Origin of the sequence: Pseudomonas sp. FIP_A4, assembly GCF_036701605.1 — a bacterium.
GTDB classification, from domain to species: Bacteria; Pseudomonadota; Gammaproteobacteria; order Pseudomonadales; family Pseudomonadaceae; genus Stutzerimonas; species Stutzerimonas phenolilytica.
This window is the reverse complement of the sequence record NZ_JAYDXP010000103.1, coordinates 1-56,938: the sequence shown is the minus strand read 5'-3', so window position 1 is coordinate 56,938 and position 56,938 is coordinate 1. Positions and strand designations below refer to the sequence as shown.

Genomic DNA, 56,938 nt, shown 5'->3' with positions numbered 1-56,938 from the left:
CCCATGCGTTCGTTGCACCTCGTATTCGCCATCGCCTGCTGCGCCGCCGGCCCCGCGCTGGCACTGGACACCACCATCGCCGGCGTCGCGAAGACCACCTTCGTCGCCAGCCAGCTGACCAGTGCACCGTTCGACAACAAGCTGGTCGCCGCCGCCCGCGACGATGCTGCCAGCTTCGTCGGCAGTGGCGGCCAGATCCGCAGCGCGCGCCTGCAGGCGGCGCTGCACTGGCTGCGCGAGCAGCACCCCGGCCTGCCCGCCAGCGATCTGCAGCTGGCCGAGGCCATCCTCGTTCAATGATCCGGCGCCCGATGCCGTCATCGCGCATCGCCCGCCCCAGCCATGAGACTCGCACCATGCACAGACTGTCGATTGCCCTCCCCCTCGCCCTGGCGCTATGCGCCGGCGCCGCCCAGGCCCAGACGCTGGTGGCAACCAGCAACATCGTGGTGCGCGCGCTGGATCGCAGCCTCGATTTCACCTCCGACACCACCACCTCGATCCGCGACATGAAGGTGGTGGTCGAAGCCCGCGACGAGGCCGCCAGCTTCGTCGCCAGCGAAGGCGAGATCCGCGGCGCCCGCCTGGAAGCCGCGCTCGGCTCGCTGCGCAGCGAATTCCCGGCGGCCCGCGACGCCAGCGATCTGGCCCTGGCCGAAGCCATCCTCGCCCTGTGATTCGCGCCTGGCTGCTGGCGAGCTGCCTGGGCCTGGCCGCCACCGCCCAGGCCGACCTGCGTCTGACGCTGGATGCCACCGCCCTGCAGGCCAGCGAACGCCAGGCCAGCCAGGCGCTGCTGGACGAGGCGCTGGCCGCGCTGCCGCCGCGCCTGCTCCAGCGGCTGGATCGCGACGTGCAGGTGGTGTGGCAGGACGGGCTGCCAACGCAAGCCTACGGTCGCGCCGGTGGCGATCGCCTCGAACTCAATCGACGACTGCTGCCGGCCCTCGTCGACGGCTCCGCCGCCAGCCAGCGTACCGGGCGTACGCACGGCACGGTTCGCCGCGAACTGCTCGCCACCGTCATCCACGAAATCGCCCACCTCTACGATCGCGCCCGCCTGTGGTCGCCCGACCAGCATCTTCTGCAGGCGCAGTGCCGCCAGCGCGTCGGCAGTCTCGGCGCGGTCGGTCTGCCGGACGACTGCCGTGGCCAGGAGCGGCGCCGCTTCACCCTCAGCGACGAACCGCGCCTGCTCGACCTCGCCGGCTGGCCGCAGCGGGTCGGCCGCCGCGGCGCGCGCGAACTGACCAACGCTCAGGTCGCACGCAGCCCGGATCGCTACGAGCTGAGCAATCCGCGCGAGTTTGTCGCGGTCAATCTCGAATATTTTCTGCTTGACCCCAGCTACGCCTGCCGCCGCCCCTCGCTGCAGCGCTACTTCAGCGCGCACTTCGGCTGGACACCGGCGTCCACGGCCGATTGCGCGCCGGGCTATCCGTTTCTCAATGCCGGCCGAGACTTCGGCCGCACACCGTTGCTGACGCTCGATCCGGCGCGGGTCTTTGAGGTCGACTACCTGTTCGCCGAAGCCAACGACGCCTGGGTCAGCCGCTGGGGTCACAGCATGCTACGTCTGGTGATCTGCGCGCCCGGCCGCACGCCCGGACCGGATTGCCGGCTGGATCTGGAACATCATCTGGTGCTGTCTTTCCGCGCCTTCGTCGATGATGTGCAGCTGTCCAGTTGGGATGGCCTGACCGGCGCCTACCCCTCGCGGCTGTTCATCCTGCCGCTGGGCCAGGTGATCGACGAATACACCAAGGTGGAGCTGCGCAGCCTCGCCTCGGTACCGCTGAAGCTACGCCGCGAGGAGATTCGCCAGCTGGTCGAGCGCAGCGCCGAGCTGCACTGGAGCTACGACGGCGACTACTACTTCCTCTCCAACAACTGTGCGGTCGAAACCCTCAAGTTGCTGCGCGGCGGCACCGCGCGCGACGAGCTGCGCGCACTGGACAGCATCATGCCCAACGGCCTGCTGGAGGTGTTGATCCACCGCGGCCTCGCCGATGCCAGCGTACTCGACGACCCTCGCGAAGCGCTGCGTCTGGGCTATCGCTTCGACTCCTACCGCGACCGCTATCAGGCGATGTTCGTCGTACTCAAGGAACGCCTCGGCCTGCCGCAAAACAGCGTTGAACAATGGCTGGAGCTCGACGCGGCCAAGCGCCGGCCGTGGATCGAACGCGCCGACCTGCGCGCCGCCGCCGCGCTGCTGCTGGTCGAGCAGGCCGCCCTGCGCAAGCAGTTGCTGCTGGCCCAGGACGAACTGAAGAACCGCTACCTCGGTGGTCGCGGTCAGGACGCCCGGCTCGACAAGGCTGACGGCGCGCTGCAGGAAATCCTCGCCAGCAGCGGCTACCTCAGCCGCCCGGCCGAACTGCTCGACGGCGACGGCTACGGCCTGCCACAGGCCAGCGAGTGGCGCCGCCTGGAGCGCGAGAGCGAACAGCGCCAGCTGCGCCTGAACCAGCTAAGCGAAGAACTCGACCGCGAAGTGCGCGTACTGCTCGGAGACGAGCGGCGGAAGGAACTGGAAGCGATCGAAGCCAACCTGACGCAGATCGGGGAGCACCTGCGCGGGCTGCATAAGGCTGGAGGTGGGTTGGAATTGCCGTGAGGCCCCTACAGCTGCTGCGCTGAGCCCATGCCATCTAGGCGCTGCACCAAGCTAACCTTGGAGAGCCACAGCATCGTCGCCGCCCTTGCGGGCGACCTGGATGCCCCTGGCCTGCTGGCTACGGTAGTAGTCCTCGATGCTAAGGCTTGCATCGATTCTGGCGCGCAGGGTGCAGGGGTGTTGCTGCCAAGGGTGGCTGGCCAGCTTCTCCCGCAACGCCCTGGAAGCGGAGTTGCGCTTCCAGCCTTCGAGTGTACGGTCGCGCCAGTAGCGCTCGGGGCGGCCGATGGCGGCATCATGGGCAGCAGTAACCGGGTCGAGGTGGCGGCTCTGCTCCAGCACGGGCAGGTCGGGTAACGGCTGCTCGACATCCATATAGCGCTGCAAGGTATCCCAGAAGGCGTATAGGTTGGCTTTGTCGAGCCCGAGGCTATGCATCTTCATGCCCAAGCAGACCTTGGTGTCGGTGTAGCGGTGATGCAGCCAGAGCACGTAGTCATGCCCACCATGGGGCGTGACCTGCAGTTGCATGACCGGATCGAACTCGTAGAAGGGCGCAACGAAGGGAGAGCGGAAGCGCCTGCCGATGCGCAGCATGCCGTCACGCCGGTTGAAGCCGCTGCCGTCGTGGGTGTAGATCAAAGAGTACAGGCCGATCAGCAGGTCGACACCGATAGCTGCCATGAACAGCAGAACCGCTCCAAACCAGAATGCGGTTTGTTCACTCCAGAAACCCCAGAGTGCACCTTGATCCCAGGCAATACTTCCAGCGGTGATTATTGTTAGCGCCCCCCAAAGTATATAGGCCAGCCAGGGCCTTGATGAACTATAGACAATCAAGTTCACAAACATCAGGGCAACTCCAAATATCGGAATGATCATGGAGTCATAAATTACCGAAACTTCCACAACCCATGGAAAAAAAAACAAAGTTATACAACAAAGTCTCGATACAAATAAAAAACTCAATAGTTTGCCACTATTTTCGAAGTTCCAACGCTCTGCATCGCAATAAATATGTTGTTTACGTTTCTCCTTTGCTTGCCGCTCATAAGTCAGATGGGCCTCTCCCATAAGCTGACCTTCGATTTCGGATATCGAGTCCAGATTGGCGTAATGCCCCCATTTCAAGGCGGTGTCGAACAGGCCTTGCTTATCGCGAATAGGTGGCGGTAGTGAGGGCAATGTTTGGCCGCAATAGGCAGCAGGGCCGTAAGTTTTAATCGTCATACCTTGAATTCCTGGATTTCAACCTGCCAGTAAGGTGCATCATCAGGTTGAGTGTTCGGAGCGGGCGGTCGAGAAAAGGCGGGCTGATAGGGACGCCAGGTTTTCGGACTGGGTTGTGGCAGCACCAATTCATCGGATCGGTCGGACGCCTTGGCGAGACGGAACTGGCCAAAAACCTTGAGGCGCTGGGTGATTTTCTGAGCGTGACGTTGCAATGGCGTTTGAGTCATCACGGGAAACTGCTTCGGCAGAATATAGAGCACCGAAGTATTGTCCAAAGGGTGTCCCGTCAACTTCGCCTCGTTGATCGTACGTTGCTCAAGGCGTTCTACGTTGAAGACTCCCGTGAATGGGAGGGCCGCCACTTCTTCCCTGGCGTAGAACTGAAAATGCTGGGCATCGAACATTCCTAGCAGCGGCGAATGGACACGTACCGCCCAGTCTTCACGCTCGAAAGGTTGCGCCGATGCGCGGCGGCATTCCAAACCGGTGTTCAGTGGGGCCCGTTGCCCGTTGAGGGTGCCGAGGCGAGAGCGCACGCTACGGGGTGCTTGGTCGAGCCAATCACCTAGGCGGCTGACCTGAATCACGGGCCTGCCGAGAATGCCGATCAGTTGCTGGTAGGCAGCTTTCGGATCGCTGAGATGGGCAAAGCGCTGGTCGTCACCGAATACCTTGTCGAGCATGCTTGTCTGGCCATGATCCCTGCCAAATGGACCGTTCTTCATTAGGGCCTCGATATCGCTGTCGACCAGCCAGCCCGCCACAATGTTGCCGCCTATGAATAGCATCGCTCCTGCTACCAGCACCACAGGGTTGATGCACATACCCAAGGCGTAGGCCGTCCAGGCTGCGCCACCTGCAGCCGCTACGCCATAGACCAAAGCGGCATCGCGATCACCCTGGTTCCAGGCGCGCTTGGCGTCCCAGACGGTAATCAGCGTTGTCACAAGCATGGCCCCGCCCGAAAGAGCACGCAGTATGGGCAACCGCGGGTTGCCCGTTTGCTCGGTCAGATTTATGGCCCAGCGGGTGGAAAACCTATAAACGTCGACACGAGGCTTGTTTAGCAATGTCACGAGCTGGTGTTCGCCGCCAAGAACAAATTTGGAAAGATTTCCCGAGGCAACCATAAGATCTGCTGCTGCTGATGCATAACCTGCCACATAGCGGCGTCGGCCATCCCCCACTTCCCTTTGCAAACTCTTCATCCCCTCAACCTGCACATTCAGGTTGTACATGGCGCAAGCCACTGCAACCAGTGGCATAGAGGGCGACCGCGCAGCAGTATCGAGTTTGTTGGCAACCGCATGTTTCCAGGCACTGTACTTGGCCACTTCCGGGTGATCGGCAGGCGCCGCAATGATTACTCCTGAGCCATGATTTGGCAGTCCATGGCCTACCTGGCGAGGGCTGGTGGAAGCGACGACCTGTCCCTGAGGGTTGTTGATGTTCAGATATAGATAGTTCTTGCGAGTGATCGCCGCACGCTCGGAAACGGTCAGGCCATTTCTAAGGCCTTCTCCTTGAATACCAAGAATCCTGAGGTTCGCAGCCTGAGCCTGTGACTCGGTGACCAGCTGTATACCGTGCCAGCTAGGGGAGAGCTTATCGAGCACACCGAGCGTCGGCCCAAATAGGCGGTTGAACCGAATCGCTACCGTTACATCGGCGGCATTCAGACGCTGAATCTGGGTCAGCACGGCCATGGAGAAGGTGGTCGTGAAATCGTCGATCAGCGAGTGCAGGTTCTTGTAGATCAACCCCTTGTCCGCATCCTGCGGATCGATGTTGGCAACGTGCAGAAGGCTGCTCATGCCCAGACGTTGCGGGTCGGGTTCACGCTTCTTCGCAGCCAGGGCGACAAGTCGGTTCACGGGCTCAGGCAGCGCGCCATCCGCTTTTGCCAAAAATGGCTGGGTAATAGGGTGATGTCCGCTCAGGAGTCGATCACTCAGTTGAGCGATGCGGCCTTGCAAGGCGTTGCTGCTGCCCGCTTGGGCTAAGGCATCTATGTGTTCCGGCAGCTTCCCCAGCGTGGTGAATATTTCGCTGAACAGTAGATAGGGTTCTAACAGGCGTTCATCGTGCGTGTATTGCCAATCCCACAGACTTGCAGCCAGCGGCACATCCGATATCAGATCGGTGACGCGCTGAAGTTGCGAGGCAAGATGGTTTCGGGCCACCTTGCGCTCCCCGTCGAACACGGTGTCCTGAAGCTGCTCAAGATGAAGGTGTTTCTTGAGCTTACCCAGCGGGCTGCTAGGGCTCTGCAGAACCGAACTGTATAGCGCATGGGCGTATTGACCATTCGGACGATGCGGCACCAATGCATTGAGGGTAAGCAGGTAGGATTCCGCCAGGCGTGCTTGCGCGCAGGCGTGTCTGAGCGCGAACAGAGGATCATCGAGCATGAGCCCGACCAGCCTGGGATAGGAGCGCAGATTGCGGTCTACAAGCACATCCTTGCCGGCCTCCAATGTTGGCAGCGGCTGCGGGGGTTGGCTCTGTGTCGCGGCAGCAAGCTCCTCCAGGCGCATCTGCATGCGGCTGCTCATTTCGTTCGATGGGAGACTGCCAAGGCTGGGCGTGAACAGGGAGGGGTCACCCAGCAAACTTTCGATACTGAAATCCCGTGGCCTGTAGCCCTCTGTCTGGGCACCGATCACGACTGCCGGCATCGCTTGCGTCGGGCGCCATTGTCCTTGGCCGACGACGGCCGCTGACCAAGCGAACCCCACATTCTGCGCACGGCTCTTGATTCTGTTCTGGTCAGCCTCCAGCCATTGGATGTATTCCCACGTCCAGGGCTTTTCGCTGTAGGCCATCAGGTAGTTGTTGGCGACGGATTGTCCCTGTACCAGTATCGGGATCAACAGAATCTGCTGTTGCTTGCCAACGGATCGACGATCATCGGCAGAAGCCTTGTTCTCGGCCCGCTTGCGCCAATGAGCAAGATCGACATCCTTCATGTTGCCCCGGCCGTCGCATAGCACTTCGCGCCAGAGCTTGCCGCTCTGAAATACGTAGATACGACCAGAGCGCGGGAGCGCTCCCTTGGGGGTTTCGTTATAGGCGTTGTGACCAGGAAGTCTGGCCAGCGGCATTACCGCCAGAAGCGTGTTCTGCTGAATGTTCTCTTCTTCATCATGGCTGCGCATGTCCACGGCAATGGGCAAAGAAAGCTCACCACCGTCCTCCCGCTCGATGCTCAGTGCGAGTCTCTTGCGTTGAGCGTCGTCATACTGGGTTCGTTTGCGAACGCCCTGATCAATGGGGTGATCCATCAATTCGCTCATGCGCCTTCCTCCGGGTCGAGCAACTTGACTTGCCCGCCTTGCTCCGGGTCACCCCATACGTCCACGATCAGTTGCTGCGACCCCTTGCCCCCCTTTTCTGAAGGTAGAGACGGTAGGTTGGTGGTGGCAGTACCGGTTTTCTCGCCCACCGGTGCGGTATCTGCTGGTTTGGGCAAGTCAGGTGATATCGGCGCCGCGCCCGCCCCGCTCCCCGACGTACCGCCCGAATTCACCCTGACCACTGGCCCCACCAACGTCACGCCCCCTGCGTCGAGCTTCACGAAGCTGCCGCCTGCCTTGAAGGTGAGTTCGCTGCCAGCCTCCAGGACGACTTTTAGGCCGCTAGAGAGGTGGATTTCCTGGCCCGCTTCGACAAACTGGCCGCTGCCGATCTTCAGGTGCTGGCTGTTGCCCACGGTCAGATGGTCGCTGGCGCGGACTTCGCTCTTGCGGTCGGCGTGGGTGGTGCGGTGTTCTTCGGCCCTGAACTCGCTGTAGCTGCTGGCTTCCACGGTGTCGTGGCGCTCGTGGCCGACGCGGATCTTCTGGTCGTGCTCGATGTTCTCGTCCCAGTCGCGCTGGGCGTGGAGGTAGATCTGCTCGGCGCCCTTGCGGTCTTCGGTGCGCAGTTCGTTGTAGCCGCCACCGCCCGGGCTGCTCAGGGTCTTGAACACCGTGCGGGTCTTGTTGGCCGGCAGGTCGTAGGGGACCTGATGCTCCTTGTGGTACAGGCAGCCGGTCACCAGCGGTTGATCGGGATCGCCTTCGAGGAAAGTCACCAGCACTTCCATGCCGACCCGCGGGATGGCGATACCGCCGTAGCGGTCGCCGGCCCAGCTGGAGCTGACGCGCAACCAGCAGCTGGTCTTGTCGTCGGCCTGGCCGTGGCGGTCCCAGTGGAACTGGACCTTCACCCGGCCGTACTCGTCGCAGTGGATTTCTTCGCCGACGGGGCCGGTGACCTCGGCGGTCTGGCTGCCGAGGATCCTGGGTTTCGGATGGCGAAGGGCCGGGCGGAAGGGGATGTCCCAAGGCGTGGCGCTGAAGCGGTTGCGGTAGCCCTGGACGAAACCGTCACCGCTATCGACATAACTGGTGACCGACTCCTCCAGCACCTGCGGCTGCTTGCCTTCGTGCAGCACTTCGTTAAGCAGCCAGAGCTGGTTCCAGTCGTTGCAGGGGTGTTCGGTGAGCGGGAGGAAATGCCCGCTCACCAGCCTCGGCTGGTCGCTTTCGCCTTCGGCCAGTTCGTAATCGTGGCGGTGGCGCTCCAAGGCGCGTTGCGACAGGTGCTTGCCGCGGGCGCGCTCGGTGAAGCGGCCTGGGTAGTCATAGTCCTCGAGAGCGGGTTGGAAGTCGCTATGGAAAGCGGCCTCCATGGTCAGACGCGGCTTCTCAAAGTCGTAATCGCGGCGCGTGACGCGACTGGTGCGGGTTTCCAGACGCAGGCCAAAGCGCTTGATCACCGGCTGGTCGGCGACCAGACCGCTGTCCTGCTGATAGGCAGTTGTGGCGAGCTTGTGAAAGACCGTCTGATCGTCGCCGAACACCAGCACATGTCCATCTGCGCTGTGCTGGAAGTGATAGTGGATACCCTCCTCCTCGCACAGGCGTTGGATGAAGTGCAGGTCGGATTCATCGTATTGCACGCAGTACTCGCGCGGCGGGTAGATCACCGGACCGAGCTGGAAGCGATAGGCGTCGGCCTGAATGCCGTGTTCCTCGAGCACTTTGGCAACGATATGCGGCACGCTCAGATGCTGGAAGATGCGCTGGTTGGTGCGATGGGCGAGGTAGGCCAGCTGCGGCACGAGCGTCAACCGATAGCGGGTCAGACGTTTGCCGGATTCACCCTGGCCGGCCTGATATACCAAGCCGTGAATGCCGCTGCCATCCGGAGCGAAGGCGAGAAAGGCCGGGCGGTGCAGTAGGCTTTCCAGCTCCAGATCGGGGCGTTCGCTGACCAGCTCCAGCTCGAAGCGATAGGGCTGACTGATGGCCTCGCGGCCTTGGAATTCGAGCACCTTGAAGTCGTGCGCGAAACCGTCAAACGTGAGGCTGAAATGGGCCTGGTTGGCTGGGGCGAACATCCATGTTCCTCCTGTTCAGTCCATGTATCGGCGCAGGGGCGCTGCGGAGCGTCGATGTAGCACAGACCGGCCGCTCGGCAACGCGCGCCTTACGCATTCCGCAACGGCAACGTCGGATTCTGTTCGGTGCTTCGCAAAAAGACGTTCGGCCAGGCGAGCCTGGCCGAAGCGGGACCGCGGCGAATCAGCCGGCGATCGGGGTGCGCCAGTCGTCGGAGCCGGAGGTGCCGGAAACTTCGTGGGTCCAGACGATCTTGCGGTAGGTGAAGTACACGTCTTCCAGATGGGTGAAATGCGACATGTTCGGGTCCTGGCAGTTGGGCATGCGCGACTGCACGTCGACGATCACCGCGTCTTCCAGTTCGATGGTGAAGTAGTGTTCCTGGGTGCCGGTAGACGAGGTGCGGTACCACTCCAGACGGCACTTGTTCAGGCGCTCGCCGGAAGTCAGGGCGTTGAAGATCAGCGGCGACGACTTGTCGAACACCTTGGTGATCATCAGCGGCTTGTGCACGCGCTGTCCGGTCGGCTGGCCCGACTGCGGGTCACGCGGAATGATGACCTGGTGCTGGAAAGCCTGGACCAGAATCTGATCTTCGTGGCCTTCCTGGAAAATGTTACCCACCGAGTCCTCGGTGAAGGTGCCGGCAGTGATCAGGCCTTGCTTGGTGCCTTCCAGGGACAGGTACGCGGGTGTTGGCATGGGTGCTCTCCTTGCTGAATGAAATGCCGTAGTTGGCAACTTGTGTTGTTACAAGCACCATGCCAAAACTATAAATTTGTTTAAATTCAAATAGTTACATATCGACCAGTGGAAAACCGCGCGTCCGAGCGGAAGCACATCACAGAAAGCTGCGCAGGATCTGGCGCAGCCGTAAGGAAAGCTTGCGCAACGGCGCGCGCGTTGCGTACCGCAAGCGCTACACAGGCCTTTCCACAGAGTTATCCACAGAGGAGTGCGCCACTTCTTGCGCAGATGAATGACGACGCGAAGGTTTTTTCAAGGCAAAAAAAAACCTCGAACTTCATTGGGGGAGGGGGAAGTTCGAGGTCCAAATCCGGACCGCTAGGGCGGGGTCCAGAGATCTGCCAACACTTAACACAACAAGGAGCATTGAAGGGCTTTTACACCCTTCGCATGCATTGACCATCGGGTTCCGCAATTGGTTCCACGGGCCGCGAAAAAAACTCAATGCGCCTCGTCCCAGTTGGCGCCGACGCCCGCCTCGACCAGCAGCGGCACGTCCAGATCGGCGGCCGCGCTCATCAGCGGGCCGATGCGCTCGCGCAACGTCTCGACCTGATCCTCACGGACCTCAAGTACCAGTTCGTCGTGAACCTGCAGGATGATGCGCGCGTCCAGCCCCGAGTCCTGCAGCCAGGCGTCGACGGCGACCATCGCGCGCTTGATGATGTCCGCCGCGGTGCCCTGCATCGGCGCGTTGATCGCAGTGCGTTCGGCTGCCTTGCGCATGGCGCCGTTCTTCGAGTGGATTTCCGGCAGGTACAGGCGTCGGCCGAACAGCGTCTCGACGAAGCCCTGCTCGGCGGCCTGGGCGCGGGTGCGTTCCATATAGGCGAGCACACCGGGGTAGCGGGCGAAATAGCGGTCGATGTACTCCTGCGCCTCCTTGCGGCCGACGCCGATCTGCTTGGCCAGGCCGAAGGCGCTCATGCCGTAGATCAGACCGAAGTTGATCGCCTTGGCGCTGCGCCGCTGGTCGCTGCTGACCTGCTCCAGCGGCACGCCGAACACCTCCGCGGCAGTGGCGCGGTGCACGTCCAGGCCGTTGCGGAACGCATCCAGCAGGCCGGCATCCTGGGCCAGGTGCGCCATGATGCGCAGTTCGATCTGCGAGTAGTCCGCCGCCAGCAGCCGGTAGCCGGGCGCCGCGATGAAGGCCTGACGGATGCGCCGGCCCTCCGCGGTGCGGATCGGGATGTTCTGCAGGTTCGGGTCGGAGGACGACAACCGCCCGGTCGCAGTGACCGCCTGGTGGTAGCTGGTATGGATGCGCCCGGTGCGCGGGTTGATCTGCTGCGGCAGCTTGTCGGTGTAGGTGCCCTTGAGCTTGCTCAGGCTGCGGTGCTGCATGATCACCTTGGGCAGCGGGTAGTCCTGCTCGGCCAGCTCGGCCAGCACGCTTTCGGCGGTGGACGGCTGGCCGCCGGCGGTCTTGGACAGCACCGGGCAACCGAGCTTGTCATAGAGGATCGCGCAGAGCTGCTTGGGCGAGCCGAGGTTGAACTCCTCGCCGGCGATGGCGAAGGCTTCGCGCTCCAGCTCGACCATCTTCTCGCCGAGTTCGACGCTCTGCTGGCCGAGCAGCTGCGCATCGACCAGCGCGCCGTTGCGCTCGATGCGCGCCAGCACCGGCACCAGCGGCATCTCGATCTCGGTCAGCACCTTGAGCAGCGACGGCGTCTGCTCCAGCTTGCCGAGCAGGGTCCGGTGCAGGCGCAGGGTGACGTCGGCATCCTCGGCGGCATAGGGGCCGGCCTGCTCGATGGCGATCTGGTCGAAGGTCAGCTGCTTGGCGCCTTTGCCGGCAATGTCCTCGAAGCGGATGGTGCCGCGGCCGAGGTACTTGAGCGCCAGGCTGTCCATGTCGTGGCGGGTGGCGGTGGCGTCCAGCACATAGGATTCGAGCATGGTGTCGAAGGCCATGCCGCGCATCTCGACGCCGTAGTGCATCAGCACGTTCATGTCGTACTTGCCGTGCTGGCAGATTTTCGGTTTCGCCGGGTCTTCCAGCAGCGGCTTGAGCGCAGCGAGCACGGCGTCGCGCTCGAGCTGCTGCGGCACGCCCATATAGCTATGGCACAGCGGCACGTAGGCCGCCTTGCCGGCCTCGATGGCGAACGACAGCCCAACCAGCTCGGCACGCTGGGCGTCGATGCTGGTGGTTTCGGTATCGAAGGCGAAGCAGCTGGCGGTTCGCAGGCGCGCCAGCCAGCGATCGAAGTCGGCCTGTTCGAGCAGCGTCTCGTAGTCGGCTTCGGCCTGGATCGAGCAGTTCTCCGGCGCCACCTCGCAGTTCTCGCCCGCGGCCTTGGCCTCGCGCAGCAGGTCGTCGAGCCAGTTCTTGAATTCCAGTTCGCGATACAGCGCGATCAGCGCCTCGCGGTGTGGCTCGCCGGGCATCAGGTCGCAGACCTCGACGTCCAGCGCGACGTCGAGCTTGATCGTCGCCAGTTCGTAGGACATGAACGCCGCATCGCGATGCTCGGCGAGCTTGGCGCCCAGCGTCTTGGCACCGCGAATCGGCAGCGCCGCGACCTGATCGAGGTTGTCGTAGAGGCCCTTCAAGCCGCCCTCGATACCATTGAGCAGCCCGCAGGCGGTCTTCTCGCCCACGCCCGGCACGCCGGGAATGTTGTCGACCTTGTCGCCCATCAGCGCGAGGAAATCGATGATCAGCTCCGGGCCGACGCCGAACTTGGTCTTCACACCCTCGATGTCGTAGACGCTGCCGGTCATGGTGTTGACCAGGGTGACATGCGGGCAGACCAGCTGCGCCATGTCCTTGTCGCCGGTGGAGATCACCACGTCGCGACCGAGCGCCGCGCATTGCCGGGCCAGAGTGCCGATCACGTCGTCGGCCTCGACGCCATCGACGTTCAGCAGCGGCAGGCCAAGGGCGCGCACGGCCGCATGCAGCGGTTCGATCTGCACCCGCAAGTCATCCGGCATCGGCGGGCGGTGGGATTTGTAGTGCTCGAACAGTTCGTCGCGGAAGGTCGGCCCCTTGGCGTCGAATACCACGGCGAACGGGCTGTCCGGGTACTGCTTGCGCAACGCCAGCAGCATGTTCAGCACGCCTTTCACCGCGCCGGTCGGTTTGCCGGTGGAGGTGGTCAGCGGCGGCAGCGCATGGAAGGCGCGGTAGAGGTAGGACGAACCGTCCACCAGGACGAGGGGCGCTTGGCTCATGAGCGGAATAACCTTTTCGGCGGGCCCGGCGCTAGAATGCACAGGACCACTTATCGACAAAGGGACAAGGTTATCATGCGCGCTCTCAAACCCCTGATGCTGGCCGCCCTGCTGGCGTGCGTGCCTCTGACCGGTTTTGCCCAGGAGTCGGTCGACGGCGAGCCGGACGTGACCATCCGCCAGGAGGGTGACCGCACCGTCGAGGAGTACCGCGTCAACGGCTTCCTCTATGCGGTCAAGGTGACGCCCAAGCATGGCAAGCCGTACTTCCTGGTGCGCGCCGACGGCAACGACGGCAATTTCGTGCGCGCCGACCAGCCGGACATGCTGATTCCCGCCTGGAAGATCTTCAGCTGGTAAGCCGTCGGGAGGCCTGACATGTCGGTATTCACCCCCCTGCAGCGCGACGAGCTGGAAGCCTTTCTGGCGCCGTACCGGCTCGGCCGGCTGCGTGACTTCCAGGGGATCGCCGCCGGCAGCGAGAACAGCAACTTCTTCGTCAGTCTCGAGCAGGGCGAATACGTGCTGACGCTGATCGAGCGCGGCCCGACGCAGGATCTGCCGTTCTTCATCGAGCTGCTCGAGCGCCTGCACCGCGCCGGTCTGCCGGTGCCCTACGCCCTGCACAGCGAAGACGGCAAAGCGCTGCGCGAGCTGGCCGGCAAGCCCGCGCTGCTGCAGCCGCGCCTGGCCGGCAGGCATGTGATCGAGCCCAACCCGCATCACTGCGCAGAGGTCGGCCGCCTGCTGGCACGCCTGCATCTGGCGACCCGCGAGCAGATTCTCGAGCGCGCCAGCGACCGCGGGCTGGACTGGATGCAGGAACAAGGCCCGAGCCTGGCGCTGAACCTGCCCGAGAACCAACTGCCGCTGCTGCGCGATGGCCTGGCGGAAATCGCCGAGCTGCGCCCCAAGCTCCTCGCCCTGCCGCGTGCCAACCTGCATGCCGACCTGTTCCGCGACAACGTGCTGTTCGAAGGCAGCCACCTGACCGGGGTGATCGACTTCTACAACGCCTGCTCCGGGCCGATGCTCTACGACCTCGCCATCGCCGTGAACGACTGGTGTTCGCACCCCAATGGCGAGATCGATCCCGAACGCAGCGAGCCGCTGCTGGCCGCCTATTCCGCGCTGCGCCGCTTCACCCCGGCCGAAGCCGAGCTGTGGCAGCCGATGCTGCGTGTCGCCTGCGTGCGCTTCTGGCTGTCGCGCCTGATCGCGGCACAACACTTCGAGGGCACGCCCGACGTGCAGGTGAAGGACCCGGGCGAATTTCATCGCCTGCTGGTCGCACGCCAGCAGCCGGCGAGTGTCCTACCTTTTGCCTTCTGACGACGCGACCGCGCGGTCGAGTATCGGGCCACGCCCGGGTAAGATGGCGCTCTTTTTCCAGCGGCAACGCTGATACCTGCGGTCCGGACCGACGCTGAGCGTCGCCGGCCGCCCGCTCTTTTGCGCCTAGCGGCGCCCCACTCTTGCGCTGCGGCCGAGCATCGCCGTTCGGTGCAGCGCCTTCAGGGAACGACGAATGACCCAACGCCATGTAATCAATGCCTCGGTCAGCCCCAAGGGCAGCCTGGAAACCCTCTCGCAGCGCGAAGTCCAGCACCTGAGCGAAGTCGGCGCCGGGCGTGCGCACAAGCTGTTTCGCCAGTGCGCATTGGCCATCCTCAATACCGGCGCGCGCATCGACAATGCCAAGACCATCCTCGAGGCCTATGCCGACTTCGAGGTAGAAATCCGTCAGCAGGATCGCGGCGTGCGCCTGGAGCTGTTCAACGCCCCGGCCGATGCCTTCGTCGATGGCGAGATGATCGCCAGCACCCGTGAAATGCTGTTCAGCGCGCTGCGCGACATCGTCTACACCGAGAGCGAGCTGGGCAACGCCCGCATCGACCTGAGCACCTCGCAGGGCATCACCGACTACGTGTTCCACCTGCTGCGCAACGCCCGCACGCTGCGCCCGGGCGTCGAGCCGAACATGGTGGTGTGCTGGGGCGGCCACTCGATCAGCCTGGAGGAATACAAATACAGCAAGCGCGTCGGCCACGAGCTGGGCCTGCGCAGTCTGCACGTCTGCACCGGCTGCGGGCCGGGCGTGATGAAAGGCCCGATGAAGGGCGCGGCAATCGGCCATGCCAAGCAGCGCCTGACCGGCAGCCGCTTCGTCGGCCTCACCGAACCGGGCATCATCGCCGCCGAGGCGCCGAACCCGATCGTCAACGAGCTGGTGATCCTGCCGGACATCGAGAAGCGCCTGGAAGCCTTCGTGCGCGTCGGCCACGGCATCATCATCTTCCCCGGCGGCGTCGGCACCGCCGAAGAATTTCTCTACCTGCTCGGCATCCTGCTGCATCCGGCCAACCGCGAGCTGCCCTTCCCCGTCGTACTCACCGGCCCGCGCGAGGCGGCGCCGTACTTGCAACAGCTGCACGCATTCGTCGGCGCCACCCTCGGCGAGCAGGCGCAGAGCCGTTACCAGGTGGTGATCGACGATCCGAGCGAAGTGGCGCGATTGATGGTCGCCGGTATGCACGAGGTGCGCCGCTTCCGCCGCGAGCGCAACGATGCCTTCCATTTCAACTGGCTGCTGAAGATCGACGAGAGCTTCCAGCACCCGTTCGACCCTACCCACGAAGCGATGGCCAGCCTGCAGCTGCGCCGCGCGCTGCCGCCCCACGAGCTGGCCGCCAACCTGCGCCGCGCGTTTTCCGGCATCGTCGCCGGCAACGTCAAGGACAAGGGCATTCGCCGCATCGAACAGCACGGCCGCTACCAGATTCACGGCGACGCCTGCATCATGCAGCCGCTGGACGAGTTGCTGCAGGCCTTTGTCGAGCAGCACCGCATGAAGCTGCCGGGCAGCGCGGCCTACGAGCCGTGCTACAACGTGGTGAGCTGAGCGCCACACCAACAAAAAGCCCGGGGCATCGACCCCGGGCTTTTTTGTCAGGCGCAGCGTTCGACCGGCGAACTCAGCCGCACTTGGAATGGCCGCAGTTGAGGCACGTGGCGCAACCGTCCATCTGCACCACCGCCTGGGTATTGCACTTGTTGCACAACTGCGCACCCGCCGGGAAACCCTCGCCCGGCTCGACCGCCACCGCGCCCTGGCTGGCCTCGTAGGCGGCACGCTTCTCCGCCAGGTACCTAAGCTGGGTTTCGTCCAGCGCCTGGCCTTCCATCATGCCGATGGCGATCAGATGGCGCTCCAGCACCGCGCCGATCTCGGCGACGATGGACGGCATGTAGACGCCGCCCTTCTTCAGGTAGCCGCCGCGCGGATCGAAAACCGCCTTGAGCTCTTCGACGAGGAAGGTGCAGTCGCCGCCCTTGCGGAACACCGCGGACATGATCCGGGTGAGCGCGACGATCCACTGGAAGTGGTCCATGTTCTTCGAATTGATGAAGATCTCGAACGGCCGGCGCTGCTCGTGCGGCGTACCGGCGTTGAGCACGATGTCGTTCACGGTGACGTACAGCGCGTGCTCGAACAACGGCGACTTGATCTTGTAGGTCATGCCGATGAGGGTTTCCGGACGCTGCAGGCTCTCGTCCATCTCCACTACCTTGACGGGCTTGGCCGCCTTGCTATCGGTGGCAGGCGCGGGCGCGGCGGGACGTTCGAGGGTCTCGTCGACGACCTTGAAGCCCTTGATGCGCTGGGTGATCTTTACGGTCATTGGTGCGGTCTCTCCTGCCGGGCGGCGTTGGCGGCCCGGCGACTATTCAGTTGGCGGCTCGGCTCAGTACTTGCCGTAATAGCCTTCCTTGAGGGCATCGAACAGGTTGGCGGCGGTATTCACCTCGCCGTCGTATTCCACTTCCTGATTACCTTTGAGTTCGACCACGCTGCCGTCCTCGAGGGTGAAGCGATACAGGGTTTTCTCCAGATCGGCTTCCTTGACCAGCACGCCCTGGAATGCCGCCGGGTTGAAGCGGAAGGTGGTGCAACCCTTCAGGCCCTGACGCCAGGCGTAGCGGTAGATGTCCTTGAACGACTCGAACGGATAGTCGGTCGGCACGTTGGCGGTCTTGGAGATCGACGAGTCGACCCACTTCTGCGCCGCAGCCTGGATGTCGACATGCTGGGTCGGAGTAACGTCGTCGGCGGTGATGAAGTAGTCCGGCAGCTTCTCGCCCGGCTCGTCGGAGCCCGGCTTGGCGCGCTCGTTGATCAGCGTGCGATAGGCCAGCAGCTCGTAGCTGTAAACCTCGATCTTTTCCTTGGCCTTGCGCCCGGTGCGGATCAGGTTGCGCGAGTAGTGATGCGCGAAGCTCGGCTCGATGCCGTTGGAGGCATTGTTGGCCAGACTCAGGCTGATGGTGCCGGTCGGCGCGATGGAGCTGTGGTGAGTGAAGCGCGCGCCTTCGGTGGCCAGCGCCTCGATCAGCTCGGGGGCGTACTCGGCAATCTTCTGCATGTAGCGCGAATACTTGGCGTGCAGCACGCGGCCGGCCACCTGATCACCGACCTTGTAGCCATCACGGGCCATTTCCGGACGCTTGCGCAGCATCTCCGCGGTGACCGTGAAGGTTTCGCTCAGCAGCGGAGCCGGACCCTTCTCGCGGGACAGTTCGAGCGCCTGTTCCCAGCCGACGAGCGCCATCTCGCGCGCAACTTCTTCGGTGAACACGCAGGCTTCCGGGCTGCCATAGCGCAACTTGAGCAGCGTCAGCGTCGAACCGAGGCCGAGGAAACCCATGCCGTGGCGGCGCTTGGTCTCGATCTCGTGGCGCTGCTGCTCCAGCGGCAGGCCGTTGATTTCGACGACGTTGTCCAGCATGCGCGTGAAGATGCGCACAACTTCGCGGTACTTGTCCCAGTCGAAGCGTGCTTCGGCGCCGAACGGGTCGATGACGAAGCTGGTCAGGTTGACCGAACCCAGCAGGCAGGAGCCGTACGGCGGCAGCGGCTGTTCGCCACAGGGGTTGGTGGCGCGGATCGCCTCGCACCACCAGTTGTTGTTCAGCTGGTTGACGCGGTCGATAAGGATGAAGCCCGGCTCGGCGTAGTCATAGGTGGAGACCATGATCATGTCCCACAGATGCCGCGCCTTGACCCGCCCGTAGATCTTGCAGGCGACCAGGCCGTCATCGCGCACGATGTAGTTGTCGTGCACCGGCCATTCGCGCCAGAGCACGTGCTCGGCGTCGCTCAGGTCCAGCTCGGCGGCTTCCTTGGCATGCACCGGGAACACCAGCGGCCACTCGCCGTCGGCTTCCACCGCCTGCATGAACTCGTCGGTGATCAGCAGGCTGAGGTTGAACTGGCGCAGCCGGCCGTCCTCGCGCTTGGCGCGGATGAACTCGCGCACGTCCGGATGACCGACCTCGAAGGTGCCCATCTGCGCCCCGCGACGGCCACCGGCGGAGCTGACGGTGAAGCACATCTTGTCGAAGATATCCATGAACGACAGCGGGCCGCTGGTGTGCGCGCCCGCACCGGAGACGAACGATCCGCGCGGGCGCAGCGTGCTGAATTCGTAGCCGATGCCGCAGCCGGCCTTCAGCGTCAGCCCGGCCTCATGGACCTTGCCGAGGATGTCGTCCATCGAGTCGGTGATGGTGCCCGAGACGGTGCAGTTGATGGTCGAAGTCGCCGGCTTGTAGTCCTGCGCGCCGGCGTTGGAAATGATCCGCCCGGCCGGTATGGCGCCGTTGCGCAGCGCCCAGAGGAAGCGCTCATGCCAGTGCTCGCGCTGCTCGGCCGGCTCGACATCGGCCAGGGCACGGGCGACGCGCTGCCACGTGGCGTCGACGTTGTCGTCGACCGGCGTGCCGTCCTTGTTGGTCAGGCGATATTTCTGCGCCCAGATATCTTCGGAGGCCACCTGCAGGGGGATGCTGGAGGTGATTTTGCTCTCTGCCGCGACCGGCCCACCCGTCTTCGCCATGCGCTGCACGTCCTTCGTCGATTGGATAAAAAAGATCGCGAAGCTTATGCCATGAGCGCGTCGGACGCACATGATGGATATCAATCGAGGGTGGGAGCCAACATGAAAACAGCGCAATTCCCGACGGGTGGGCGCGTGCTGCAGCAGCAGCGCACGCCGTCTGTCAGAGCGCTTGCAGGCAGTCGGCCAGGGTGTCGCCGAGGTCCTCGACGAGCTGTTCGTAGCCGCGTGCGCCGACCGTCAGGTTAACGCCGAGCACATCCAGCTCGGCCATCCGCACCGGCAGGCCGCGAGTCAGGGTTTCAGCCAGACGCGGGCGAGCCGGCGGCTCGCTGAACACGCAGCTCGGCCCGGCCTGCTGCAACCGCTCGCGCATCGCCGCGACATGCCGGGCTCCCGGCTGCGCCTCGCCGCCAGCACTGAACACGCCGGCATGACGCAGGCCGTAGGCGGCCTCGAAGTAGTCGTAGGCTTCGTGGAAGACGAAGAATGGCTTGCCCCGCAGGCCCTCGAATCGCTCGCCGAGGCGACCGTCGAGCGCCTCGAGGCGTTGCGCGAAGGCCGCGCTGTTGGCCTGATAGCGCGCCGCGTTGGTCGGGTCGGCAGCGGCGAGATCGCTGGCCATGCGCTCGGCGATTACCCGCGCATTGGCCGGCAGCAGCCACAGGTGGGCGTCGAGGCTGCCGGGACGGTGATCGTGGTCGTGCTCGTCTTCGTCGTGCGCAGCGGCGGTCTCATGCTCATGCGCGTCGTGCCCGTGTTCGTCGTGCTCGTCATGCTCCCCGGCCTCTTCGCTGGCCGGCGCGTCGCCGAAGTGCCGCAGCGTCAGGCCCGGCAGCTGCTGCACGGCGAGGGTCGCGCCGCTACGCCCTTTCAGCACCGGCGGCAGGAAGGTTTCCAGATCCGGGCCGATCCAATAGAACAGCTCGGCCTCGCGGATGCGCCGGACGTCGGACGGACGCAGCGCGTAGTGATGCGCCGAAGCGCTGGCCGGCAGCAGCACGTCGGGCGTGCCAACGCCGTCCTGTACCGCCGCGGCGATCAGCTGCAACGGCTTGATGCTGGTCAGCACGCGAATGTCGGCCTGGGCAACGGCGCTGCATGCAAGCAACGCGGCAAGCAGCGGGAGAGAGAAAAGACGCTTCACGGGTTATCACTCAGGAGGCTGGAAATGGTACATAATAACGTCTCCCCATCAGAACGTCGCCGCCCATGTCCAAGACTCCGCTGGCCTGCACGCCCCACGACCACGACCACTGCGTCAGCCATGCGCTGGCCGAAGCCGATGCGCTGTGCGCGCGCCAGGGCGTGCGCCTGACCGCGCTGCGCCGGCGTGTGCTTGAGCTGGTCTGGCAGAGCCACCGACCGCTCGGCGCCTACGACATCCTCGCCGTGCTGAGCGAGCAGGACGGCCGCCGCGCCGCCCCGCCGACCGTATACCGCGCGCTGGATTTTCTTCTGGAGAACGGTCTGGTGCACCGCATCGCCTCGCTCAACGCCTTCATCGGCTGCATCCATCCGGAGCACCCGCACCAGGGCCAGTTCCTCATCTGCCGCAGCTGCCACACCGCCATCGAGCTGGAGCAACCGTCCATCGCCGAGGCCATCGAGGCCGCGGCGCGCAACGTCGGCTTCGCCGTCGAAGGCCAGACCGTCGAAGTGGTCGGGCTTTGCACGCCGTGCCGGAGCGCGGCATGAGCGATACGCTGCTGCGGCTGGATGACGTCCACGTGCGCTTCGCCGGCCAGGACGTGCTGGAAGGCGCGCACCTGCAAGTGCACCGCGGCGAGATCGTCACGCTGATCGGCCCCAACGGCGCCGGCAAGACCACCCTGGTGCGCGTGGTGCTCGGCCTGCTCAAGCCGGAGCGCGGCGAGGTCTGGCGCAAGCCGAGGCTGCGGGTCGGCTACATGCCGCAGAAGCTGCATGTCGATGCCACGCTGCCGCTGTCGGTGCTGCGTTTCCTGCGGCTTGTGCCGGGTGTGGATCGTGCCCGCGCGCTGACGGCGCTGAGCGAGGTGGGCGCCGAACAGGTGATCGACAGCCCGCTACAGAAAATTTCCGGCGGCGAACTGCAGCGCGTGCTGCTGGCCCGCGCCCTGCTGCGCGAACCGGAGCTGCTGGTGCTCGACGAGCCCGTGCAAGGCGTCGACGTCGCCGGCCAGGCCGAGCTGTATCGGCTGATCGGCCGGTTGCGCGAGCGTTACGGCTGCGGCGTGCTGATGGTCTCCCACGACCTGCATCTGGTGATGAGCGCCACCGATCAGGTGGTCTGCCTGAACCGCCACGTCTGCTGTTCCGGCCATCCGGAGCAGGTCAGTACCGACCCGGCCTTCGTCGAGCTGTTCGGCCAGGACGCCCGCAGCCTCGCGGTCTATCACCACCAGCACGATCACCGCCACGACCTGCACGGCAGCGTGGTGATCGGCAAACCCCATGTCCACGGCCCGAACTGCAAGCACTAGACAGAGCCCCAGATGCCCGATTTCCTGCTCAACGCCCTGCTCGCCGGCCTCGCCCTGGCGCTGGTCGCCGGTCCGCTCGGCTCCTTCGTGGTCTGGCGGCGCATGGCCTATTTCGGCGACACCCTGTCCCACGCCGCGCTATTCGGCGTCGCCCTCGGACTGATGCTCGACGTCAACCTGACGCTGGCGGTGACCGTCGGCTGCGTGCTGCTCGCCCTGCTGCTGGTGACCCTGCAGCAGCGCCAGCCGCTGGCCTCGGACACGCTGCTCGGCATCCTCGCGCACAGCACGCTGTCGCTCGGCCTGGTGTCGCTGAGTTTCATGAAGGATGTGCGCGTCGACCTGATGGGCTACCTGTTCGGCGACCTGCTCGCCGTGGGGCCGAGCGATCTGGCCTGGATCATCGGCGGCAGCGCCCTGGTGCTGCTGATGCTGATTCCGCTGTGGCGACCGCTGCTGGCGATCACCGTGCACGAGGAGCTGGCCAAGGTCGAAGGGCTGCCGGTGGCCGGCATTCGCCTGGCGCTGATGCTGCTGATCGCCGTGGTGATCGCCGTGGCGATGAAGATCGTCGGCGTGCTGCTGATCACCTCGCTGCTGATCATTCCCGCCGCGGCCGCACAGCGCCATGCGCGCACGCCGGAGCAGATGGCCCTGGGCGCCAGCATCCTGGGTATCGTCGCGGTGTGCCTGGGGCTGACGCTGTCCTGGTACGAGGACACCCCGGCCGGTCCGTCCATCGTGGTCAGCGCCGCCGTGCTGTTCCTGCTCAGCTTCGCCTGGCCGAAGCGCGCATGACCGATCTCAAATACCTGCGCGGCTACCCTGAAGCGCTGCTGGCTCAGGTGCGCCAGCTGATCGCCGAGGACCGTCTGGACGATTACCTGCAACGGCGCTATCCCGGCCGTCATGAGGTGCAGAGCGACAAGGCGCTGTACGGCTACGTGCAGACGCTCAAGCAGGAGTACCTGAAAAGCGCGCCACCGATCGACAAGGTGCTCTACGACAACCGGCTGGACCTGACTCACCGCGCGCTGGGCCTGCATACCGCGGTATCGCGGGTGCAGGGCGGCAAGCTCAAGGCGAAGAAGGAAATCCGCGTCGCCGCGCTGTTCCGCGAGGCGGCGCCGGAGTTTTTACAGATGATCGTGGTGCACGAGCTCGCTCACCTGCGCGAGAGCGAGCACAACCGCGCCTTCTACAAGCTGTGCGAACACATGCTGCCCGGCTACGGGCAGATCGAGTTCGACCTGCGGCTGTTCCTGCACTGGCGGGAGCTGCAGGGCAGCTGAGGAGCCGCCCTGCGTGGATGGCTGCGGCCATCCACCCTACGCCCCGCTGGTACCGAAGCCTGCGTAGGGTGGAAAACTCGCGAAGCGATTTTCCACGCGTCAGTGCCTGGTTTGGCCTCATGCCGGACCTCGCGCCTCATCCGCGTGGATGGCTGCGGCCATCCACCCTTACGCTGACCCGTTACGCCGGGATCGCCGCCGCCGCGGCCTCACGCGCCCAGATGCGGTGCTGGCCGAGCGCCTGGGCGAAGTGGCCGAATACCCCATCGACGGCATCGCCCTCCAGCAGTCCGGCATCGGCGGTGAGGTTCAGCGATGCCAGCAGCGGCCGTGCCGCACCGAGCACCACGATGGGTTTCAGGTGCTTGTAGGCCTCCAGCAGGTAGTGCTTGGCCTCGCCGGACTTGGCCATGGCCGCCGCCGCATCGGCACCGCCGGGGACGAACACCGCGTCGAACATCACCGAGGGCATGCCATCCATCGCGGCGTCGACCGGCAGCATCTTGCCGTCCGCCGTTTTCACCGGCGCCGGTGACGGGCCGATGATCTTGGCCAGCGCGCCCTGCTCGGCCAGCTTGGCCTTGAACGCATCGATCGCCGCGCCATCGACGCCGGCAGACACCAGAATCGCCACCTTGCGCGACTTGATATTGCCCGGCACGTGGTTCATCAGACTCAGGGCCGGCGAGCTCTGCGGCGTCGGCACCTTCGGCGCTACGGTCGGTGCGCTCGGCGCCGGCAGGCCGAGGTTCTCGGCCACGCGGCGGGCCAGCTCCAGGTCGATGTTGGCGAGGATCTCGTTGACCTGACGCTCACGGATGAACACCCGCTCGACCTTGCCCAGCTCGAAGGTATAGGCGCCGATGATGTGCTCCTTCTCCGGCGCGCTCATGCTGTTCCAGAACAGCGTGGCCTGGGAGAAGTGGTCGCCGAAGGATTCGCTGCGGTTGCGAATCTTGTGCCCCTCGACCCGCTCCGGATAGCTCTCGAACCCGCCGCCCTGGGCCGCCGGCGGGGTTTCCTTGGGCCAGCCGCCATCGATGGAGTTGGGCTCATAGTTGGCGCGGCCCTTGTGGATGGTCTGGCGATGGAAGGCGTCGCGCTGGTTGTTGTGGAACGGGCACACCGGCCGGTTGATCGGGATTTCGTGGAAGTTCGGCCCGCCGAGACGCAGCAGCTGCGTGTCGGTGTAGGAGAACAGCCGGCCCTGCAGCAACGGGTCGTTGCTGAAGTCGATGCCCGGCACCACGTGTCCCGGGTGGAAGGCGGCCTGCTCGGTCTCGGCGAAGAAGTTGTCCGGGTTGCGATTGAGGGTCATCTTGCCGAGCTTCTGCACCGGCACCAGCTCCTCGGGAATGATCTTGGTCGGGTCGAGCAGGTCGAAGTCGAACTTGTGCTCGTCGGCCTCCTCGACCACCTGCACGCCCAGCTCCCACTCGAAGTAGTCGCCCTTCTCGATCGACTCCCACATGTCGCGGCGGTTGTAGTCCGGGTCCTTGCCGGCGATCTTCAGCGTCTCGTCCCAGACCATCGAGAACGCGCCGGCCACCGGTTTCCAGTGGAACTTGACGAAGCGGCTGACGCCCTCGGCGTTGATCATGCGGAAAGTGTGCACGCCGAAACCCTCCATCGCCCGGAAGCTGCGCGGAATGCCGCGGTCCGACATGGTCCAGAGCACCATGTGCGCGGACTCCGGGGTCAGCGAGACGAAGTCCCAGAAGCTGTCGTGCGCCGATTGCGCCTGCGGGATCTCGTTGTGCGGCTCGGGTTTCACCGCGTGGACGAAGTCCGGGAACTTGATCGCGTCCTGAATGAAGAACACCGGCATATTGTTGCCGACCAGGTCGAAGTTGCCCTCGTCGGTGTAGAACTTGGTAGCGAAGCCGCGTGCATCGCGTACCGTATCGGCCGAGCCGCGCGAGCCCTGCACGGTGGAGAAACGCACGAATACCGGCGTTTCCTTGCCTTCGCCGGCGAGGAACGAAGCCTTGGTCAGCCAGCTGTGGTCGGCGTAACTCTTGAACACGCCGTGCGCGGCCGCGCCGCGCGCGTGCACGATGCGCTCGGGGATGCGCTCGTGATCGAAGTGGGTGAGCTTCTCGCGCATGATGAAATCTTCGAGCAGCGAGGGTCCACGATCGCCGGCCTTGAGGGTGTTCTGGTTGTCGGCGATCTTCACGCCCTGATTGGTGCGCAGCGCCTCGCCGGTGGCGTCGCTGCGGAATGCTTCCAGCTGATCGAGCTTGGCGTTGTGATTGGCGCGGTCGACGGTATCGGTGCCGGCGAGCTCGCTCTGTTTGGGGGTCTTGTGCGTCATGATGGGCCTCGGTTAGCCGATTAGCTGAACCGCGAACGATCGAGCCGGGGCTGGCCAGATGCGTGATCAATTCACGGCGTACCGGTTAGTGACCCCGGCAACGGCTGCAAGGTTGCCGGCTGCGACGATTTGCATTGCCTATGGCAGCGATATATTCAGTCAATCGAATGGGCACATTCGAGCGACCCGCCCGGCAAACGGGTAGAATGCCCGGCTTTCGCCGAATATCCCGGCAACGAACGCCGCACCCACAAGGTTCGCCCGTGATCGAATTCCATCAAGTCCACAAAACCTATCGGACCGCCGGCAGGGACGTCCCCGCCCTGCAGCCGACGCAGCTGGAGATTGCCTCCGGTGAAGTGTTCGGCCTGATCGGCCATTCCGGCGCCGGCAAGAGCACGCTGCTGCGCCTGATCAACCGCCTCGAGGAACCCTCCGGCGGACGCATCCTGGTCAACGGCGAGGACGTCACCGCGCTGGATGCCGACGGTCTGCGGCGCTTCCGCCAGCGCGTCGGGATGATCTTCCAGCACTTCAACCTGCTGATGTCCAAGACCGTGGCCGACAACGTCGCCATGCCGCTACGCCTGGCCGGCAACTACTCGAAAGCCGATATCGACCGCCGCGTCGCCGCCCTGCTCGCGCGCGTCGGCCTCACGGACCATGCGCGCAAATACCCGGCGCAGCTCTCCGGCGGGCAGAAGCAGCGCGTCGGCATCGCCCGGGCGCTGGCCACCGAGCCGGACATCCTGCTCTGCGACGAAGCCACCAGCGCCCTCGACCCGCAGACCACCGCGCAGGTATTGCAACTGCTGGCCGAGATCAACCGCGAGCTGCAGCTGACCATCGTGCTGATCACCCACGAGATGGACGTGATCCGCCGCGTCTGCGACCGCGTCGCGGTGATGGACGGCGGCGCGATCGTCGAGCAGGGTCCGGTCACCGAGGTGTTCCTGCACCCCAAGCACCCGACCACCCAGCGTTTCGTCCTGGAAGACGAGGCAGTGGACGAAGGCGAGCAACACGACGATTTCGCCCATGTGCCAGGGCGCATCCTGCGCCTGACCTTTCAGGGCGATTCGACCTACAAGCCGCTGCTGGGCACGGTCGCCCGTGAAACCGGGGTCGACTACAGCATCCTGTCCGGGCGCATCGACCGCATCAAGGACACCCCCTACGGCCAGCTCACGCTGGCGCTGATCGGCGGTGACATGGCGGCGGCGATCAGCCGTCTGCAGGCCGCCGACGTGCACGTGGAGGTATTGCGCTGATGGATGCGTTGTTCAGCTCTTTGTTAGGGAATGTGGACTGGTACGAAATCTGGCTGGCCTCGCTGGACACCCTGCTGATGCTCGGCGGCTCGCTGCTGTTCACCATCCTGCTCGGCCTGCCGCTGGGCGTGCTGCTGTTCCTCGCCGGTCCGCGTCAGCTGTTCGAGAACGGCCCGCTGTATGCGGCGCTGTCGTTTGTGGTCAACGTGCTGCGCTCGCTGCCGTTCATCATCCTGTTGATCGTGATGATCCCGTTCACCGTGCTGCTCACCGGCACCTCGCTGGGCGTGGCCGGGGCGATTCCGCCGCTGGTGGTGGGCGCTGCGCCGTTCTTCGCGCGGCTGGTGGAAACCGCGCTGCGCGAGGTGGACCGCGGCATCATCGAGGCCACCCAAGCGATGGGCGCCACCACCCGGCAGATCATCTTCAGCGCATTGCTGCCGGAGGCGCGGCCGGGCATCATCGCGGCGATTACCGTCACCGCCATCACCCTGGTGTCCTACACCGCGATGGCCGGTGTGGTGGGCGCCGGTGGTCTCGGCGACCTGGCGATCCGCTTCGGCTACCAGCGCTTCCAGACCGACGTGATGGTGGTCACCGTGGTCCTACTGCTGGTGCTGGTGCAGGTACTGCAAAGCGTCGGCGACCGGCTGGTCACGCATTTTTCGCGCAAATAACCGCAACCAGGGCGAGCGAACCATCGCACCCCGCTCAACTCCTGAAGGAACCGAACGATGAAGAAACTGATTGCCGCCCTGGCTACCGTTGCCGCCTTCTCCGCTCAGGCGGCCGAAGAACTGAAAGTCGCCGCCACCGCGGTGCCGCACGCCGAGATCCTCGAGTTCGTCAAACCCAAGCTGGCCGAGCAGGGCGTGGAACTGGAGATCAAGATCTTCACCGACTACGTGCAGCCGAACATCCAGGTCGCCGAGAAGCGCCTGGACGCCAACTTCTTCCAGCACCAGCCGTACCTGGACGAGTTCAACAAGGGCAAGGGCACCGATCTGGTCAGCGTCACCGGCGTGCACATCGAGCCGTTCGGCGCCTACTCCAGCAAGTACAAGTCGCTGGACGAGCTGCCCGACGGCGCCAACGTGGTGATTCCCAACGACGCCACCAACGGCGGCCGCGCGCTGCTGCTGCTGGCCAAGGCCGGGGTGATCACGCTGAAGGAAGGCGCCGGCATCACCGCCACGCCGAAGGACATCGCCGACAACCCCAAGCACATCAAGGTGCGTGAGCTGGAAGCCGCGACCCTGCCGCGCGTGCTGACCCAGGTCGACCTGGCGCTGATCAACACCAACTACGCGCTGGAAGCCAAGCTGAACCCGATCGAGGACGCCCTGATCATCGAAGGCAGCGACTCGCCTTACGTGAACATCCTGGTCGCCCGGCCGGACAACAAGGACAGCGCCGCCATGCAGAAGCTGGTCGAGGTGCTGCATAGCCAAGACGTCCTGCAATTCATGGCCGAGAAGTACGCCGGTGCGGTGGTGCCGGTGTACTGAACGCTAGCGCTGTGACCGAAAACCCCGCCGCGGCGGGGTTTTTCATGTCCGCAGCTCAGGGTTGCGCCTCGGCCTGACGCAACGCCTGCTCGACCTCGCGCTCCAGCGCGTAAGCGGGGCTTTCCACGGCGCGGTGATCCAGCGTGTAGCGCCGCGCGAATTCGGCCACGCCCCAATCCAGATACTGTTCGACGTGCTTGAGCTCATGCGCCCACAGCGCGAGGTTGTCCTGCGCGTCCGCCGGTCGGCGGAACACGATGACGTCGATCAGGGTGACGGCGTTGACGTCCGGGTTGCGCAACAGCGCGTTGCCGGCATCCAGCGCAACCTGGTCGCCAACGCGAAAGCGCGCCGTCTCCAGCACCGCCAGGTCGAAGTAAGGCTCCAGTTGCAGGCGCAAGTGCAGCGGAATCGGCTCGGCGCCGGCGGCGATCAGCTGCTCGCGCGACTGCTGGATCCAGCTCTGCAGCGCCAGCGCGCTCATCTGCTGCACGCGCTCGAGCACCACCTGGGCGTCGGTGGCCGCGCCGGGCACGCAGAAACAGTTGCCGCCCAGACAAAGCGGCTGCTCGCCGGACGGGCAGCTGGTCTGTGCCGGGACGGCGGCGCTGCCCAGCGCCAGCAGCGTGAGCAGGCCTCGGGTCAGGCGAAGGAACGGCTTGAGCGACACGGTGGTTCTCGCAGAGGGGAGGCGATCGGCGCCGCGCACTATAGCGGCGCGGCGCCGGCCCGCGAAGGGCCGCTCAGATCACCGGCGAGGCCGCGCTGACCACACGCAGGGCGAGGCCTTCGTAGGGATCGAGGTTGAGCGTCAGCTCGCAGTTCTCGGTCAGATCGCCCTCGACCCGCTCGTGGATGATGTCGACCACCGGCCCCGGCGCGACGCCGGGCAGGCAGATCGTCTCGCTGATCGGCGCGGCGCCGAAATTCAGCGCGGTGAGCTGTACGCCCTTGCCGGCCGGCAGCTCGTGGACCATCACCAGCAGGCCCGGCGCCTGAACGTCCGGAATCAGGATCTGCCGGCTGGCGGCGATGTCGTAGGCGCGCCGCACACTGAGGATGCGCTTGAGCTGGCAGGCGAAGGAACCGGGGTTCTGCAGCTGCTCGACGAGGCTGCCGTACAGCGCGCGAGCACGCGGCAGGCCCTCGGCGGAGGCCTCGGCCTCGGGCGCAAGATCGGCCAGGTCATAGGCGCCGCGGTTGATCCAGCGCGTGTCGCCGTCGCCCATCAGGTGCGCGACCTGCCCGGGGGCCAGCGGCAGGGCGCCGACCAGATCCCAGCCGGAGAGGGCGAACACGCCTGGCTGCATGGCGTTGAACATCACCAGCAGGAGGTGCAGACGCTGGATCTGCTCGACCTCGGCCGGGCCGATGGCGTCCAGGTCGCGGATGCCCAGCGCGGCGGCGATCAGGCTGGCGCTGGTGCAGGCCACGCCATTGGTGACGAACTTGAGGTTGTAGGGCGCCTGCTCGCCGGTCAGGCGTTCGTACATCTCCTCGCGGATCAGTTCGCGCAGATGCCCGCCGGGCAGCGTCTGGCCGCGGAAGTGGTAGTGGTCGTAGGCGTGCAGCGTCCAGAAATGCACCAGCTCCAGAGTCAGCTCGTCGTGGTTCTGCAGCGCGTGGATCAGCGACGCCGGGTCGATGCCGATGGTGTGCATTTCCCTGAGCATCAGCCGCAGGAATTCGCTGTCGCCGGTGAGCAATGCGTGCTGGTAGGCGGGGCGGGTGATGAAGTCGTAGGACAGGTCGGCGCCGCCGTGGGACATGGCCGCGATGTCGTCCAGGGTCAGGTTGAGCTCCTGGAAGCTGAAGCCGCCGGCTTTGCGGATCATGCCGGCGATCAGCTGGTTACCGGTCACCGACAGCGGGTGGCTCTCTGACCAGGCGCTGCCTTCGGCACGCCGCTCGACACCGAGAAAGCCGTTGGCGTCCAGCCGCAGCACGCGCGCGCCGCCGACGTCGATGGCGTGCAAGGCATCGCCGATGATCAGCTGCTGCGCGGCGAAGGTCGGGTCGAGCCAGTTCAGCGACGGCTGGCCTTCCTTGAAGTAGTGCAGATAGACCCAGCGGCGCACCTTGCCGTCGACCCCGATGATTTCGCCGGTGGCGCTCCAGTCGGTGTCCTTGATGCCGGGCTCGAAGAAGATCACCCGTTGCAGCTGGCCGACGATGTAGTGCTTTTCCTTCAGGCGGTCGACCACTGGCGGCAGCAGGTTCACCGCGTCGCGCTCCGGCGGCACCTCGGGCAGCAGCGCCCAGTCTTCCTCGCGGATCTCCACCATGTGGTAGAGGCCGGGATAGTCCTCGTAGGCCATTTCGGCGAGGCGGAAGTCAGCGCCCTTGCCGGTGTGCGCCGGGACGATGTCGTCGATCACCACGGCGTTGTGCGCGGCGGCGACGCGGCTGAGCTGGAGCATCTGCTCCTCGCTGCCGAGCGCCGGGTCGATGTCGAAGCCGATGCGGTCGAAGTTGCCATCCACCGTGGGCGTGTACTCGCGGCCGCGCAGGCCGCCGGAGCGTTTCATCGGGCCGTTGTGGATGCCCTGCACGCCGAGCTCGGACAGCGCGCTCCACAGCCGTTCGTCACCCAGCGTCTGCAGCACCGAGGCGCCGTCGGCGGTGATGATTGCCGCCGGGTAGGCGGTGAACCACACCGAGGCGATCGCGCTGGCATCGCGCGGCCGCGCCTGAGCGTAGGGGCGCTGCCAGAGGCGCGACTGGCCGGCGTAGAGGCGCGCGCTCTGGCGCGCCGCGTGCAGCATGGACTGGTCGACCAGCCACTGGATGTAGGCGTTGTCCGGGTTGCTCATGCGTCGATCCGTTGGGGCAAGACAGGGGCGATGTAGAGGTTGGAGTCGAGCGCCTCGCCATCGTTGCATCCTGCCTGCCTAACGTGACGACGCAGCCGCCGCCTTGGCCCTGACCTCCGCCCGCCGCCGCGGCTTGCGCCGCAGCCGCCGCCAGCCGAGCAGCACGCCGCTGGCGCCGAGCAGCAGCACCCCGGCGCTGCCCGCCAGCAGCAGGCAATCGCGCAGCCACGGGCGCTGCAGCAGCGGCAGCCAGTCCCAGCTGTGCAGCAGCTTGAACACCCAGCGCACCGCACGCCGGCGCTCGTCGAGCTGCTCGATGACCATGCCGCTGTAGGGATCGATGTGCAGCCAGGTCGCCGCCGGATCGTCGAAGCGCACGCGCAGCACTGGCAGGCGCCGCGGCAGGTCGCTGTAGAGGCTGGGTTCGCTGCGCGCGTAGTAGTGCCGGTCGGCCTGCTCGAGCCAGTCGAACTGTGGCGCCTGCTCGGGCCAGGCCTGCTGCACGGCGCGCTCCAGCTCGGCGCGCGGCAGGCGCAGCCGCGCCGCAGCGGCGTCGCCCAGCGCCAGTACGCGCGTTGCGCCGTAGGCATCGCGGCCGAGCAGATACGGCTCGCCAGCGAACATATACCAGTCCAGCTCGACCGCCTCGATACCGGCCGCGCGCAGGCGCTGCAGGCTGGCGCGCAGCTCGCCGGGCAGGGCACCGGCCGCCAGCGGCGCGCCAGCCAGCGCCCCGGCATTGATGCCCGAACGGTTCTGGAACATCCCCCAGGGTTCCATCGACAGCATGCCGCTGAGCAGCCAGACCAGCAGCACGCCGCCGCCAAGCAGGCCGCCGAGGTGATGCACGCGGCCGGCGCCGCCGGGGTAGGGCGAGCGCGAACCGTTGCGATAGCGACCGGCGAAGCGCCAGCGCAACACGCCGATCAGCAAGCCGAGCAGCACCATCAGCCCCGCCAGCAGCGCGCCGTAGATCAGCGCAATGGCCCAGGCGGCCTTGGGTAGCACCTCGCGCAGCGGATACAGCCAGTGCAGCCAGGCGCCCAGATAGTTCCAGGCACGTTCCTGCGCGGTCGCATCGCGTACCACCAGCCCGCTATGGCTGGAGACGTAGAGCAGGCGGCCTTCGGCATCCGAGCTCTGCACGCGGTACAGCGGTCGCTCCCGCGCCAGCGCGTGGTTGCGCGTCCAGGCGTCCTCGTCGATCAGGTCGATGAGACGAACCGCGGCGCCGTCGGAGAACTGCCGCGCGCTGGCCAGCGCCTCGGCCGGACCGATCCGCTCGATACGCCGGCCGCTCTGTGCATCGACCGCGACCAGCGGACCCTCGCCATAGTCGAGCAGGTAACGCGGCGAGCCACCGGCGCTGGTCAGGCGCAGACGGCTCGCTGGGCGTGCGCCGCCCGCGGCCGCCAGCGCCACCCCGGGTGCGACGCAGCAATCGCCGGCCAGCGGTGCCAGCCGCGCCAGGTGCTCGGCGCTGGTCAGCTTGGGATAGCCGACGTAGAGCATCACCATGCCGCTGACGATCCACAGCAGCACGAACACGCCGAGGACGATGCCGAGCCAGCGGTGCGCCAGGAACAGGTAGCGCTTCATGCCGCTCAGAAGTCCAGGGTCACGGCGGCGTACAGCGCGCGGCCGTCACCCGGCGCATGCAGCGACTGCACGCCGTCGTACCAGACGTACTCGTAGTAGCGATCGGTGAGGTTCTTCAGCTGCAGGTCGACGGCCAGCTGCTCGGTCAGCTGGTAGTTGGCACCGAGGTTGAACAGCACATAGCCGCCGTAGGTGCCCTGGGTGTTCTCGCGCTCGAGGTAGTAGTCGGTCTGGCCGTTGAGCCAGGCGCTGAGCTGCAGGTCCGGCGTCGCCTGGTAGGTGCTGCCGGCCGAATACAGGCGCTGCGGCACGTGATCGATCTCCTGGCCCTGGCTGGCCGGCAGGCTCGGGTCGGCTTTCTCGATCTCGGAGAACTGCCAGGAGTGCGCCAGCCACAGGCTCAGCTCCGCGCTCGGGTAGAGGTTGAGCTGGGCGTCGTAACCCCAGCGACGCGTCTGCCCGAGGTTTTCCGATTCGCCGCTGGGGTCGTTGAGCCGGCGCCGCACTTCGTCGGAGGCGACCTGCTCCCAGTAGGCGATGCGGCCGTCGAGCCAGGGCGTCGGGTTGAACTTGAGGCCGGTTTCCCAGCCGTCGTTGATCGACGGCGACAGGTCGGTGGTGCGCGGCGGCACCTTGTACGCCGCGGCGCCGGTGCCGATCTGGAAGCTGCGGCCCCAGTTGCCGTAGAGGCTGAGCGCCTTCACCGGGGTGTAGACCAGGCTGATCTTCGGCTGCTCGATGCTGCCGTAGTCGTTGATCGAATAGTCCTTGCCGGTCAGCTCGTCGGTGTAGTCGCCCTCGATGCGATCGACGCGAAACGCCGGGATGAGCTTCAGCGACTCCACCGGCTGGATCACCGCCTGCAGGTAGGCGCCGTAGCTGTCGTAGTCGAAGCGCTGGTCGCGGGTCTGCGTCACCGGCTCGCGTTCGACGGTGGTAAAGCGCTCGCTGCGGTTGCGTTGCTGCTCGGTGTCGAGCCCGCCTTCGAGGGAAAAGTCATGCAGCCAGGCCACCTCCGGACGGTAGGTCAGCGAGCTGCGCGCACCGTAGTGGCGCTCCTCGGTGGTGCGCTGCTGCTGCGGCGCCGACTGCGAGAAGCGCACCCAGCGGTCGTCGTCCAGGGTGTTGAGCCAGACCTTGGTGGCCCACGACAGATCGGTGGCCAGCTCGCTGTCCAGGTGCAAGCTGAGCTGGTTCATCTCGCGCTCGCCCATGTCGGTGGCCGACAGCGCGTAGGACTCGCGCGGCGAGCGGCGCGCATCCTCGCGTGACAGGTAACCCGGCTCGTTGGCATCGGCCTGGTAGTGGCGGGCGATCAGGCCCAGGCGCCAGGCGGCGGCGTCCGGTTGGTAGAACCACTTGCCGGACAGGCTGGTGCGCTCGGCGTCGGCGTGGTCGCGATAGCCGCCGCTCTTCTGCTGGCCGATGAAGTAGTTCTGCGTCCAGTTGCTGCCCTCGATGCCCTTGGCCACCTGCAGTTCCTGGGTGTCGAAGCTGCCGTAGCGCAGCCGCGCCTTGCCGTATTCGCCGCCGGTGCGCGAATGCACGGTGACGTTGCCGGCGATGTTGTACAGGCCGTAGCGCGGGTCGTTGGTGCCACGCACCACCTCGATGCCGTCGATCTCCAGCGGGAACAGCATATCCAGGTAGGGCATGTTGCCGTCGTTGCTGTTGCTCGGAATGCCGTCGATCAGCAGCTTGACCGCGTTGACCTCGCCCTCGCCATTGAAGCCGCGGAACGACAGCTTGCCGGAGCTGGTGCCCTGGCCGAACTCGGTGAGCATCACGCCCGGCGCGCGGCGGAACAGTTCCCAGCTGTAGAGCACCGGCTGCTGCTCGAGGATGTCGCCGCCGAGCAGGTCGACCGAGCTGATGACGCTGCTGGTCTGCAGCGGACCGCTGCCGTCGGCGGTGACGGTGCTGCTGCCCAGACTCAGGGCGGAGTCGGCGCGGTTGTCGGCGTGCGCCATTGCGCAGAGCGACAGCAGGGCCGAGCTGGCCAGCAGGCAGGGCAGGGTGGAGTGGCGCGGGGCGCGCGGGTGAAAGACCATCGATGAGTTTCCTTGAAGCGATTCGTGTCCCGACGCTCAAACGCCGGGTGATCGGGTACGGGCGCGCGGCCACAGCCGCGGCGGCAAGTACGGTTCGATGAACGAAAGGGCCGGTCGGCCCGCTTCAGGCGAGGGGGGATGCGCGCGGGTTGAGCGCCGGCCATTGCTGGCGCGGCGCTGGCAGCGATGCGGGCTCGGCGGGCAGGCGCACCCGCAGCAGGGCATGTGGATCGGGCAGCGACGGCGTGGCACTGGGCAGAACGGCGAGCCCGGCGAAACCGGCACCGCAACAGCACTGCGGCATGCTGGCGTGGTGCGCAGCCGGCCCGGAATCGTGCTGATCGGCCGCCGCCTGCGCATGGCCGGCATGTTCGAGCTGCTGCGCCAGCGGACAGTAGCCGCCCCAGCCGAGCAGGCGCTTGGTCTCGGCCGACAGGCTGCCGGCAAGCGGCATCGCCAGCAGATGCAGGAGCATGGCCGCGAGGGCAATCCAGGCTGTCGTACGGCTACGGCGCATGAGCGATCCGCGAGTGGAGGAGGCGAGTGATCTTAAGAATTAATATCAACTAATGAAATTGCGCAAACGCAAGAAATTCGCGCGGAGGCTTCGCAGGGTGCGGCATTGCGTCGCAGATGGGACAGGGCTAGAGTGAAATCGAGCGCGGCATTCGCAAGCCGCCTCGTCCACGCCACCCGCAGTGTCCTGCGGATGATGGCCGAGCCCTCTGGAATAAGGATCGCAGCCATGAAATCGTCATCCCCACTGGCTTCCCTGTTGATCAAACGCCCGCTGGGCGTGGTGTTCTGGCTCTATGGCGTGATCCCCAGCCAGATTCTCTGGGGCATGGCGCTGTTCGCCTATTTCAACGGCGCCTCGCTGGCGACCAACCTGCTGATGTTCGGGCTGATTCTCGGCTACACGGCCTGGATCATCATGGAAATCTGGCTGTGCGCCGACAACGTGCGCAACAGGCTTTATGGCGACATGGCGCGACTGCTGACCGCCGCCTGGGCGATCAATAGCGTGCTGCTGGTGTTCTTCCTGTTCGTCCAGCGGCTCGGCTCACTCTGAGCCGGCAACCATAAAAAAACGCCGCGATGCGGCGTTTTTTCATTTCTCCATCCTGCTACTGCGCGGCCTGCAGCATCTGTTGGCGCTGGGCCATCTTCTGCTGCTTGTAGGCCAGCGCCGCCGCCGGCACCGGCGTGACGGCACCGGTCTCGACCCACTTCTTCAGCCGGTTGGCGTCGGCCATGTGCGTGTACTTGCCGAACGCATCCAGCACCACGAAGGCCACCGGGCGCCGATTCATGGTGGTGCGCATCACCAGGCAATGACCGGCGGCGTTGGTGAAGCCGGTCTTGGTCAGCTGGATGTCCCAGTTGGGCTTGCGCACCAGCGCGTTGGTGTTGCGAAAACCGAGGGTGTAGCTCGGCTTGCGGAACGCCACGGTCTTCTCGGTGGTAGTGCTGAACTGCTCGATCAGCGGGTAATGCTGGCTGGCGCGGATCAGTTTGACCAGATCGTTGGCGCTGGAGACGTTGCGTTCGGAGAGCCCGGTCGGCTCGACGTAACGCGTGCTGCTCATGCCCAGCGCCCGCGCCTTGGCGTTCATCGCCTGGATAAAGGCGCCGTAGCCGCCCGGGTAATGGTGCGCCAGGCTGGCCGCCGCGCGGTTCTCCGAGGACATCAGGGTCAGCAGCAGCATGTTGCGCCGGCTGATCTCACTGCCCAGGCGCACGCGCGAGTAGACGCCGCGCATCTCGACCGCTTCGCGAATGGTGACCGGCAGCACCTGGTCCAGCGGCAGCTTGGCATCGAGCACCACCATCGCGGTCATCAGCTTGGTCACCGAGGCGATCGGCACCACCAGGTCGGGATTGCTCGAATAGAGCACTTCACTGGTCCGCAGGTCGACCAGCAGGGCGCTGCCGGATGCCAGTTCCTGCTGGCCCTTGGGCGCGGCGCAGGCCAGCGTGGCCAGCACGATACCGCCGCATCCCAGCAGCAGCCCCAGGAACGATTGACGTAGCTTCACGGATTTCACCCACAGAAAGGTTCGGAAACGGGACGCGCCGCAACGACAGACGCGGCGCGCAGTATATGCGCGCCCCAGGCGGACCGCAGCTTTCGCGTGCGATGCGCCGAGGCGCCACGCCGAGGCCGCAAGCATCGACTACGCTGAGCGTAGCGCGGCCAGCTCAATCGCGCCGCCCCGTCCCCGGGCGGAGTGGCACCTTTGGTAGGGCGCAGAGTCCAAATTGGCTCACATCGATTGCAGGGGAGGCCTCACATGTCGCGATTCAGCCACACACCCACCACGCGTGCCGAAGTCCAGCACGAGATCGATACCCTCATGCGCGCCCTAGACGAGCTCAGACACGACGCCACGCGCGGCTCCCGCCACGGTCTGCAGGATCTGCGCTCGCGCGCCGAAGCGCTCTGGCACGACGCTCACTGGGACGAACACTGCGCCGACCTGTCGCGGCGGACCCGCGATGCCGGCCGCATGGCCAAGGACTGCGCCCGCGCGCATCCGTGGACCACGGTGGCACTGGCCGCCGGTGCCTGCGCGTTGATCGGCTATCTGGTCACACGTCGCTAAAAGGACGGCCGCCATGCTCAACGCCGAAACGCCGCGCCTGAAGTTCGCGCTCTACGGAGCGCATTCCAGTCTGGGCAGTGCCGTGCTCTGCGAACTGCTGAGCCGGCAGCATGAAGCCGTGGCCCTGCTCAACGACTGCAACTCGATCACCGCGCGTCCCGGGCTGCGCACCAAGCCCGGCGACCTGTTCGACGTCGCCAGCGTGGCGCGCAGTGTCGCCGGCATGGATGGCGTGATCTGCCTGTTCGACAGCCCGTCGGTGCCCAGCGCCCCGGATGCCGCCATCGTCGGCCAACCGCAGGACCTCTACCAAGCGGTGTACACGCTGCTCAACGGCATGACCGAGGCCGGTGTCGAGCGCCTGCTACTGGTGGCCGATTTCGCCGCGCATGCCGAGGAATCGGAACTGGACGCCGCGCTGAAGCTGATCGCCTCGCACCCGCTGAAATGGACGCTGGTGGACGCCGGCACGGCGGGCGAGGAGCTGTCCATCGATGACCTGAGCGACATCGCCGGACTGCCGCGCAACGATCCGCGCGTGCAGCTGCGCCGCATCGCTGCCGGCATGCTCGACGAGCTGGAGCGTCCGCAGCATCTGCACCAGCGGATTCAGTTCCGTCTCTGAGCGCCCTCAGCCGGCGAGTTGGCGGCGCAGTTCGGCGAGCACCGGCGCGGTTTCGGGACGCACGCCGCGCCACAGCTCGAACGCCGCCGCGGCCTGTTCCACCAGCATGCCGAGGCCGTCACGCACCCGGGCGCCGCGCGCGCTCGCCCACTGGCAGAACGCCGTCGGCGCGGCCGCGTACATCATGTCGTAGCAGAAGGTCCGGCCGGGAACGATCAGCGCGTCGGCCAGGGGCGGCACGTCACCGCCCAGGCTGGCCGAAGTGCCGTTGATGATCAGGTCGACCGGGGCCGGCACGTCGGCGAAGCTGCAGGCGGAGATCGGCCCGAGTTCGGCGAATTCGGCCGCCAGCTGTTCGGCCTTGGCCGGCGTGCGGTTGGCGATCAGCAAGGCGGCGGGGCGCTGTGCCAGCAGCGGTTCGAGCACGCCACGCACGGCACCGCCGGCGCCAAGCAGCAGCACGCGCCGGCCGGCCAGCTCGACGCCGGCGTTGCGCAAATCGTTGACCAGGCCGACGCCATCGGTGTTGTCGCCGAGCAGGCGCCCGTCGGCGAGCTTCTTCAAGGTATTGACCGCACCGGCGCGGCGGGCGCGCTCGGTCAGCTGGTCGGCGAGGCGATAGGCCTGTTCCTTGAACGGCACGGTGACGTTGGCACCCTGACCGCTCTCGAAGAACGCCCGGGCGAACGCCGGGAATTCCTCCAGCGGCGCCAGCAGCGGGTCGTAGCGCAGCGCCTGGCCGGTCTGCGCGGCGAACAGCGCATGGATCTGCGGCGACTTGCTGTGGCCGATAGGATTGCCGAAGACGCCGTAGCGGTCCATCCAGAATTCCTTCTACATCAACGAGTTATTTTTACGGGCACTAGGCGCAGGGTTGTACTCAGGAGCACTCTGCCAGCCAATCGCGGTCCTTGAGGAAGTATTCGGTCAGCCGCGCTTCGGCCGAGCCGGCTTGCGGCTGCTTGTCATACCCCCAGCTCACCCGCGGCGGCAGTGACATCAGGATCGATTCGGTGCGCCCGCCCGATTGCAGACCGAACAGCGTGCCGCGGTCATAGACCAGGTTGTATTCGACATAGCGGCCGCGGCGCAGGGCCTGGAATTCACGCTGGCGCTCGCCATAGGGCGTGTCCTTGCGCCTGCGGACAATCGGCAGGTAGGCCTCCAGATAGGCATCGCCGACCGCGCGCAGGAAGGCGAAACAGGTATCGAAGTCCCACTGGTTGAGATCGTCGAAGAACAGACCGCCGACCCCGCGCGGTTCGTTGCGGTGCTTGATGTGGAAATAGCGGTCGCACCATTCCTTGTAGCGCGGATAGACGTCGGCGCCGAACGGTGCACAGGCATCGCGCGCGACCCGGTGCCAGTGCACGCAGTCTTCCTCGACGCCGTAGTAGGGCGTGAGGTCGAACCCGCCGCCGAACCACCAGACTGGCTCCTCGCCTTCCTTCTCGGCGATGAAGAAGCGCACGTTGGCATGCGAGGTCGGCACGTGGGGGTTCTCCGGGTGGATCACCAGCGATACACCGAGCGCCTGGAAGCCGCGCCCGGCCAGCTCCGGCCGATGCGCGCTGGCCGAGGGTGGCAGACCGGTGCCGAACACGTGGGAGAAGTTGACCCCACCCTTCTCGATCAGCGCGCCGTTCTCGATCACACGGGTGCGACCGCCGCCCCCGCCGGGCCGAGTCCAGGCATCCTCGATGAAGCGCGCGCGGCCATCTTCGGCCTCCAGGGCGGCGCAGATGCGGTCCTGCAACGAGAGCAGGTAGGCTTTGACGGCTTCGGTTCGAACGTTCACGAATCACCTTGCGAATGACGGCACCGCGCGCGAGCGGAGCCGGGCGCAGGGGTGTCGGGGCGTGGATCGGGCCGGCAAGCATAGCATCCGCTCGATTGACTAAAGCAGGCTCGGCAGGTTGGATAGGTCTCTTTGATCCCCAGCAGGAGCCTGAGATGTCGCAGCGCATTCAATTCCGCCAGCACGGTGGCCCCGAGGTTCTCGAACTGGTCGACGCGCCGGTGGCCGAGCCGGGGCCGGGCGAAGTTCGCGTACGCAATCACGCCATCGGCCTGAACTTCATCGACACCTATTTCCGCAGCGGCCTCTACGCACCGCCGAGCCTGCCCTCGGGGCTGGGCAACGAAGGTGCCGGGGTGGTCGAGGCAGTGGGCAAGGGCGTCACTGCCTTTCAGCCCGGCGACCACGTTGCCTATGGCACCGGACCACTGGGGGCTTACGCCGAGCATCACGTGCTGCCGGCGGGGAATCTGGTGAAGCTGCCGGACTCGATCAGCTTCGAAGAGGCTGCCGCGGCGATGCTCAAGGGCCTGACCTGCCAGTACCTGCTGCGCCAGACCCACCCGCTGCAGGCCAGCGATACCGTGCTGTTCCACGCCGCGGCCGGTGGCGTCGGCTCGATCGCCTGTCAGTGGGCCAAGGCGCTGGGCGTGCGGCTGATCGGGGTGGTCGGCTCGGCCGAGAAGGCCGAACGTGCGCGGGCGCTGGGCGCCTGGGCGACCATCGACCGCAGCCGGGAAGACGTCGTCCAGCGCGTGCTGGAGCTGACCGACGGACGCAAATGCCCAGTGGTCTACGACTCGGTGGGCAAGGACACCTGGGAAATCTCGCTGGACTGCGTCGCCCCGCGCGGATTGCTGGTCAGCTTCGGCAACGCCTCCGGCGCCGTCACCGGGGTGAACCTCGGCGTGCTGGCGCAGAAGGGCTCGCTGTTCGTCACCCGGCCGACGGTCGCCGGTTATGCCGACTCGCCCGAACGCCTGCAGGCGATGGCCGATGAGCTGTTCGCGATGATCGAAAGCGGCCGGATCCACATCGAGATCGGCCAGCGCTATCCGTTGCGCGACGCCGCCGAAGCCCAACGCCGCCTGGCCGCACGGGAAACCACCGGCTCGACGATCCTGCTGCCGTAACGGCGCACCGCGCGGGCGCCTCAAGTCGGAGGCGCAATGACCGGCCGCTAGCTCGCGCGGATCACCTCGCCGCTGCGCACGTCGCGGATCGTGCTCGGATTGCGTCGCCCGCCCAGCGGACCGTTGAGGACGGCGTCCAGCTGGCCGGGGAAGTACTGCTCGACCCGCAGCCGCGAACGCGCGGCCGGGCGACCGGCAGGGTTGGCCGAGGTCGATACCAGCGGCCCGGTCAACGCGCAGAGTCTGGCCACCAGCGGATGATTGCTGACCCGTAGCGCCACGCTGTCATGCTGACCGGTGATCCATTCCGGCAGCCGTTCACGGTGCGGCACCAACCAGGTGTTCGGCCCCGGCCAGGTGCCGACGAGGCGATCGAGCCAGCGTTCGGGCAGATCATCGAGGAGGAAGTCGAACTGGTCGATGTGCGCGGCGACCAGGATCAGGCCTTTCTCCATCGGGCGCATCTTCAGCTCCAGCAGCCGCTGGACGGCGTCCGCAGCCCACGGGTCGCAACCCAGCCCCCAGACGGCCTCGGTCGGATAGGCAATCACGCCACCGGCCCGCACTACCCGGGCGACCTGTTGTATACGCCAACTGCCGATCATGGCGACCTCCACGCAAAAGACCGCGGCAGTGTACCCAAGCTCACGGGAAAATCACCTGACGCTCAAGGTTGGCGCGCGCACCAGAGACCATTCTCGTTGGCGACCAGGCCGTCCAGCTCGAGGTCGGTGAGCTGGGCCAGCAGCTGCGCCAGCGGCAGCTGTGCCTCTGCCGCCAGGGCTTCGCTGGTCATCGGCGCGGCAAGCAGTGCGGCAAGCAGCGGATGCGAAGCCGGCGCGGCTGCCGACAGGTCGGCCGGTGCCAGCTGCCGCCAGCCACGCAGGCCTTCGAGCACGTCCTCGACGCTTTCCACCAGCGTCGCACCCTGGCGGATCAGCTGGTGGCAACCGCGCGCGCCCGGATGATGGATCGAGCCCGGTATCGCGTAGACCTCGCGCCCCTGCTCGGCCGCCAGGCGGGCGGTAATCAGCGAGCCGCTCGACGGGCTCGCCTCGACCACCAGCACGCCGAGCGCCAGGCCGCTGATGATCCTGTTGCGCCGCGGGAAGTTGCCGGCCTGCGGCGGGCAATCCAGCGGCAGCTCGGACACCAGCGCGCCACCGCCCTCGACGATGGCTTCAGCCAGGCACAGATGGCGCTGCGGATAGAGCCGCTGCAGGCCGGTGCCGAGTACGGCGACGGTCCTGCCGCCCGCATCCAGCGCACCCTGATGCGCGGCACCGTCGATGCCCAGTGCCAGTCCGCTGGTTATCACGAAGCCGCCACCGGCGAGGCTGCGCGCGAACGCTCGGGCATTGTCCAGCCCCGGCCGCGACGCGCGGCGGCTGCCAACCATCGCCAGTTGCGGCTGCTCGAGCAGCGTGGGATCACCGGCGACGAACAGCAGTGGCGGCGCGTCGGCCAGTTCGCCGAGCAGCGCCGGGTAGTTCGGGTCGTCCCAGCACAGCAGATGATGGCCCGGCTGCTCGAGCCAAGCCAGCGCGGCACTGGCTCGCTCGCGAACGGCATCGCTACGCCGCGCTTCGGCACAGCCGGCCGGCAACCCCAGCGAACGCCAGGCACTGGCCGGCGCACTCAGCGCCGAAGCGGCATTGGCGAAGGCTCCAAGCAGGCGCTGCCAGCGCCGCGGCCCCAGCTCGGGCAGCAGATGCAGGCGTAGGCGGGCATCGAGTTCGGCAGGCGAGAGGGACGGCATGGGCGAGCACTCCTTGCTCAGCACACCGCATCCGTGCGGTGTTTTTTGACGGTGGATAGAACAAGCCCCGCATCGGCGGGGCTTGTGGTTCAGGGGTTGCGGATCTTGTCGCGCACCGCCAGCGAGCGGGTGGCCTGCAGCACCAGGCCGTAGCTGAGCTTCTCGTAGGTGCGAAAGACCATCAGCAGGCCGGAGCGCTCGTCGGGAATCTTCACGTTCTCGCCGGTCACCCGGTCGCGCACGGTTTCGCCAGTCTTGTACACGGCCAGCACGTTACCGTCCTGCAGGCCATCACGGCGACCCTTGTTCAGCGTCACCACGTCGAACTGGCCGATCTGGGTCACGCCGCGCGGCACGTCGATGATCAGTCCATCGATTTCGCTGGCCGGCGCACTGGGCATGAAGGTGGAATTCACCGAACGCTCTTCGCTGGCGAACAACCGGTCGCCGAGGCGTACTTCCTGGCTGGTGCGGCTGAGCTGCAGAGTGGCGATGTCGCCTTCGCGCTCGACGATTTCCGCCGTGCCGACGTCGTCGGCGTTGATGCCGAGGAACTCGCCGCTGTCCGGATCGACGTAGCTCTTGCCCTGACGGAAGATGCCGTATACCGGGATGTCCTCGGCGAACGCGCCACGCCCGTAGACGCGGTCACCGGCGCCGCTGACCACGCGCTCGGCATTGCCGGCGACGATGTACGGCGCGCCCTTGAACTGTTCTTCGCTGTCGACGATGCGGTTACTCAGCAGGAAGCTGTTGATCGCCTCCAGCGGAATGGTTGGGATGGCGTCGGCCATCGGTGTGGTGCGCACCGTTGGCGAAAGCTTGATGGTGCCGCGCGAGGCGCCGCGGTTGAGCACCAGCCGCGGCTGGCCGTCGATGTAGACCAGGCTCAGGCTGTCGCCGGGATAGATCAGATGCGGGTTCTCGATCTGCGGGTTGGCGTGCCAGAGTTCCGGCCATTTCCAGGGTTCCTTGAGGAAGCGCCCGGAGATGCCCCACAGGGTGTCGCCTTTCACCACGGTATAGCGCTGCGGATGGTCGTCCTTCAGCTGCACCGCGGCCTGGGCGATACCGCCCACCGCCACCAGCAGCAGGGCGAGTAGTGATTTCCTCATGTGGTGAATCCCTTTATGATGTGCCTTCGCCTGAAGCGCCCTAGCGCCGCGGAACCCTTGTGGAATGCGGCGTGAAGCCGGTTTCCGAGCTGCCGGGCATCTTAGCAGCGGCTTTTGACTTTATTCCATAAGTGCATCACAAACGCATATGGCCATTCTGAACATCCTTGAGTTTCCCGATCCGCGCCTGCGCACCATCGCCAAACCGGTGGATGTGGTCGATGACGGCATCCGTCAGTTGATCGACGACATGTTCGAAACCATGTACGAGGCACCGGGAATTGGCCTGGCCGCAACGCAGGTCAACGTGCACAAGCGCGTGGTGGTGATGGACCTGTCCGAGGACAAGAGCGAACCGCGGGTATTCATCAATCCCGAATTCGAAGCGCTGACCGAGCAGATGGACCAGTATCAGGAAGGCTGCCTGTCGGTGCCGGGCTTCTACGAGAACGTCGATCGCCCACAGAAGGTCAAGGTCAAGGCGCTGGACCGCGACGGCCAGCCCTACGAGATCATCGCCGAGGGCCTGCTCGCGGTGTGCATCCAGCACGAATGCGATCACCTCAACGGCAAGCTGTTCGTCGATTACCTGTCCAGCCTCAAGCGCGACCGGATCAAGAAGAAGCTGGAAAAACTGCACCGCCAGCAGGCTTGATCACCGTTCCCCCGAAAGGCTTGCTGCGGCAGGCCTTTTTTCTTAGCGAGCCCCCCCCATGACCCAGTCCATGCGCATCGTTTTTGCCGGTACCCCGGAGTTCGCCGCCCAGCATCTGCAGGCACTGCTCGATGCGGGCCGCACCATCGTCGCCGTCTACACCCAGCCGGACCGCCCCGCCGGGCGCGGGCAGAAGCTGGCGCCGAGCCCGGTCAAGCAGCTCGCCGTGCAGCACGGCATCCCGGTGTATCAACCGCAGAGCCTGCGCGATCCGGCGGCGCAGGCCGAGCTGGCAGCGCTGCAGGCCGATCTGATGGTGGTGGTCGCCTACGGCCTGATCCTGCCGCAGGCGGTTCTCGATCTGCCGCGCCTGGGCTGCATCAACAGCCACGCCTCGCTGCTGCCCCGCTGGCGCGGCGCGGCGCCGATCCAGCGTGCGATCGAAGCCGGCGATGATGCATCCGGCGTGACGGTGATGCAGATGGAAGCGGGGCTGGATACCGGACCGATGTTGCTCAAGGTCAGCACACCGATCACGGCCGAAGACACTGGCGGCACGCTGCACGACCGCCTCGCCGCACTCGGCTCGCAGGCCGTGGTGCGGGCAGTCGACGCACTGGCTGTCGGCACACTGCAACCCGAGCCCCAGGACGATGCCCTCGCCACCTATGCGCACAAGCTGAGCAAGGACGAGGCGCGCATCGACTGGCGCCGTCCGGCGGTCGAGCTGGAACGGCTGGTCCGCGCCTTTAATCCGTGGCCGATCTGCCACACCACGCTTGGCAGCGATGCGCTGAAAATCCACGCCGCGCGCGTCGGCGCCGGGCAGGGCGAGCCGGGGCACATCCTCGAGGCGAGCAGGCACGGGCTGACCGTCGCCTGCGGCGAGGGCGCGCTGAGCCTGACCCGCCTGCAGCTACCCGGCGGCAAGCCGCTGGACTTCGCCGACCTGTACAACAGCCGCCGCGAGCAGTTCGCCGCCGGCCAGGTCCTCGGCCAATGAATCCGCGCCTGGCGGCGGCCCGTGCGCTGAGCGTCGTGCTGTCGGGCAAGGCCTCGCTGGGCAGCAGCCTGCCCGAGGTGCTCGGCAAGGTCGATGCGCGCGATCGCGGCCTGACCCAGGAGCTGGCCTTCGGCACTGCACGCTGGCAACCGCGGCTGGCCGGGCTGGCGGCCAAGCTGCTGCAGAAACCGTTCAAGGCCGCCGATCACGACGTCGAGGCGCTGCTGCTGGTGGGCCTCTACCAGTTGCTGCACACCCGCATCCCCGCGCACGCCGCCATCGGCGAGACGGTCGGCTGCGTCGACAAGCTGAAGAAGCCCTGGGCCAAGGGTCTGCTCAATGCCGTGCTGCGTCGCGCCCAGCGCGAGGGCGAGGCGCTGCTGGCCGAGCTCGAGCACGACCCGGTGATCCGCGTCGCCCATCCGCGCTGGTTGCAGAAGGCGCTCAAGGCGCATTGGCCGGATCAGTGGGAAGCGGTCTGCGCCGCCAATAATGCGCATCCGCCGATGATGCTGCGGGTCAACCGTCGCCAGGGCAGCCGCGAGCAGTATCTCGCCGAGCTGCAGGCCGCCGGCATCGAAGCCTTCGCCTGCGATTTCAGCGAAGACGGTATCCGCCTGGCCAGCCCCTGCGACGTGCAGCAGCTGCCCGGCTTCGCCGACGGCCGCGTCAGCGTACAGGACGAAGCCGCGCAGCTGGCCGCCGGGCTGCTCGATCTCGGCCCCGGCCAACGCGTGCTGGACGCCTGCTGCGCGCCGGGCGGCAAGACCTGCCACCTGCTCGAACGCGAGCCGCAACTGGCCGAGGTGGTCGCCCTGGATCTGGAACCCAAGCGGCTGGCCCGGGTACAGGAAAACCTCGACCGCTTGCAGCTCAGCGCCCGCCTGCTGGCCGCCGACGCCCGCGCCATCGACCAATGGTGGGACGGAAGGCCGTTTCAGCGCATCCTGCTCGACGCGCCCTGTTCGGCGACCGGGGTGATCCGCCGGCATCCGGACATCAAGCTGACCCGGCAGGCCGAGGACATTCCACCGCTCGCCGCGCTGCAAGGCGAGCTGCTCGACGCCTTGTGGCCGACGCTGGAGGTCGGCGGCGTGCTGCTTTATGCGACCTGCTCGGTGCTGCCGACCGAGAATCGCGAGGTGATCGCCGCCTTCCTCGCCCGCACGCCGGGCGCACGCGAGCTGGACCTGCCCGCCGGCTTCGGCGTGACGCAGCCGCACGGGCGCCAGCTGCTGCCGCAGATCGACGGTCACGACGGTTTCTACTACGCAAAGCTGATCAAGATCGCCGCGCAGCCACGTGGCGTATCCGGCGCTAACGCCGGTTCGGGAGTCCAGTCTTGAAGATCATCATCCTCGGCGCCGGCCAGGTCGGCGGCACCCTCGCCGAACATCTCGCCGGCGAAGCGAACGACATCACCGTGGTCGACACCGATGGCGACCGCCTGCGCGACCTCGGCGATCGCCTGGACATCCGCACCGTGCAAGGGCGCGCCTCGTTCCCCACCGTGCTGCGTCAGGCTGGCGCCGACGATGCCGACATGCTGGTGGCGGTGACCAACAGCGACGAGACCAATATGGTTGCCTGCCAGGTCGCCTACACGCTATTTCACACCCCAACCAAGATCGCCCGGGTGCGCGAACCGGCCTATCTGGTACGTAGCGGCCTGTTCAACAACGAGGCGATTCCCGTCGACGTACTGATCAGCCCCGAGCAGGTGGTCACCAACTACATCAAGCGGCTGATCGAACACCCCGGCTCGCTGCAGGTGATCGATTTCGCCGGCGGCAAGGCGCAGCTGGTAGCGGTGCGCGCCTACTACGGCGGCCCGCTGGTGGGTCAGGAGCTGCGCCAGATCCGCCGCCACATGCCCAACGTCGATACGCGGGTGGCGGCGATTTTCCGCCGCAACCACGCGATCCTGCCGCAAGGCGACACAGTGATCGAAGCCGACGATGAGGTGTTCTTCATCGCTGCCAAGGGCCATATCCGCGCGGTGATGAGCGAAATGCGCCGTCTGGACGAGAACTACAAGCGCATCGTCATCGCCGGCGGCGGGCACATCGGCGAACGGCTGGCCGAGGCCATCGAAAGCCGCTATCAGGTGAAGATCATCGAGATGAACCCGGCGCGCTGCCGTTATCTGTCGGACGCGCTCGACAGCACGGTGATCCTGCAGGGCAGCGCTTCGGATCGCGATCTGCTGGTGGAAGAAAACATCAACGATGCCGACGTATTCCTCGCGCTGACCAACGACGACGAGGCCAACATCATGTCCTCGCTGCTGGCCAAGCGCCTCGGCGCGCGCAAGGTGATGTGCATCATCAACAACCCGGCCTACGTCGACCTGGTGCAGGGCGGCGATATCGACATCGCCATCAGTCCGCAGCTGGCGACCATCGGCACGCTGCTCACCCATGTGCGGCGCGGCGACATCGTCAGCGCGCATTCGCTGCGCCGCGGAGCGGCCGAGGCCATCGAAGTGGTCGCCCACGGCGATGCGCGCTCGAGCAAGGTGATCGGCCGCATGATCAGCCAGATCGCCCTGCCGCCCGGCGCCACCATCGGCGCGGTGATCCGCGACGAAGAAGTCCTGATCGCCCACGGCGACACGGTGATCGCTTCCGGCGACCATGTGATCCTGTTCCTCGTCGACAAGAAACACATCCGCGACGTGGAACGGCTGTTCCAGGCCGGCCTGACGTTCTTCTAGACGGCCGTCGCCGGCGCACCCGCGTGAAGGCGGTGCGCCGCCTCAGACCAATGGCGTATGCTGCCGGCCTTGCCCGGCAGAGGCCGTGCACTACAGTGTGAAAAGCACCGCGCACTCTGCGCTAAGGGTCTGATGATGCTCGAATCCCTGGAAAAGATGCTCTCGCAAGGCATGGACAATCCGATGCTGCGCTTCGGCCTCGGCAAGGGCTATCTGGATGCGGGACAGCCGGGCCGGGCGGCCGAGCATCTGCGCCGCTGCGTGGAACTCGATCCTAAGTATTCGGCGGCCTGGAAGCTGCTCGGCAAGGCACTGCAGGCCGCCGACGATCTCGCCGGAGCGCGTCAGGCCTGGCAGCAGGGCATCGCCGCCGCCGTTGCGCGGGGCGACAAGCAGGCGGAAAAGGAAATGACGCTGTTCCTGCGCCGCCTCGACAAGCTCACGCCTGACTGAGCGCGCGCGTCAGTCGTCCTGCAGAAAGCGCAGGCCGGCGCCCTCAGCATCCACTCGCATCACTTCCAGCCGCAGCACCGGCGCCGGGATCGGCAGATCCTGCACCTGGCCGGTCACCACGCTGCCAGGCGCCAGCGCCGCCAACTCGGGATGCCTGATGTAGACGCCGCCATCCGACAGATCGCGGGTGTGCGCGAAGACATCGCCGAAGGCGGGATGGCTGATACGAATCCGGCATTTCATGCTGGTGCGCGGGTACTGGCGTTGGTTGCTCATGCTTGCTCGTCCTTGTTGTCGTTATCGTCTGGCCCGCTCAGTACCAGCGTTTCTCCCCCGGTGGGCGCTTCTTGAAGCGCTTCATCGTCCACATGTACTGGCTCGGATAAGCGCGCACGTATTTCTCGATCGTCGCGCTCATGGCCGCCACGGCGGTTTCCACATCCTCGCTGTACATACCTTCGGGCGCCGCTTCGAGGATCACCTTGAAGCCGGAACCATCCTCCAGGCGCAGTGCGTGCAGGAACACGCCGACCGCCTTGCCGCCGGCGAGCATGCCGGGCACGAACTTGCTGGTCAGCGCCTGGATGGCGAAGAACGGCACGAACAGGCCGCTGCCTTCGCTCGGCTCGGGATCGGCCGGGATGCCCACCGAGCCGCCGCGGCGGACTTCCTTGATCACGCTGAGAATGCCTTCGCGGGTCGACGGCGCGACACGGTTGCCCAGCTGCACGCGCTGCTCCTGCAGCAGATCGTCCACCGCTTTGAGCTTCGGCGGACGGTAGAAGATGATCGGCTTGCACTGCGCGCAGTAGAAGTGATTCAGCACCTCCCAGTTGCCCAAGTGGCTGGTGATGCCGACCACGCCCTTGCCGGACGCCAGCGCCTGTTCCAGCACGTCGAGGCCTTCGACCTGCTTGATCAGACCGAGGGTCTTGTGCGCCGGCCAGATCCAGGCGCAGGCACTTTCGGTAAAGGTCTTGCCGATATCGCGCAGGGTGCGGCCGAGCAGGGCGTCCAGCTGCCCGGCGTCGAGTTCGGGAAAGCACCTGTGCAGGTTGGTCCGTGCGACCTCACGCGAGCGATTGGGCAGTTTCCACATCAGCCAGCCGATTGCCGAGCCGAGCCCCTGCACCGCCGGCCAGGGCAGCATCGCCACCAGGCGCAGCGCGCCGACCACCAGGGCACCTTTGAGTTTTTCCACGCCGCACTCCGGTAGCAAAAACGCGAGTTTACCTGCTTGCGCCGGACAGGGTGGAGCGGCGGCGTTCCACCGCCACGCGATCGCTAAACGTCATCCGCACGCCACGTGCCGAGCGGGATCGGTCCAGCCAGTGCGGCATGCCGCTCGCAGTCGATCAGATGGTCCATGACCATGCCGCAGGCCTGCATGTAGGCGTAGCAGATGGTCGGACCGACGAAGCTGAAACCGGCCTTCTTCAGCGCCTTGCTCATGGCCTCGGCTTCGGCGGAGACCGCCGGCACCTGATCGATGCGCGCGAAGCGGTTGATCTTCGGCGCACCACCGACGAATGACCAGACGAAGCCGGCCGGATCGTCCAGCCGCAACCAGGCGCAGGCGTTGCCACGCGCGGCTTCGAGCTTACGGCGGTTGCGAATGATGCCCGGGTCCTGCATGCGCTCGTCGATCTCGGCGTCGCTCATGATCGCCAGACGCTCGGCATCGAAACCGAACAGCACCTGCCGGTAGCGCTCGCGCTTGCGCAATACGGTGATCCAGGAGAGCCCGGCCTGGAAGGCTTCGAGCAAGAGGAATTCGAACAACACCTGTGGGTCGCGCGTCGGCACGCCCCATTCGTGATCGTGGTAGGCGATGTACAGCGGGTCGCTGCCGCACCAGTTGCAACGTGGCATAGCCATCCTCGCGCCGGCGTGCCGTGCCCGGAAACCGTCGCAAGCGCAGGGGCGCGGGAGGTATACTCCGAGGCTTTCTGTCGAAGCCCAGCACAGGTGAAATTTTGAGCCAGACTACGCCTGCCGTGCGCACCTTCCAAGACCTGATCCTCGCCCTGCAGAGCTACTGGGCCGAGCAGGGTTGCGTGGTTCTGCAGCCCTACGACATGGAAATGGGCGCCGGTACCTTCCACACCGCCACCTTCCTGCGCGCCATCGGTCCGGAGACCTGGAACGCCGCCTATGTGCAGCCTTCGCGCCGCCCGGCCGACGGCCGCTACGGCGAGAACCCCAACCGCCTGCAGCACTACTACCAGTTCCAGGTGGTGTTGAAGCCCAACCCGGACAACATCCAGGACCTGTACCTGGAGTCGCTGCGCCGCATCGGTGTCGACACCTCGGTGCACGACGTGCGCTTCGTCGAGGACAACTGGGAATCGCCGACGCTCGGCGCCTGGGGCCTGGGCTGGGAAGTCTGGCTCAACGGCATGGAAGTCACCCAGTTCACCTACTTCCAGCAGGTCGGCGGCGTCGAGTGCTACCCGGTCACCGGTGAAATCACCTATGGCCTGGAGCGCCTGGCCATGTACCTGCAGGGTGTCGACTCGGTCTACGACCTGATCTGGGCCGACGGTCCGTTCGGCACCGTGACCTATGGCGATGTGTTCCACCAGAACGAGGTGGAGCAGTCGACCTACAACTTCGAGCACGCCAATGTGCCGAAGCTGTTCGAACTCTTCGATTTCTACGAGAGCGAAGCCAACCGGCTGATGGCCGCCGAGCTGCCGCTGCCGGCCTACGAGATGGTGGTCAAGGCCTCGCACACCTTCAACCTGCTCGATGCCCGTCGCGCCATTTCGGTCACCGCGCGCCAGCAGTACATCCTGCGCGTGCGCAGCCTGGCCCGTTCGATCGCCCAGAGCTACCTGCTGGCCCGCGCCAAACTCGGCTTCCCCATGGCCACCCCCGAACTGCGTGACGAAGTGCTGGCCAAGCTGGAGGCTCAAGAATGAGTGCATTGGATTTTCTGGTCGAACTGGGTACCGAAGAGCTGCCGCCCAAGGCGCTCAAAAGCCTGGGCGAGGCTTTTCTCGCCGGCATCGAGAAGGGCCTGAAGGACGCTGGCCTCGGCTATGCCGCAGCACGCTTCTTCGCCGCGCCGCGGCGCCTGGCGGTCGTGGTCGAGCAGCTGGCGACCCAGCAGCCCGATCGCAGCGTCAACCTCGACGGCCCGCCGATCCAGGCCGCCTTCAATGCCGAGGGTGAGCCGACCCAGGCCGCCCTGGGCTTCGCCCGCAAGTGCGGCGTGGACCTGGCGGAGATCGACCGCAGCGGGCCGAAGCTCAAGTTCAGCCGCACCATCGAGGGCCAGCCGGCCGCGCAGCTGCTGCCGGGAATCGTCGAGACCTCGCTCGCCGAATTGCCGATTCCCAAGCGCATGCGCTGGGCCGCGCGCAAGGAGGAGTTCGTGCGTCCGACCCAGTGGCTGGTGATGCTGTTCGGTGAGCAGGTGCTCGACTGCGAGATCCTCGCCCAGCGCGCCGGTCGCGAATCGCGCGGCCACCGCTTCCACAGCCCGGGACAGGTGCATATCTCCAAGCCCGCGAGCTATCTGGAAGATCTGCGCGGTGCGCATGTGATCGCCGACTTCGCCGAGCGCCGCGAGCTGATCGCCAAGCGCGTCGAGCAGCTGGCCGCCGAACAGCAGGGCACAGCCATCGTGCCGCCGGCGCTGCTGGATGAAGTGACCGCGCTGGTGGAGTGGCCGGTGCCGCTGGTCTGCTCGTTCGAGGAACGCTTCCTCGACGTGCCGCAGGAGGCGCTGATCTCCACCATGCAGGACAACCAGAAGTACTTCTGCCTGCTGGATGCCGACGGCAAGCTGCTGCCGCGCTTCATCACCGTGGCCAACATCGAATCGAAAGACCCGGCGCAGATCGTTGCCGGTAACGAGAAGGTGGTGCGCCCGCGCCTGACCGACGCCGAGTTCTTCTTCAAGCAGGACAAGAAGCAGCCGCTGGAGCGCTTCAACGAGCGCCTGAAGAACGTGGTGTTCCAGGCCCAGCTCGGCAGCGTGTACGACAAGGCCGAGCGCGTCTCGCGCCTGGCCGGACTGATCGCCGAGCGCACCGGCGGCGACAAGGCACGTGCCATGCGTGCCGGCCTGCTGTGCAAGGCCGACCTGGCCACCGAGATGGTTGGCGAGTTCCCCGAGATGCAGGGCATCGCCGGCTACTACTACGCGCTGCACGAGGGCGAGCCGCAGGACGTGGCGCTGGCGCTCAACGAGCAGTACATGCCGCGCGGCGCCGGCGCCGAGCTGCCAGGCACCCTGACCGGTGCCGCGGTGGCGGTGGCCGACAAGCTCGACACCCTGGTCGGCATCTTCGGCATCGGCATGCTGCCGACCGGCTCCAAGGACCCCTACGCGCTGCGGCGCGCGGCGCTGGGCGTGCTGCGCATCCTCATCGAGAAGCAGCTGGACCTCGATCTGGTGGAAGCGGTGAACTTCGCCATCGGCCAGTTCGGCGACCGGGTCAAGCAGCAGGGCCTGGCCGATCAGGTGCTGGAATTCATCTTCGACCGCCTGCGCGCGCGCTACGAGGACGAGGGCGTCGACACCGCCGCCTACCTCTCGGTACGTGCGGTGCAGCCGGGTTCGGCGCTGGACTTCGACCAGCGCGTGCAGGCCGTGCAGGCCTTCCGTCGGCTGCCAGAAGCCGAGGCGCTGGCAGCCGCCAACAAGCGCGTGTCCAACCTGCTGAGCAAGTTCGAGGCGAAGCTGCCGGAAGCGGTCGAACCGCGCTGGTTCGACAATGCCACCGAGTTCTCGCTGTATTCGGCGATCCAGCAGGCCGAGCAGGCCGTGCAGCCGCTGGCCGCCGCGCGCCAGTATCGCGAGGCGCTGGAGCGCCTGGCGCACCTGCGCGGCCCGGTGGATGCCTTCTTCGAGGCGGTGCTGGTCAATGCCGAGGACGCCTCGGTGCGCGCCAACCGTTATGCCTTGCTGGCCCGGCTGAGAGGACTGTTCCTTGGTGTCGCCGATATTTCCGCACTTGGCTAGGCCCGTGAAGCTGATCGTGCTGGACCGCGACGGGGTGATCAACGAGGACTCCGACGAGTACGTCAAGTCGGTGGCGGAATGGATTCCGATTCCCGGCTCGCTGCAAGCCATCGCCCGGCTGTGCAAGGCCGGTTGGACGGTGGCGGTGGCCACCAACCAGTCCGGCGTGGCGCGCGGCAAGTTCGATGCAAGCACCCTCAGCGACATGCATTTCAAGATGCAGCAGCTGGTGATGGAGCAGGGCGGTCGCATCGAGCTGATCGTGCATTGCCCACATGGCCCCGACGACGGCTGCGACTGCCGCAAACCGAAACCGGGAATGTATCGCAGCATTGCCGAGCATTTCGGTCTCGCGGACCTGAAAGGCGTGCCGGTGGTGGGCGACAGTCATCGCGATCTGCATGCCGGCATGCTGCTGGGCGGCGTCCCCTACCTGGTCAGGACCGGCAAGGGCCTGCGCACCCTGGAAGGCACGCTGCCGCCGGGTACCCAGGTCTTCGATGACCTGGCCGCCGTTGTCGATCATCTGCTCGAGAATCCTCGATGAGCCTGTTGCCCCTGCGCATCGCGCTGTTCTACTTCCTGCTGGCGTTCACCGCCTTCGCCTGGTGCCTGGTCAGTCTGGTCTGCGCACCGTTCATGACGTTCCGCCCGCGCTACCGCTTCGTGGTACAGAACTGGTGCCGCTGCGCCGTCTGGCTGGCAAAAACGTTGGTCGGCCTGCGCTATGAGGTGCATGGCACGGAGAACATCCCGACGCGCCCCTGCGTGATCCTGGCCAAGCACCAGAGCACTTGGGAAACCTTCTTTCTTTCTGCCTATTTCGAGCCGCTGACCCAGGTGCTCAAGCGCGAGCTGCTGCGTGTGCCGTTCTTCGGCTGGGCGATCATGCTGCTCAAGCCGATCGCCATCGATCGCGACAACCCCAAGGCGGCGCTGCGCCAGGTCGCCAAGCAGGGTCACGAACGCCTGGAGCAGGGTGCCTGGGTGCTGATCTTCCCGGAGGGCACCCGCGTACCGGTCGGCCAGCCGGCCAAGTTCTCCCGCAGCGGCGCCTCGCTGGCAGTCAATGCCGGTCTGCCGGTCCTGCCGATCGCGCATAACGCCGGGATGTTCTGGCCCAAGGCCGGCTGGGGCAAGCGCCCCGGCACCATCCAGGTGGTCATCGGCCCGGCCATGTACGCCGAGAGCGAAGGGCCGCGTGCGGTCGCCGAACTCAACCAGCGTGCCGAAGACTGGGTCAACGCGCAGGTCAGCCAGCTCGAAACGCAGGGTCGTCCAACCCCCTGATCACGTCGGGGCCGGCAGGGACGCCCGCCCATCCTAGCGAGTCCCTATGCAGCAAATACCCAACCATCAGCTGGTCGCCGAATGGCTGCGCCTGCTGGACGGCTATCCCGCCGAAGCTGCCGCCGCGTTGCAGGCGGTGTCGGCCGAGAAGAGTCAGGAACTGGCCGAGCACTTCTATTCGCAGATGCTCGCCGATCCCCATTCGGCCAGTTTTCTCAGCCATGAACAGGTCAAGACCCGTCTCGGCCAGTCCATGCAGAAATGGATCGTCACGGTCTGTTCTTCGACGGCCCACAGCGACCTCGACGCGGTAGTCGACCTGCAGCGCAAGGTCGGCGATATCCACGCGCGCATCGAGATACCGGTCAGCCTGGTGCTGCGCGGTTCCAGGCTGCTCAAGGGGCGCCTGCGCCAGCTGCTGGAACAGCGTGAACTCGACGAGCCGGTCAGGCGCAAGGCCGCGCGCATGGGCGCCGATCTGATCGATCTGGCGGTGGAGATCATCTGCTTCGCCTATTCACAGTCCCACGACCGCAATTCGCGGGCGGAAGAAGCCTATCGGCTGTTTTCGGTTTCGCAGAACATCGGCGTCGAGAAGGAGCGACAGCGCGCCGCACTGCTCGATTGGGAAAATCAGCTGATGTTCGATCTGGCCATCGGCAACCTCACCGGTGCACTGCCGCAGCTGGCCGGTTCCGAATTCGGCCTGTGGTTTCGCCACAAGGCATCCCATGCCTTCCAGGGTTCGCCGGAAAGCACAAGCATCCTCGACTACATCGCGCAGATCGATGAAGAGCTCCAGTCCATCGCCACGCTGGAAGATGCCGCCGGACGCCTGAGCAAGCTGCACCAGATCCGCGAGCAGACGCGCTCGATCAAGTTCCTGCTCGACAGCCTGTTCGAGCAGGCCAACGACCTGGAGGCAGGCCGTGACGTGCTGACGCGGCTGCTCAACCGCAAGTTCCTGCCAGTGGTGATGGCCAAGGAGGTGCTCTACGCGCGCCAGTCGAGTAACACCTTCGGTGTGCTGGCGATCGACGTCGATCACTTCAAGCGCATCAACGACACGCATGGCCACGATGCCGGCGACCAGATCCTGCAGCAGGTTGGCGCGCTGCTGGCGAGCAACACTCGCGGCGGCGACTATGCGTTCCGCCTGGGCGGCGAGGAATTCCTGCTGGTGCTGGTGGACATCGATGCCAACAAGGCACTGGCGGCGGCGGAGAAGCTGCGCGAGCGCATCGCCCGCGAGCACTTCCGTCTGTCCAGCGGCGACGTGCTGCAGGTGACGGTCAGCATCGGCATGGCCGTCCATGACGGTCATCCGGACTATGAACGCCTGCTGCAACAGGCCGATCAGGCGCTTTATCAGGCCAAGCACGGAGGGCGCGATCGCTGCGTGCTGCACGCTGGCTGAAAGCAGACTCCCGTAAGAACAAAAGGGGAGCAACCTCGCGGTTGCTCCCCTTCTTTTCGCGCTTCGATCAGGCCGGCGCGGAGCTGCGGATCAGGTGATCGAAGGCGCTCAGCGAGGCCTTGGCGCCTTCGCCAACGGCGATCACGATCTGCTTGTACGGCACCGTGGTCACGTCGCCGGCGGCGAACACGCCGGGGATGCTGGTCTGGCCCTTGGCGTCGACGATGATCTCGCCGAAACGGCTCAGCTCCAGGGTGCCCTTGAGCCAATCGCTGTTGGGCAGCAGGCCGATCTGCACGAAGATGCCTTCCAGCTCGATGCTGTGCATTTCTTCGCCGGCGCGGTCCTTGTAGACCAGGCCGGTAACCTTCTGGCCGTCGCCCTTGACCTCGGTGGTCTGCGCCATCTTCAGCACGGTGACGTTGGGCAGGCTGAACAGCTTGCGCTGCAGCACGGCGTCGGCACGCAGTTCCTCACCGAACTCGAGCAGGGTCACGTGAGCGACGATGCCGGCCAGGTCGATGGCCGCTTCCACGCCCGAGTTGCCGCCGCCAATCACCGCCACGCGCTTGCCCTTGAACAGCGGGCCGTCGCAGTGCGGGCAGTAGGCGACGCCACGGCCGCGGTATTCCTGCTCGCCCGGCACCTTCATTTCGCGCCAGCGCGCGCCGGTGGCAAGGATCAGGGTCTTGGCCTTGAGCTCGCCGCCGTTCTCGAACCGGACGCGGTGCAGGCCGTCGTCGCCGGCCGGGATCAGCTGGCTGGCGCGCTGCAGGTTCATGATGTCGACGTCGTACTCGCGCACGTGCTCTTCCAGCGCGCGGGCCAGTTTCGGGCCTTCGGTTTCCTTCACCGAGATGAAGTTTTCGATGGCCATGGTGTCCAGCACCTGACCGCCGAAGCGCTCGGCCGCGACGCCGGTGCGGATGCCCTTGCGCGCCGCGTAAATGGCCGCTGCGGCGCCAGCCGGGCCACCGCCGACCACCAGCACGTCGAAGGCATCCTTG

At 65.9% G+C, this 56,938-nt stretch carries 51 protein-coding genes; 27 read left to right on the top strand and 24 right to left on the bottom strand.

Translation table 11 applies throughout. The features are described 5' to 3' along the window. The first annotated feature begins 3 nt into the window (after positions 1-3). Genes U8L64_RS01890 through U8L64_RS01880 form a run of 3 tightly spaced genes read left to right on the top strand, consistent with a single transcriptional unit; the run spans position 4 to position 2,620 of the window. The gene (locus U8L64_RS01890; protein WP_043294871.1) at positions 4-300 is read left to right on the top strand and encodes a DUF2388 domain-containing protein; all 297 of its coding nucleotides are present in this window, start codon (positions 4-6) and stop codon (positions 298-300) included. A 56-nt stretch (positions 301-356) separates the two neighbouring features. Then, on the top strand, positions 357-677 hold the full coding sequence (locus U8L64_RS01885; protein ID WP_043294872.1) for a DUF2388 domain-containing protein: 321 nt from the start codon (positions 357-359) through the stop codon (positions 675-677). Then, complete coding sequence (locus U8L64_RS01880) at positions 674-2,620, top strand: DUF7844 domain-containing protein (protein WP_333393529.1); 1,947 nt, start codon at positions 674-676, stop codon at positions 2,618-2,620. The genes U8L64_RS01885 and U8L64_RS01880 overlap by 4 nt, the downstream gene beginning before the upstream one ends. A 51-nt stretch (positions 2,621-2,671) precedes the next feature. Here the strand turns inward: U8L64_RS01880 and U8L64_RS01875 are convergent, their stop codons facing one another. The 5 genes from U8L64_RS01875 to polA all read right to left on the bottom strand — a co-directional run bounded on the left by U8L64_RS01875 (position 2,672) and on the right by polA (position 13,173). Continuing rightward, the gene (locus U8L64_RS01875; RefSeq protein WP_043294874.1) at positions 2,672-3,304 is read right to left on the bottom strand and encodes a hypothetical protein; all 633 of its coding nucleotides are present in this window, start codon (positions 3,302-3,304) and stop codon (positions 2,672-2,674) included. 542 nt (positions 3,305-3,846) lie between these two features. Then, complete coding sequence (locus tag U8L64_RS01870) at positions 3,847-7,149, bottom strand: hypothetical protein (protein WP_333393527.1); 3,303 nt, start codon at positions 7,147-7,149, stop codon at positions 3,847-3,849. Continuing rightward, positions 7,146-9,239, bottom strand: coding sequence for a type VI secretion system Vgr family protein (gene tssI / locus U8L64_RS01865; RefSeq protein ID WP_333393525.1), 2,094 nt, complete (start codon positions 9,237-9,239; stop codon positions 7,146-7,148). Before tssI ends, U8L64_RS01870 begins: the two co-directional genes overlap by 4 nt. Before the next feature lie 184 nt (positions 9,240-9,423). After that, positions 9,424-9,942 (bottom strand): Hcp family type VI secretion system effector, encoded by a 519-nt coding sequence (locus tag U8L64_RS01860; RefSeq protein ID WP_003286458.1) that lies wholly within the window; start codon positions 9,940-9,942, stop codon positions 9,424-9,426. Between the two features lie 486 nt (positions 9,943-10,428). Further along, entirely contained in the window at positions 10,429-13,173 is a 2,745-nt protein-coding gene (gene polA / locus U8L64_RS01855) for a DNA polymerase I (RefSeq protein WP_333393507.1), read from the bottom strand. A gap of 75 nt (positions 13,174-13,248) precedes the next feature. Here polA and U8L64_RS01850 point away from each other — a divergent pair, with 75 nt between their 5' ends. The 3 genes from U8L64_RS01850 to ppnN all read left to right on the top strand — a co-directional run bounded on the left by U8L64_RS01850 (position 13,249) and on the right by ppnN (position 16,075). After that, entirely contained in the window at positions 13,249-13,533 is a 285-nt protein-coding gene (locus U8L64_RS01850) for a DUF2782 domain-containing protein (protein ID WP_008567973.1), read from the top strand. An 18-nt stretch (positions 13,534-13,551) separates the two neighbouring features. Beyond that, positions 13,552-14,505 (top strand): homoserine kinase, encoded by a 954-nt coding sequence (locus tag U8L64_RS01845; RefSeq protein ID WP_077682399.1) that lies wholly within the window; start codon positions 13,552-13,554, stop codon positions 14,503-14,505. Between the two features lie 196 nt (positions 14,506-14,701). Continuing rightward, complete coding sequence (gene ppnN / locus U8L64_RS01840; RefSeq protein ID WP_043294880.1) at positions 14,702-16,075, top strand: nucleotide 5'-monophosphate nucleosidase PpnN; 1,374 nt, start codon at positions 14,702-14,704, stop codon at positions 16,073-16,075. Positions 16,076-16,148: 73 nt separating this feature from the next. Here ppnN and U8L64_RS01835 read toward each other — a convergent pair whose 3' ends face one another. The 3 genes from U8L64_RS01835 to U8L64_RS01825 form a co-directional block, all read right to left on the bottom strand. After that, entirely contained in the window at positions 16,149-16,856 is a 708-nt protein-coding gene (locus U8L64_RS01835) for a TSCPD domain-containing protein (protein WP_333393501.1), read from the bottom strand. A gap of 63 nt (positions 16,857-16,919) precedes the next feature. Further along, positions 16,920-19,070 carry an adenosylcobalamin-dependent ribonucleoside-diphosphate reductase gene (locus U8L64_RS01830; protein ID WP_138300760.1) on the bottom strand — a complete coding sequence of 717 codons (2,151 nt, stop codon included), beginning with the start codon at positions 19,068-19,070 and terminating at the stop codon, positions 16,920-16,922. 163 nt (positions 19,071-19,233) lie between these two features. After that, positions 19,234-20,217, bottom strand: coding sequence for a zinc ABC transporter substrate-binding protein (locus U8L64_RS01825; protein ID WP_333393498.1), 984 nt, complete (start codon positions 20,215-20,217; stop codon positions 19,234-19,236). A 65-nt stretch (positions 20,218-20,282) separates the two neighbouring features. Between U8L64_RS01825 and zur the strand changes: the two genes are divergently transcribed. From zur to U8L64_RS01805, 4 genes are read left to right on the top strand one after another with little or no spacing between them, the layout of a single operon-like run. Next, the gene (gene zur / locus U8L64_RS01820) at positions 20,283-20,768 is read left to right on the top strand and encodes a zinc uptake transcriptional repressor Zur (RefSeq protein ID WP_043294884.1); all 486 of its coding nucleotides are present in this window, start codon (positions 20,283-20,285) and stop codon (positions 20,766-20,768) included. Beyond that, positions 20,765-21,535, top strand: a complete 771-nt coding sequence (gene znuC, locus U8L64_RS01815; protein ID WP_156715872.1) for a zinc ABC transporter ATP-binding protein ZnuC — start codon at positions 20,765-20,767, stop codon at positions 21,533-21,535. The genes zur and znuC overlap by 4 nt, the downstream gene beginning before the upstream one ends. 12 nt (positions 21,536-21,547) lie before the next feature. Continuing rightward, the gene (gene znuB, locus U8L64_RS01810; protein ID WP_333393494.1) at positions 21,548-22,333 is read left to right on the top strand and encodes a zinc ABC transporter permease subunit ZnuB; all 786 of its coding nucleotides are present in this window, start codon (positions 21,548-21,550) and stop codon (positions 22,331-22,333) included. After that, on the top strand, positions 22,330-22,827 hold the full coding sequence (locus tag U8L64_RS01805) for a YgjP-like metallopeptidase domain-containing protein (protein WP_043294886.1): 498 nt from the start codon (positions 22,330-22,332) through the stop codon (positions 22,825-22,827). Before znuB ends, U8L64_RS01805 begins: the two co-directional genes overlap by 4 nt. Positions 22,828-23,008: 181 nt before the next feature. Here U8L64_RS01805 and katE read toward each other — a convergent pair whose 3' ends face one another. Continuing rightward, a complete protein-coding gene (gene katE / locus U8L64_RS01800) occupies positions 23,009-25,144 on the bottom strand; it encodes a catalase HPII (protein WP_333393492.1) in 2,136 nt (711 codons plus the stop codon). 263 nt (positions 25,145-25,407) lie between these two features. Between katE and U8L64_RS01795 the strand changes: the two genes are divergently transcribed. The 3 genes from U8L64_RS01795 to U8L64_RS01785 are packed head-to-tail and all read left to right on the top strand — an operon-like array spanning position 25,408 to position 27,923. After that, the gene (locus U8L64_RS01795; RefSeq protein ID WP_333393490.1) at positions 25,408-26,415 is read left to right on the top strand and encodes a methionine ABC transporter ATP-binding protein; all 1,008 of its coding nucleotides are present in this window, start codon (positions 25,408-25,410) and stop codon (positions 26,413-26,415) included. Then, the gene (locus U8L64_RS01790; RefSeq protein WP_333393488.1) at positions 26,415-27,092 is read left to right on the top strand and encodes a methionine ABC transporter permease; all 678 of its coding nucleotides are present in this window, start codon (positions 26,415-26,417) and stop codon (positions 27,090-27,092) included. Before U8L64_RS01795 ends, U8L64_RS01790 begins: the two co-directional genes overlap by 1 nt. A gap of 57 nt (positions 27,093-27,149) precedes the next feature. Next, on the top strand, positions 27,150-27,923 hold the full coding sequence (locus tag U8L64_RS01785) for a MetQ/NlpA family ABC transporter substrate-binding protein (RefSeq protein ID WP_043294890.1): 774 nt from the start codon (positions 27,150-27,152) through the stop codon (positions 27,921-27,923). Between the two features lie 55 nt (positions 27,924-27,978). Here U8L64_RS01785 and U8L64_RS01780 read toward each other — a convergent pair whose 3' ends face one another. From U8L64_RS01780 to U8L64_RS01760, 5 genes are all read right to left on the bottom strand, one after another. After that, positions 27,979-28,593 (bottom strand): eCIS core domain-containing protein, encoded by a 615-nt coding sequence (locus U8L64_RS01780; protein WP_442965263.1) that lies wholly within the window; start codon positions 28,591-28,593, stop codon positions 27,979-27,981. Positions 28,594-28,666: 73 nt separating this feature from the next. Next, positions 28,667-30,736, bottom strand: coding sequence for a maltose alpha-D-glucosyltransferase (gene treS, locus U8L64_RS01775; protein ID WP_138300753.1), 2,070 nt, complete (start codon positions 30,734-30,736; stop codon positions 28,667-28,669). A gap of 78 nt (positions 30,737-30,814) precedes the next feature. After that, positions 30,815-32,335, bottom strand: a complete 1,521-nt coding sequence (locus U8L64_RS01770; RefSeq protein WP_333393485.1) for a PepSY domain-containing protein — start codon at positions 32,333-32,335, stop codon at positions 30,815-30,817. Positions 32,336-32,340: 5 nt separating this feature from the next. Beyond that, a complete protein-coding gene (locus tag U8L64_RS01765; RefSeq protein ID WP_442965262.1) occupies positions 32,341-34,386 on the bottom strand; it encodes a TonB-dependent receptor in 2,046 nt (681 codons plus the stop codon). A 124-nt stretch (positions 34,387-34,510) separates the two neighbouring features. Next, positions 34,511-34,903 (bottom strand): DUF2946 family protein, encoded by a 393-nt coding sequence (locus U8L64_RS01760; RefSeq protein WP_138300750.1) that lies wholly within the window; start codon positions 34,901-34,903, stop codon positions 34,511-34,513. Between the two features lie 228 nt (positions 34,904-35,131). Here U8L64_RS01760 and U8L64_RS01755 point away from each other — a divergent pair, with 228 nt between their 5' ends. Beyond that, on the top strand, positions 35,132-35,458 hold the full coding sequence (locus U8L64_RS01755) for a hypothetical protein (RefSeq protein WP_043294895.1): 327 nt from the start codon (positions 35,132-35,134) through the stop codon (positions 35,456-35,458). Positions 35,459-35,513: 55 nt separating this feature from the next. On the opposite strand, the gene pbpG is transcribed toward U8L64_RS01755, so the two are convergent. Next, positions 35,514-36,425 carry a D-alanyl-D-alanine endopeptidase gene (gene pbpG, locus U8L64_RS01750; RefSeq protein WP_138300749.1) on the bottom strand — a complete coding sequence of 304 codons (912 nt, stop codon included), beginning with the start codon at positions 36,423-36,425 and terminating at the stop codon, positions 35,514-35,516. A gap of 255 nt (positions 36,426-36,680) precedes the next feature. Here pbpG and U8L64_RS01745 point away from each other — a divergent pair, with 255 nt between their 5' ends. Continuing rightward, entirely contained in the window at positions 36,681-36,992 is a 312-nt protein-coding gene (locus U8L64_RS01745; protein ID WP_043294896.1) for a DUF883 family protein, read from the top strand. 13 nt (positions 36,993-37,005) lie between these two features. Beyond that, positions 37,006-37,617 (top strand): NAD(P)-dependent oxidoreductase, encoded by a 612-nt coding sequence (locus U8L64_RS01740; RefSeq protein ID WP_138300748.1) that lies wholly within the window; start codon positions 37,006-37,008, stop codon positions 37,615-37,617. Between the two features lie 6 nt (positions 37,618-37,623). Here U8L64_RS01740 and aroE read toward each other — a convergent pair whose 3' ends face one another. Continuing rightward, entirely contained in the window at positions 37,624-38,439 is an 816-nt protein-coding gene (gene aroE, locus U8L64_RS01735; protein WP_138300747.1) for a shikimate dehydrogenase, read from the bottom strand. A gap of 58 nt (positions 38,440-38,497) precedes the next feature. Next, complete coding sequence (hemF, locus tag U8L64_RS01730; protein ID WP_054094220.1) at positions 38,498-39,415, bottom strand: oxygen-dependent coproporphyrinogen oxidase; 918 nt, start codon at positions 39,413-39,415, stop codon at positions 38,498-38,500. Between the two features lie 155 nt (positions 39,416-39,570). On the opposite strand from hemF, the gene U8L64_RS01725 reads away from it, so the two are divergent. After that, a complete protein-coding gene (locus U8L64_RS01725; protein WP_333393476.1) occupies positions 39,571-40,548 on the top strand; it encodes a quinone oxidoreductase family protein in 978 nt (325 codons plus the stop codon). Positions 40,549-40,595: 47 nt separating this feature from the next. On the opposite strand, the gene U8L64_RS01720 is transcribed toward U8L64_RS01725, so the two are convergent. From U8L64_RS01720 to U8L64_RS01710, 3 genes are all read right to left on the bottom strand, one after another. Then, positions 40,596-41,153: an L-threonylcarbamoyladenylate synthase gene (locus U8L64_RS01720; protein ID WP_043294901.1), complete on the bottom strand. Its 558-nt coding sequence runs from the start codon at positions 41,151-41,153 to the stop codon at positions 40,596-40,598. Between the two features lie 62 nt (positions 41,154-41,215). Further along, on the bottom strand, positions 41,216-42,307 hold the full coding sequence (gene dprA, locus U8L64_RS01715; protein ID WP_138300745.1) for a DNA-processing protein DprA: 1,092 nt from the start codon (positions 42,305-42,307) through the stop codon (positions 41,216-41,218). 89 nt (positions 42,308-42,396) lie between these two features. Then, entirely contained in the window at positions 42,397-43,422 is a 1,026-nt protein-coding gene (locus U8L64_RS01710; protein ID WP_043294903.1) for a LysM peptidoglycan-binding domain-containing protein, read from the bottom strand. A 148-nt stretch (positions 43,423-43,570) separates the two neighbouring features. On the opposite strand from U8L64_RS01710, the gene def reads away from it, so the two are divergent. From def to U8L64_RS01685, 5 genes are all read left to right on the top strand, one after another. Beyond that, positions 43,571-44,077 (top strand): peptide deformylase, encoded by a 507-nt coding sequence (def, locus tag U8L64_RS01705; protein WP_054094224.1) that lies wholly within the window; start codon positions 43,571-43,573, stop codon positions 44,075-44,077. Positions 44,078-44,135: 58 nt separating this feature from the next. Further along, a complete protein-coding gene (gene fmt, locus U8L64_RS01700) occupies positions 44,136-45,080 on the top strand; it encodes a methionyl-tRNA formyltransferase (protein ID WP_333393471.1) in 945 nt (314 codons plus the stop codon). Beyond that, positions 45,077-46,426: a 16S rRNA (cytosine(967)-C(5))-methyltransferase RsmB gene (gene rsmB, locus U8L64_RS01695; protein ID WP_333393469.1), complete on the top strand. Its 1,350-nt coding sequence runs from the start codon at positions 45,077-45,079 to the stop codon at positions 46,424-46,426. The genes fmt and rsmB overlap by 4 nt, the downstream gene beginning before the upstream one ends. Then, complete coding sequence (gene trkA, locus U8L64_RS01690; RefSeq protein ID WP_043294906.1) at positions 46,423-47,796, top strand: Trk system potassium transporter TrkA; 1,374 nt, start codon at positions 46,423-46,425, stop codon at positions 47,794-47,796. Before rsmB ends, trkA begins: the two co-directional genes overlap by 4 nt. Positions 47,797-47,928: 132 nt before the next feature. After that, a complete protein-coding gene (locus U8L64_RS01685; protein WP_333393465.1) occupies positions 47,929-48,249 on the top strand; it encodes a tetratricopeptide repeat protein in 321 nt (106 codons plus the stop codon). Between the two features lie 9 nt (positions 48,250-48,258). Here the strand turns inward: U8L64_RS01685 and U8L64_RS01680 are convergent, their stop codons facing one another. The 3 genes from U8L64_RS01680 to U8L64_RS01670 all read right to left on the bottom strand — a co-directional run bounded on the left by U8L64_RS01680 (position 48,259) and on the right by U8L64_RS01670 (position 50,121). After that, positions 48,259-48,525 carry a PilZ domain-containing protein gene (locus tag U8L64_RS01680; protein ID WP_043294907.1) on the bottom strand — a complete coding sequence of 89 codons (267 nt, stop codon included), beginning with the start codon at positions 48,523-48,525 and terminating at the stop codon, positions 48,259-48,261. Positions 48,526-48,562: 37 nt separating this feature from the next. Next, a complete protein-coding gene (locus U8L64_RS01675) occupies positions 48,563-49,450 on the bottom strand; it encodes a lysophospholipid acyltransferase (protein ID WP_156715840.1) in 888 nt (295 codons plus the stop codon). Between the two features lie 83 nt (positions 49,451-49,533). Continuing rightward, positions 49,534-50,121 (bottom strand): DNA-3-methyladenine glycosylase I, encoded by a 588-nt coding sequence (locus U8L64_RS01670; protein ID WP_043294909.1) that lies wholly within the window; start codon positions 50,119-50,121, stop codon positions 49,534-49,536. A 104-nt stretch (positions 50,122-50,225) separates the two neighbouring features. Between U8L64_RS01670 and glyQ the strand changes: the two genes are divergently transcribed. The 5 genes from glyQ to U8L64_RS01645 are packed head-to-tail and all read left to right on the top strand — an operon-like array spanning position 50,226 to position 55,931. Next, complete coding sequence (glyQ, locus tag U8L64_RS01665; RefSeq protein WP_043294910.1) at positions 50,226-51,173, top strand: glycine--tRNA ligase subunit alpha; 948 nt, start codon at positions 50,226-50,228, stop codon at positions 51,171-51,173. Continuing rightward, a complete protein-coding gene (gene glyS / locus U8L64_RS01660; RefSeq protein ID WP_333393456.1) occupies positions 51,170-53,224 on the top strand; it encodes a glycine--tRNA ligase subunit beta in 2,055 nt (684 codons plus the stop codon). The genes glyQ and glyS overlap by 4 nt, the downstream gene beginning before the upstream one ends. 4 nt (positions 53,225-53,228) lie before the next feature. Beyond that, on the top strand, positions 53,229-53,771 hold the full coding sequence (gene gmhB / locus U8L64_RS01655) for a D-glycero-beta-D-manno-heptose 1,7-bisphosphate 7-phosphatase (RefSeq protein ID WP_008569088.1): 543 nt from the start codon (positions 53,229-53,231) through the stop codon (positions 53,769-53,771). Continuing rightward, a complete protein-coding gene (locus U8L64_RS01650; RefSeq protein WP_054094228.1) occupies positions 53,768-54,514 on the top strand; it encodes a lysophospholipid acyltransferase family protein in 747 nt (248 codons plus the stop codon). The genes gmhB and U8L64_RS01650 overlap by 4 nt, the downstream gene beginning before the upstream one ends. Before the next feature lie 46 nt (positions 54,515-54,560). Then, the gene (locus U8L64_RS01645) at positions 54,561-55,931 is read left to right on the top strand and encodes a GGDEF domain-containing protein (protein WP_333393449.1); all 1,371 of its coding nucleotides are present in this window, start codon (positions 54,561-54,563) and stop codon (positions 55,929-55,931) included. 67 nt (positions 55,932-55,998) lie between these two features. Here U8L64_RS01645 and ahpF read toward each other — a convergent pair. Continuing rightward, on the bottom strand, positions 55,999-56,938 hold a 940-nt coding region (gene ahpF, locus U8L64_RS01640), incomplete at its 5' end, for an alkyl hydroperoxide reductase subunit F (protein WP_333393447.1).

Coding starts and splice junctions, on each gene's coding strand:
- U8L64_RS01890 (WP_043294871.1), top strand. CDS start 4: ATGCGTTCGTTGCACCTCGTATTCGCCATCGCCTGCTGCGCCGCCGGC.
- U8L64_RS01885 (WP_043294872.1), top strand. CDS start 357: ATGCACAGACTGTCGATTGCCCTCCCCCTCGCCCTGGCGCTATGCGCC.
- U8L64_RS01875 (WP_043294874.1), bottom strand. CDS start 3,304: ATGGCAGCTATCGGTGTCGACCTGCTGATCGGCCTGTACTCTTTGATC.
- U8L64_RS01870 (WP_333393527.1), bottom strand. CDS start 7,149: ATGAGCGAATTGATGGATCACCCCATTGATCAGGGCGTTCGCAAACGA.
- tssI (WP_333393525.1), bottom strand. CDS start 9,239: ATGTTCGCCCCAGCCAACCAGGCCCATTTCAGCCTCACGTTTGACGGT.
- U8L64_RS01860 (WP_003286458.1), bottom strand. CDS start 9,942: ATGCCAACACCCGCGTACCTGTCCCTGGAAGGCACCAAGCAAGGCCTG.
- polA (WP_333393507.1), bottom strand. CDS start 13,173: ATGAGCCAAGCGCCCCTCGTCCTGGTGGACGGTTCGTCCTACCTCTAC.
- U8L64_RS01850 (WP_008567973.1), top strand. CDS start 13,249: ATGCGCGCTCTCAAACCCCTGATGCTGGCCGCCCTGCTGGCGTGCGTG.
- U8L64_RS01845 (WP_077682399.1), top strand. CDS start 13,552: ATGTCGGTATTCACCCCCCTGCAGCGCGACGAGCTGGAAGCCTTTCTG.
- ppnN (WP_043294880.1), top strand. CDS start 14,702: ATGACCCAACGCCATGTAATCAATGCCTCGGTCAGCCCCAAGGGCAGC.
- U8L64_RS01835 (WP_333393501.1), bottom strand. CDS start 16,856: ATGACCGTAAAGATCACCCAGCGCATCAAGGGCTTCAAGGTCGTCGAC.
- U8L64_RS01830 (WP_138300760.1), bottom strand. CDS start 19,070: ATGGCGAAGACGGGTGGGCCGGTCGCGGCAGAGAGCAAAATCACCTCC.
- zur (WP_043294884.1), top strand. CDS start 20,283: ATGTCCAAGACTCCGCTGGCCTGCACGCCCCACGACCACGACCACTGC.
- znuC (WP_156715872.1), top strand. CDS start 20,765: ATGAGCGATACGCTGCTGCGGCTGGATGACGTCCACGTGCGCTTCGCC.
- znuB (WP_333393494.1), top strand. CDS start 21,548: ATGCCCGATTTCCTGCTCAACGCCCTGCTCGCCGGCCTCGCCCTGGCG.
- U8L64_RS01805 (WP_043294886.1), top strand. CDS start 22,330: ATGACCGATCTCAAATACCTGCGCGGCTACCCTGAAGCGCTGCTGGCT.
- katE (WP_333393492.1), bottom strand. CDS start 25,144: ATGACGCACAAGACCCCCAAACAGAGCGAGCTCGCCGGCACCGATACC.
- U8L64_RS01790 (WP_333393488.1), top strand. CDS start 26,415: ATGGATGCGTTGTTCAGCTCTTTGTTAGGGAATGTGGACTGGTACGAA.
- U8L64_RS01785 (WP_043294890.1), top strand. CDS start 27,150: ATGAAGAAACTGATTGCCGCCCTGGCTACCGTTGCCGCCTTCTCCGCT.
- treS (WP_138300753.1), bottom strand. CDS start 30,736: ATGAGCAACCCGGACAACGCCTACATCCAGTGGCTGGTCGACCAGTCC.
- U8L64_RS01770 (WP_333393485.1), bottom strand. CDS start 32,335: ATGAAGCGCTACCTGTTCCTGGCGCACCGCTGGCTCGGCATCGTCCTC.
- U8L64_RS01765 (WP_442965262.1), bottom strand. CDS start 34,386: ATGGTCTTTCACCCGCGCGCCCCGCGCCACTCCACCCTGCCCTGCCTG.
- U8L64_RS01760 (WP_138300750.1), bottom strand. CDS start 34,903: ATGCGCCGTAGCCGTACGACAGCCTGGATTGCCCTCGCGGCCATGCTC.
- U8L64_RS01755 (WP_043294895.1), top strand. CDS start 35,132: ATGAAATCGTCATCCCCACTGGCTTCCCTGTTGATCAAACGCCCGCTG.
- U8L64_RS01745 (WP_043294896.1), top strand. CDS start 36,681: ATGTCGCGATTCAGCCACACACCCACCACGCGTGCCGAAGTCCAGCAC.
- U8L64_RS01740 (WP_138300748.1), top strand. CDS start 37,006: ATGCTCAACGCCGAAACGCCGCGCCTGAAGTTCGCGCTCTACGGAGCG.
- aroE (WP_138300747.1), bottom strand. CDS start 38,439: ATGGACCGCTACGGCGTCTTCGGCAATCCTATCGGCCACAGCAAGTCG.
- U8L64_RS01725 (WP_333393476.1), top strand. CDS start 39,571: ATGTCGCAGCGCATTCAATTCCGCCAGCACGGTGGCCCCGAGGTTCTC.
- U8L64_RS01720 (WP_043294901.1), bottom strand. CDS start 41,153: ATGATCGGCAGTTGGCGTATACAACAGGTCGCCCGGGTAGTGCGGGCC.
- dprA (WP_138300745.1), bottom strand. CDS start 42,307: ATGCCGTCCCTCTCGCCTGCCGAACTCGATGCCCGCCTACGCCTGCAT.
- U8L64_RS01710 (WP_043294903.1), bottom strand. CDS start 43,422: ATGAGGAAATCACTACTCGCCCTGCTGCTGGTGGCGGTGGGCGGTATC.
- def (WP_054094224.1), top strand. CDS start 43,571: ATGGCCATTCTGAACATCCTTGAGTTTCCCGATCCGCGCCTGCGCACC.
- fmt (WP_333393471.1), top strand. CDS start 44,136: ATGACCCAGTCCATGCGCATCGTTTTTGCCGGTACCCCGGAGTTCGCC.
- rsmB (WP_333393469.1), top strand. CDS start 45,077: ATGAATCCGCGCCTGGCGGCGGCCCGTGCGCTGAGCGTCGTGCTGTCG.
- U8L64_RS01685 (WP_333393465.1), top strand. CDS start 47,929: ATGATGCTCGAATCCCTGGAAAAGATGCTCTCGCAAGGCATGGACAAT.
- U8L64_RS01680 (WP_043294907.1), bottom strand. CDS start 48,525: ATGAGCAACCAACGCCAGTACCCGCGCACCAGCATGAAATGCCGGATT.
- U8L64_RS01670 (WP_043294909.1), bottom strand. CDS start 50,121: ATGCCACGTTGCAACTGGTGCGGCAGCGACCCGCTGTACATCGCCTAC.
- glyS (WP_333393456.1), top strand. CDS start 51,170: ATGAGTGCATTGGATTTTCTGGTCGAACTGGGTACCGAAGAGCTGCCG.
- U8L64_RS01650 (WP_054094228.1), top strand. CDS start 53,768: ATGAGCCTGTTGCCCCTGCGCATCGCGCTGTTCTACTTCCTGCTGGCG.
- U8L64_RS01645 (WP_333393449.1), top strand. CDS start 54,561: ATGCAGCAAATACCCAACCATCAGCTGGTCGCCGAATGGCTGCGCCTG.